This window comes from Nonomuraea sp. NPDC050536 (assembly GCF_044457685.1).
Lineage (GTDB): Bacteria > Actinomycetota > Actinomycetes > Streptosporangiales > Streptosporangiaceae > Nonomuraea.
The window spans coordinates 111756-167277 of sequence record NZ_JBITHD010000015.1 but is presented as its reverse complement, the minus strand read 5'-3'; the positions used below and the strand labels follow the sequence as shown (position 1 = coordinate 167277).

55 protein-coding genes and 1 pseudogene (2 of these 56 only partly in view) are annotated in these 55522 nt (G+C 71.0%); 23 read left to right on the top strand and 33 right to left on the bottom strand.

All coding sequences use genetic code 11. The features are described 5' to 3' along the window. The 4 genes and pseudogenes from ACIBHX_RS35330 to ACIBHX_RS35315 all read right to left on the bottom strand — a co-directional run. Positions 1-127, bottom strand: the 5' portion of a protein-coding gene (locus ACIBHX_RS35330; RefSeq protein ID WP_397071766.1) for an MFS transporter. Its footprint begins 1049 nt before the window's first position; the window shows 127 of its 1176 coding nt (coding positions 1-127); it begins with the start codon at positions 125-127; the stop codon falls past the left edge of the window. Continuing rightward, complete coding sequence (locus ACIBHX_RS35325) at positions 124-498, bottom strand: acyl-CoA thioesterase (protein ID WP_397071871.1); 375 nt, start codon at positions 496-498, stop codon at positions 124-126. The genes ACIBHX_RS35330 and ACIBHX_RS35325 overlap by 4 nt, the downstream gene beginning before the upstream one ends. A 53-nt stretch (positions 499-551) precedes the next feature. Then, the gene (locus tag ACIBHX_RS35320; RefSeq protein WP_397071880.1) at positions 552-1058 is read right to left on the bottom strand and encodes a hypothetical protein; all 507 of its coding nucleotides are present in this window, start codon (positions 1056-1058) and stop codon (positions 552-554) included. A gap of 58 nt (positions 1059-1116) precedes the next feature. After that, a pseudogene (locus ACIBHX_RS35315) lies at positions 1117-1290 on the bottom strand (MFS transporter); the annotation flags it as partial. On the opposite strand from ACIBHX_RS35315, the gene ACIBHX_RS35310 reads away from it, so the two are divergent. From ACIBHX_RS35310 to ACIBHX_RS35300, 3 genes are all read left to right on the top strand, one after another. Beyond that, positions 1211-1378, top strand: coding sequence for a hypothetical protein (locus ACIBHX_RS35310; RefSeq protein ID WP_397071879.1), 168 nt, complete (start codon positions 1211-1213; stop codon positions 1376-1378). The pseudogene ACIBHX_RS35315 and the gene ACIBHX_RS35310 overlap by 80 nt on opposite strands. A gap of 105 nt (positions 1379-1483) precedes the next feature. Next, a complete protein-coding gene (locus tag ACIBHX_RS35305) occupies positions 1484-2383 on the top strand; it encodes an SDR family oxidoreductase (protein WP_397071765.1) in 900 nt (299 codons plus the stop codon). 4 nt (positions 2384-2387) lie between these two features. Beyond that, positions 2388-3197, top strand: a complete 810-nt coding sequence (locus ACIBHX_RS35300) for a MaoC/PaaZ C-terminal domain-containing protein (RefSeq protein ID WP_397071764.1) — start codon at positions 2388-2390, stop codon at positions 3195-3197. Here ACIBHX_RS35300 and ACIBHX_RS35295 read toward each other — a convergent pair. Next, positions 3181-3786: a TetR/AcrR family transcriptional regulator gene (locus ACIBHX_RS35295; protein ID WP_397071763.1), complete on the bottom strand. Its 606-nt coding sequence runs from the start codon at positions 3784-3786 to the stop codon at positions 3181-3183. The genes ACIBHX_RS35300 and ACIBHX_RS35295 overlap by 17 nt on opposite strands. 92 nt (positions 3787-3878) lie before the next feature. Between ACIBHX_RS35295 and ACIBHX_RS35290 the strand changes: the two genes are divergently transcribed. Beyond that, the gene (locus ACIBHX_RS35290) at positions 3879-5033 is read left to right on the top strand and encodes an acyl-CoA dehydrogenase family protein (protein WP_397071762.1); all 1155 of its coding nucleotides are present in this window, start codon (positions 3879-3881) and stop codon (positions 5031-5033) included. 1 nt (position 5034) lies between these two features. Next, complete coding sequence (locus ACIBHX_RS35285; protein WP_397071761.1) at positions 5035-7119, top strand: acetate--CoA ligase family protein; 2085 nt, start codon at positions 5035-5037, stop codon at positions 7117-7119. On the opposite strand, the gene ACIBHX_RS35280 is transcribed toward ACIBHX_RS35285, so the two are convergent. From ACIBHX_RS35280 to ACIBHX_RS35270, 3 genes are read right to left on the bottom strand one after another with little or no spacing between them, the layout of a single operon-like run. Continuing rightward, a complete protein-coding gene (locus tag ACIBHX_RS35280) occupies positions 7116-8240 on the bottom strand; it encodes a thiolase C-terminal domain-containing protein (RefSeq protein ID WP_397071760.1) in 1125 nt (374 codons plus the stop codon). The genes ACIBHX_RS35285 and ACIBHX_RS35280 overlap by 4 nt on opposite strands. Then, complete coding sequence (locus ACIBHX_RS35275) at positions 8237-8635, bottom strand: Zn-ribbon domain-containing OB-fold protein (RefSeq protein WP_397071759.1); 399 nt, start codon at positions 8633-8635, stop codon at positions 8237-8239. The genes ACIBHX_RS35280 and ACIBHX_RS35275 overlap by 4 nt, the downstream gene beginning before the upstream one ends. Next, positions 8632-9138, bottom strand: a complete 507-nt coding sequence (locus tag ACIBHX_RS35270) for a VOC family protein (protein WP_397071758.1) — start codon at positions 9136-9138, stop codon at positions 8632-8634. Before ACIBHX_RS35270 ends, ACIBHX_RS35275 begins: the two co-directional genes overlap by 4 nt. Positions 9139-9274: 136 nt before the next feature. On the opposite strand from ACIBHX_RS35270, the gene ACIBHX_RS35265 reads away from it, so the two are divergent. Continuing rightward, on the top strand, positions 9275-10576 hold the full coding sequence (locus ACIBHX_RS35265) for an MFS transporter (RefSeq protein WP_397071757.1): 1302 nt from the start codon (positions 9275-9277) through the stop codon (positions 10574-10576). Positions 10577-10581: 5 nt separating this feature from the next. Here ACIBHX_RS35265 and ACIBHX_RS35260 read toward each other — a convergent pair whose 3' ends face one another. The 12 genes from ACIBHX_RS35260 to ACIBHX_RS35205 all read right to left on the bottom strand — a co-directional run bounded on the left by ACIBHX_RS35260 (position 10582) and on the right by ACIBHX_RS35205 (position 26060). Beyond that, positions 10582-10770, bottom strand: coding sequence for a hypothetical protein (locus ACIBHX_RS35260; RefSeq protein ID WP_397071756.1), 189 nt, complete (start codon positions 10768-10770; stop codon positions 10582-10584). 30 nt (positions 10771-10800) lie between these two features. Continuing rightward, the gene (gene ettA, locus ACIBHX_RS35255) at positions 10801-12465 is read right to left on the bottom strand and encodes an energy-dependent translational throttle protein EttA (RefSeq protein WP_397071755.1); all 1665 of its coding nucleotides are present in this window, start codon (positions 12463-12465) and stop codon (positions 10801-10803) included. A 536-nt stretch (positions 12466-13001) separates the two neighbouring features. Beyond that, complete coding sequence (locus ACIBHX_RS35250) at positions 13002-14072, bottom strand: GGDEF domain-containing protein (RefSeq protein ID WP_397071754.1); 1071 nt, start codon at positions 14070-14072, stop codon at positions 13002-13004. A gap of 508 nt (positions 14073-14580) precedes the next feature. Further along, complete coding sequence (locus ACIBHX_RS35245; protein WP_397071753.1) at positions 14581-15537, bottom strand: single-stranded DNA-binding protein; 957 nt, start codon at positions 15535-15537, stop codon at positions 14581-14583. Positions 15538-15685: 148 nt separating this feature from the next. After that, complete coding sequence (locus ACIBHX_RS35240; protein WP_397071752.1) at positions 15686-17299, bottom strand: ABC transporter; 1614 nt, start codon at positions 17297-17299, stop codon at positions 15686-15688. Further along, the gene (locus ACIBHX_RS35235) at positions 17296-19221 is read right to left on the bottom strand and encodes a GTPase (protein ID WP_397071751.1); all 1926 of its coding nucleotides are present in this window, start codon (positions 19219-19221) and stop codon (positions 17296-17298) included. The genes ACIBHX_RS35240 and ACIBHX_RS35235 overlap by 4 nt, the downstream gene beginning before the upstream one ends. Next, entirely contained in the window at positions 19218-20450 is a 1233-nt protein-coding gene (gene cobA, locus ACIBHX_RS35230; protein ID WP_397071750.1) for a uroporphyrinogen-III C-methyltransferase, read from the bottom strand. Before cobA ends, ACIBHX_RS35235 begins: the two co-directional genes overlap by 4 nt. 83 nt (positions 20451-20533) lie before the next feature. Then, on the bottom strand, positions 20534-21547 hold the full coding sequence (gene speB, locus ACIBHX_RS35225; RefSeq protein WP_397071749.1) for an agmatinase: 1014 nt from the start codon (positions 21545-21547) through the stop codon (positions 20534-20536). Between the two features lie 188 nt (positions 21548-21735). Next, on the bottom strand, positions 21736-22803 hold the full coding sequence (cobT, locus tag ACIBHX_RS35220) for a nicotinate-nucleotide--dimethylbenzimidazole phosphoribosyltransferase (protein WP_397071748.1): 1068 nt from the start codon (positions 22801-22803) through the stop codon (positions 21736-21738). Beyond that, a complete protein-coding gene (locus ACIBHX_RS35215) occupies positions 22803-23675 on the bottom strand; it encodes a sirohydrochlorin chelatase (protein ID WP_397071747.1) in 873 nt (290 codons plus the stop codon). Before ACIBHX_RS35215 ends, cobT begins: the two co-directional genes overlap by 1 nt. 40 nt (positions 23676-23715) lie before the next feature. Then, the gene (locus tag ACIBHX_RS35210) at positions 23716-24891 is read right to left on the bottom strand and encodes a precorrin-6Y C5,15-methyltransferase (decarboxylating) subunit CbiT (RefSeq protein WP_397071746.1); all 1176 of its coding nucleotides are present in this window, start codon (positions 24889-24891) and stop codon (positions 23716-23718) included. A gap of 86 nt (positions 24892-24977) precedes the next feature. After that, positions 24978-26060: a GNAT family N-acetyltransferase gene (locus ACIBHX_RS35205; protein WP_397071745.1), complete on the bottom strand. Its 1083-nt coding sequence runs from the start codon at positions 26058-26060 to the stop codon at positions 24978-24980. 76 nt (positions 26061-26136) lie between these two features. On the opposite strand from ACIBHX_RS35205, the gene ACIBHX_RS35200 reads away from it, so the two are divergent. Beyond that, positions 26137-27129, top strand: a complete 993-nt coding sequence (locus ACIBHX_RS35200) for a Vms1/Ankzf1 family peptidyl-tRNA hydrolase (protein WP_397071744.1) — start codon at positions 26137-26139, stop codon at positions 27127-27129. On the opposite strand, the gene ACIBHX_RS35195 is transcribed toward ACIBHX_RS35200, so the two are convergent. From ACIBHX_RS35195 to ACIBHX_RS35185, 3 genes are read right to left on the bottom strand one after another with little or no spacing between them, the layout of a single operon-like run. Next, a complete protein-coding gene (locus ACIBHX_RS35195; RefSeq protein ID WP_397071743.1) occupies positions 27119-27688 on the bottom strand; it encodes a lactate utilization protein C in 570 nt (189 codons plus the stop codon). The genes ACIBHX_RS35200 and ACIBHX_RS35195 overlap by 11 nt on opposite strands. Then, a complete protein-coding gene (locus ACIBHX_RS35190; protein WP_397071742.1) occupies positions 27675-29078 on the bottom strand; it encodes a lactate utilization protein B in 1404 nt (467 codons plus the stop codon). The genes ACIBHX_RS35195 and ACIBHX_RS35190 overlap by 14 nt, the downstream gene beginning before the upstream one ends. After that, a complete protein-coding gene (locus ACIBHX_RS35185; protein ID WP_397071741.1) occupies positions 29078-29812 on the bottom strand; it encodes a (Fe-S)-binding protein in 735 nt (244 codons plus the stop codon). The genes ACIBHX_RS35190 and ACIBHX_RS35185 overlap by 1 nt, the downstream gene beginning before the upstream one ends. A 68-nt stretch (positions 29813-29880) precedes the next feature. Here ACIBHX_RS35185 and ACIBHX_RS35180 point away from each other — a divergent pair, with 68 nt between their 5' ends. The 3 genes from ACIBHX_RS35180 (at position 29881) to ACIBHX_RS35170 (ending at position 32260) form a co-directional block, all read left to right on the top strand. After that, entirely contained in the window at positions 29881-30564 is a 684-nt protein-coding gene (locus ACIBHX_RS35180; protein ID WP_397071740.1) for a FadR/GntR family transcriptional regulator, read from the top strand. 67 nt (positions 30565-30631) lie between these two features. Continuing rightward, on the top strand, positions 30632-31369 hold the full coding sequence (locus tag ACIBHX_RS35175) for a type 1 glutamine amidotransferase domain-containing protein (protein ID WP_397071739.1): 738 nt from the start codon (positions 30632-30634) through the stop codon (positions 31367-31369). A 6-nt stretch (positions 31370-31375) separates the two neighbouring features. Continuing rightward, a complete protein-coding gene (locus ACIBHX_RS35170) occupies positions 31376-32260 on the top strand; it encodes a LysR family transcriptional regulator (protein WP_397071738.1) in 885 nt (294 codons plus the stop codon). Here the strand turns inward: ACIBHX_RS35170 and ACIBHX_RS35165 are convergent. Then, the gene (locus tag ACIBHX_RS35165; protein WP_397071737.1) at positions 32222-33661 is read right to left on the bottom strand and encodes a sulfatase; all 1440 of its coding nucleotides are present in this window, start codon (positions 33659-33661) and stop codon (positions 32222-32224) included. The genes ACIBHX_RS35170 and ACIBHX_RS35165 overlap by 39 nt on opposite strands. Before the next feature lie 83 nt (positions 33662-33744). Here ACIBHX_RS35165 and ACIBHX_RS35160 point away from each other — a divergent pair, with 83 nt between their 5' ends. Then, positions 33745-34746, top strand: coding sequence for an LLM class F420-dependent oxidoreductase (locus ACIBHX_RS35160; RefSeq protein ID WP_397071736.1), 1002 nt, complete (start codon positions 33745-33747; stop codon positions 34744-34746). A gap of 13 nt (positions 34747-34759) precedes the next feature. Here ACIBHX_RS35160 and ACIBHX_RS35155 read toward each other — a convergent pair whose 3' ends face one another. Genes ACIBHX_RS35155 through ACIBHX_RS35145 form a run of 3 tightly spaced genes read right to left on the bottom strand, consistent with a single transcriptional unit; the run spans position 34760 to position 38154 of the window. Continuing rightward, positions 34760-35569: a class I SAM-dependent methyltransferase gene (locus tag ACIBHX_RS35155; RefSeq protein WP_397071735.1), complete on the bottom strand. Its 810-nt coding sequence runs from the start codon at positions 35567-35569 to the stop codon at positions 34760-34762. A gap of 9 nt (positions 35570-35578) precedes the next feature. Then, a complete protein-coding gene (locus ACIBHX_RS35150; RefSeq protein ID WP_397071734.1) occupies positions 35579-37486 on the bottom strand; it encodes an FtsX-like permease family protein in 1908 nt (635 codons plus the stop codon). Continuing rightward, on the bottom strand, positions 37483-38154 hold the full coding sequence (locus ACIBHX_RS35145) for an ABC transporter ATP-binding protein (protein ID WP_397071733.1): 672 nt from the start codon (positions 38152-38154) through the stop codon (positions 37483-37485). Before ACIBHX_RS35145 ends, ACIBHX_RS35150 begins: the two co-directional genes overlap by 4 nt. A 90-nt stretch (positions 38155-38244) precedes the next feature. Here ACIBHX_RS35145 and ACIBHX_RS35140 point away from each other — a divergent pair, with 90 nt between their 5' ends. Together ACIBHX_RS35140 and ACIBHX_RS35135 are read left to right on the top strand one after the other, a co-directional pair. Further along, the gene (locus ACIBHX_RS35140) at positions 38245-38892 is read left to right on the top strand and encodes a response regulator (protein ID WP_397071732.1); all 648 of its coding nucleotides are present in this window, start codon (positions 38245-38247) and stop codon (positions 38890-38892) included. Between the two features lie 67 nt (positions 38893-38959). After that, positions 38960-39691 carry a DUF4328 domain-containing protein gene (locus tag ACIBHX_RS35135; protein WP_397071731.1) on the top strand — a complete coding sequence of 244 codons (732 nt, stop codon included), beginning with the start codon at positions 38960-38962 and terminating at the stop codon, positions 39689-39691. Positions 39692-39713: 22 nt separating this feature from the next. Here ACIBHX_RS35135 and ACIBHX_RS35130 read toward each other — a convergent pair whose 3' ends face one another. The 3 genes from ACIBHX_RS35130 to ACIBHX_RS35120 form a co-directional block, all read right to left on the bottom strand. Beyond that, positions 39714-43355 (bottom strand): DNA polymerase III subunit alpha, encoded by a 3642-nt coding sequence (locus tag ACIBHX_RS35130; protein ID WP_397071870.1) that lies wholly within the window; start codon positions 43353-43355, stop codon positions 39714-39716. Further along, entirely contained in the window at positions 43355-43621 is a 267-nt protein-coding gene (locus tag ACIBHX_RS35125; protein WP_397071730.1) for a DUF6504 family protein, read from the bottom strand. The genes ACIBHX_RS35130 and ACIBHX_RS35125 overlap by 1 nt, the downstream gene beginning before the upstream one ends. A gap of 80 nt (positions 43622-43701) precedes the next feature. Further along, positions 43702-44448 (bottom strand): GntR family transcriptional regulator, encoded by a 747-nt coding sequence (locus ACIBHX_RS35120; protein ID WP_397071729.1) that lies wholly within the window; start codon positions 44446-44448, stop codon positions 43702-43704. A 234-nt stretch (positions 44449-44682) separates the two neighbouring features. Between ACIBHX_RS35120 and ACIBHX_RS35115 the strand changes: the two genes are divergently transcribed. The 6 genes from ACIBHX_RS35115 to ACIBHX_RS35090 are packed head-to-tail and all read left to right on the top strand — an operon-like array spanning position 44683 to position 50777. Next, entirely contained in the window at positions 44683-45723 is a 1041-nt protein-coding gene (locus ACIBHX_RS35115; protein WP_397071728.1) for an ABC transporter substrate-binding protein, read from the top strand. Beyond that, a complete protein-coding gene (locus tag ACIBHX_RS35110) occupies positions 45720-46520 on the top strand; it encodes an ABC transporter permease (protein WP_397071727.1) in 801 nt (266 codons plus the stop codon). The genes ACIBHX_RS35115 and ACIBHX_RS35110 overlap by 4 nt, the downstream gene beginning before the upstream one ends. Continuing rightward, positions 46508-47371 (top strand): ABC transporter permease, encoded by an 864-nt coding sequence (locus ACIBHX_RS35105; protein ID WP_397071726.1) that lies wholly within the window; start codon positions 46508-46510, stop codon positions 47369-47371. Before ACIBHX_RS35110 ends, ACIBHX_RS35105 begins: the two co-directional genes overlap by 13 nt. A gap of 51 nt (positions 47372-47422) precedes the next feature. After that, positions 47423-48496, top strand: a complete 1074-nt coding sequence (locus ACIBHX_RS35100) for an ABC transporter ATP-binding protein (protein ID WP_397071725.1) — start codon at positions 47423-47425, stop codon at positions 48494-48496. After that, on the top strand, positions 48486-49151 hold the full coding sequence (locus ACIBHX_RS35095) for an HAD family hydrolase (protein WP_397071724.1): 666 nt from the start codon (positions 48486-48488) through the stop codon (positions 49149-49151). Before ACIBHX_RS35100 ends, ACIBHX_RS35095 begins: the two co-directional genes overlap by 11 nt. 6 nt (positions 49152-49157) lie before the next feature. Next, on the top strand, positions 49158-50777 hold the full coding sequence (locus ACIBHX_RS35090; protein WP_397071723.1) for a serine/threonine-protein kinase: 1620 nt from the start codon (positions 49158-49160) through the stop codon (positions 50775-50777). A gap of 62 nt (positions 50778-50839) precedes the next feature. Here ACIBHX_RS35090 and ACIBHX_RS35085 read toward each other — a convergent pair whose 3' ends face one another. Then, the gene (locus ACIBHX_RS35085) at positions 50840-51445 is read right to left on the bottom strand and encodes a LysE family translocator (RefSeq protein ID WP_397071722.1); all 606 of its coding nucleotides are present in this window, start codon (positions 51443-51445) and stop codon (positions 50840-50842) included. A gap of 10 nt (positions 51446-51455) precedes the next feature. Further along, on the bottom strand, positions 51456-51986 hold the full coding sequence (locus ACIBHX_RS35080; protein ID WP_397071721.1) for a TetR/AcrR family transcriptional regulator: 531 nt from the start codon (positions 51984-51986) through the stop codon (positions 51456-51458). Between the two features lie 53 nt (positions 51987-52039). Here ACIBHX_RS35080 and ACIBHX_RS35075 point away from each other — a divergent pair, with 53 nt between their 5' ends. Then, a complete protein-coding gene (locus ACIBHX_RS35075; RefSeq protein ID WP_397071719.1) occupies positions 52040-52768 on the top strand; it encodes an SDR family NAD(P)-dependent oxidoreductase in 729 nt (242 codons plus the stop codon). Here the strand turns inward: ACIBHX_RS35075 and ACIBHX_RS35070 are convergent. Then, positions 52765-53712 carry a quinone oxidoreductase family protein gene (locus ACIBHX_RS35070; RefSeq protein ID WP_397071718.1) on the bottom strand — a complete coding sequence of 316 codons (948 nt, stop codon included), beginning with the start codon at positions 53710-53712 and terminating at the stop codon, positions 52765-52767. The two genes, ACIBHX_RS35075 and ACIBHX_RS35070, sit on opposite strands and share 4 nt — an antisense overlap. 108 nt (positions 53713-53820) lie before the next feature. On the opposite strand from ACIBHX_RS35070, the gene ACIBHX_RS35065 reads away from it, so the two are divergent. From ACIBHX_RS35065 to ACIBHX_RS35055, 3 genes are all read left to right on the top strand, one after another. Next, positions 53821-54333: a DUF1707 domain-containing protein gene (locus ACIBHX_RS35065; protein ID WP_397071717.1), complete on the top strand. Its 513-nt coding sequence runs from the start codon at positions 53821-53823 to the stop codon at positions 54331-54333. A 181-nt stretch (positions 54334-54514) separates the two neighbouring features. Beyond that, positions 54515-55195 carry a carbon-nitrogen hydrolase family protein gene (locus ACIBHX_RS35060; RefSeq protein WP_397071715.1) on the top strand — a complete coding sequence of 227 codons (681 nt, stop codon included), beginning with the start codon at positions 54515-54517 and terminating at the stop codon, positions 55193-55195. Between the two features lie 326 nt (positions 55196-55521). Beyond that, position 55522 carries a 1-nt sliver of a cobyric acid synthase gene (locus ACIBHX_RS35055; RefSeq protein ID WP_397071714.1) on the top strand. It continues 1472 nt past the right edge of the window, so just 1 of its 1473 coding nucleotides falls inside the window; its start codon straddles the right edge of the window (only 1 of its three bases is visible, at position 55522); its stop codon lies beyond the right edge, outside the window.

Below are 55522 nucleotides of genomic sequence, written 5' to 3'. Positions count from 1 at the left end.
AGACGCCGAAGTTACGCTGGATGTCGGGGATCACCAGCGGGAGCCCGAATAATCCCAAGGTGACGCTGGCATGCGCGTTGACGCCTAACGCCAGCATGAGCCAGCGCCGCCTACCTTGATCTTTCACGCGAATTTCGTGAGATACGTGAGCTCGTCCTCGTTGAGGCGGCGCGGGGCGGCCCGCTCGACGTCGTAGGCCACGATGACGGACCTGGCGGTGACGTAGAGGTCGTGGTCGTCGAGGATCTCGTGCTCGAGCGTGAACCGGGCGGCCCTGATCTCGGTCACCCAGGTCTCCACCCTGACGGGCTCGGCCCTGAAGTCGAGCGGGCGGCGGTACTCGATCTCGTGCTTGGCCACCACAAGGCCCTTGAACGGCCCCTCCCCCGCGCGGTGCGGGTCCAGGTGGAACATCTCGAACCGGGCGTCCTCCAGGTAGTCGAGGAAGCGGACGTTGTTCACGTGACCGAGGGAGTCGATGTCCGCGAATCTGACCATGCGCAGAAAGACGTGCCGTTGTGCAACCACGGCAGCCACCGTACCGGCCGGGGTCAGCTCCGCCTTCCCCGGGCCAGGCACGCCAGCACGTTCACCACCGAGATGACCGCCGTGCAGGCCAGCGCCCACCGGTATCCGGTGACCAACTGCTCGATCGGCCCGCCGGTCAGGGTCCCCGCGAACACCCGGTCGTGCAGGACGGCGGGCAGCGGCGCCGTGATGATCGACAGGTTCAGCGCGGTGCCCACGACCACGCCGGTGTTCTGCAGCATGAGCCGCATCGCGTTGACGATGCCCAGCCGGTCGGAGGGCTGCCCGTGCAGGATCACGGTGGTGTTGGAGGGCAGGAACACCCCCGATCCGAACCCGATGAGCACGGTCGCCGCCGCCAGCACGGGGTACGGCACGCTCGAGGAGATCGTGGCCAGCATCAGCACCAGCCCGGCCGTGGTGATCGAGGCTCCGGCCGCCGCGAGCGCGCGTGCGCTCAGCCGGCGCTGCAGGAAGCCGGACCCCGCCGAGGCGAACATCGCCGCGATCGACAGCGGCAGCACCTTCACCCCCGCCGGCCGCCTGCAGCACGCGGAGCCCGACGATCGCCCAGGCGGTGGGTGCGAGCCCGGCCAGTAACGCGGCCAGCGTGTAGGTTCCCAGCCCGAGCAGGTACATCGACCGCCTGCCGTACATGTCGGCGAGGCGGCCGAATGTCACCATGAGAACGGTGGTGGTCAGCTGGAAGGCGAGCAGGATCCAGCTCGCGGCCGCGGCGTCGGCGTGGGTGTGCCGGGCGATCTCGGGCAGCGCCACGTTGATCGCGCTGCCGCCCAGCCCGGTGAGCACGCTGGCCAGGCTCACCACGGACAGGGTCCGCCAGGCGTAGCGCAGGTCCCGCCGCCCTTCCACGACCACGGTCAAGGCTCTACTCTTTCTAGATTCCAATACTAGAATCTAGTTCGCACAGGCTGTCGGTCAAGGAGTGGGTCGGATGATCGGGATCATGGAGGACCGCGTCGTCATCGTCACGGGCGCGGCCAGGGGCATCGGACGCGGGCACGCGCTGGAGTTCGCCAGGCAGGGCGCCCGGGTGGTGGTCAACGACCTGGGCGCGGCCGTGGACGGGACCGGATCGTCCGACGCCGCCAACGAGGTCGTCGAGGAGATCAGGGCGCTGGGCGGCGAGGCGATCGTCAACGGCGAGGACGTCTCCGACTTCGACGGCGCCGGACGCCTGGTGCAGGCGGCCATCGACCACTTCGGCGACGTGCACGCGGTGGTCAACAACGCCGGCATCCTGCGCGACCGGATGCTGGTGAACATGACGGCCGAGGAATGGGACGCGGTGATCCGGGTGCACCTGCGCGGCACGTTCGCGCCGATGCGGCACGCGGCGGCCTACTGGCGGGCCAGGGCCAAGGCCGGACACGAGGTGGACGCCCGGATCATCAACACCACCTCCTCCTCCGGCATCTACGGCAATCCGGGGCAGGGCAACTACGGCGCGGCCAAGGCGGGCATCGCCGCGCTGACGGTCATCACGGCGCAGGAGCTGGAGCGGTACGGCGTGACGGTCAACGCGATCGCGCCCGCGGCGCTGACCCGGATGACCGAGAACCTGGTCACCGGGCAGGGTTCCGGCCTGGCCACCGCGGACCCCGACGACATCGCGCCGCTGGTGGTCTGGCTGGCCAGCAGGGAGGCGCGCGGGATCACCGGCCGGGTGTTCAACGTGCGGGCCGGGATGATCAGCGTGGCCGAGGGCTGGCACGCGGGCCCCGCCGTGGACAAGGGCACCCGGTGGGACCCGGCCGAGCTGGGCGGGGTGATCCCCGACCTGGTCGCCAAGGCCGCCAAGAACGCCCTGACCAACGGCCGGATCCCGGAGTAGGGCGATGGGACTCGACCACGACCTGATCGGCGTCGAGAGCGAGCCGGTCGAGCGGACCTGGACCGCCAAGGACACCATGCTGTACGCGCTCGGCGTGGGCGCGGGGACCTCCGAGCTGGCGTACACGACGGAGAAGGACCAGCGGGCGCTTCCCACCTTCGCGGTGCTCGCCGCCCAGGCGCCGACGGGGCGCCGGCTGGGCGACTTCGATCCCGCCATGCTGGTCCATGCCGAGCAGGCCTTCGAGCTGCACCGGGAGCTGCCGCCCGCGGGCGGGGTGCGCACGTCGTCGCGCGTGACCGGGATCTACGACAAGGGATCGGGGGCGCTGGTGACGACCGAGGCCAGGGCCGTCGATCTGGCGACCGGCGAGCCGGTGATCACCAGCAGGAGCGCGGTGTTCATCCGGGGCGAGGGCGGGTTCGGCGGTCCGCGGGGGCCACGGTCCGAGTGGGCCGAGCCGTCCAGGGATCCCGACCATACGGTGACTTATCACACCAAGCCCGAGCAGGCCCTGATTTATCGCCTGTCGGGCGACTACAACCCCCTGCACTCGGATCCTGAATTCGCGGCCCGCGCCGGGTTCCCCCGTCCGATCCTGCACGGCCTGTGCACGTACGGGATCACCGGGCGGGCCCTGCTCCACGCGCTGGGCGGTCTCCGCGCGATGTCGGGGCGCTTCACCAGCCCGGTCTTCCCCGGCGAGTCATTGACGGTCTCGATCTGGGCCGACGGTGACGGGGTGCTCTTCCGCACCGCCAAGGACGACGGCACCGTGGTGCTCGACCACGGGCGGGCTACTCGGGGGGCTTGAGCGGATCCAGGCGGCGGATGAGGACCATCGCGGCGTCGATGACCTCCTGCGCCGCCTTTTCCGTGTCGCTGGTGACGACCTCCCGCGCCGCTTCGCCGACGATGCTGGTCAGCACGGTGACCATGAAGCGGTCGATGGGGTCACCGCTGGCCCCGAGCAGGACCGCGTTCTGCCGGATCCACTCGCGGCCCCGGGTGCGGCGGATCAGCGCGAAGCCGGGTGGCCCGTCGCCCTCCATGAAGAGCCTGACCAGGTCCCGCCGCTCCCAGGCCCCGGCCAGGTAGGCCCGCGCGCCCGCGATGAGCAGCTCGACCGGGTCGTCCACCCCGGCCTGCTTGGCCTTGGCCACGCTGGAGGCCGAGGCGTCCTCGTGCGCGGCCTGGTGGTCCTCGTACAGCGCCAGGAACAGCTCGGTCTTGCCACCGAAGTGGTGGTAGAGACTGCCGACGCTGGAGCCCGCGCGGGCCACCACGTCGGCGACGTTGGACTCGGCGAAGCCGTGCTCGGCGAAGACCTCGCGCGCCGCCTGCAGCATGCTCTGGCGCGTCTGCGCCGTGCGACTCCACTCCCATGAGGACTTGCGTGCCATGCCCTCGATTCTAGAACTTGATTCTTGACACCTGGGCCACCTCGACTAGAACCTATTATTAGAGGAGCATTCTAGAAATTGTGGAGGCGGCGATGGACTTCTCACTCAGCTCCGAGGAACGTCAGATCCGCGACACGGTCCGGTCCTTCGTGGAGAAGGAGATCATGCCGCTGGAGCCCGATGTACTGCGCAACGAGCGGGCCGGGCGCCCCGGCATCGACCCCAAGGTGCACCGCGACCTGCGGGCCAAGGCCAGGAAGATGGGCTTCTGGGGCATCAACACCCCCGAGGAGTACGGCGGGGCCGCGCTGGGCCCGGTGATGTCCGCGATCATCGTGATGGAGCTGGGCAGGACCTTCGTCCCGTTCTCCTTCGGCGGCTCGGCCGACAACATCCTCTACGCGGGCACCGACGAGCAGAAGCAGCGCTACCTGATCCCGACGATCGAGGGCGAGCGTCGTTCCTGCTTCGCGATCACCGAGCCGGGCGCGGGCTCCGACGCCCGCAGCATCCGCGCCAGGGCCGTGCGCGACGGCGCCGAGTGGGTCATCAACGGGGAGAAGACGTTCATCACCGGCGGGAACGAGGCCGACTTCGTCATGGTCTTCGCCGTGGCCGAGCCGTACGGAGTGACCTGTTTCCTGGCCGACAGGGACATGGGGTGGCGCTCGGAGCCGATCCCGACGATGGGCGAGTGGGGGCCCGCCTCGCTGGTGTTCCAGGACGTGCGGGTGCCGGAGGAGAACATCCTCGGGGAGCTGGGCAAGGGTTTCGACCTGGCGATGCAGTGGATCGGGCAGGGCCGGTACATGATCCCGGCCAGGGCGATCGGCTCGGCCGAGCGGATGCTGGGCATGGCCATCGACTACGCCAAGATCCGCAAGTCCATGGGACAGACGATCTCCGAGTACCAGGCGATCCAGTGGATGATCGCGGACTCGCAGGTGGAGATCGAGGCGGCCAAGTGGCTCACGCTGTACGCGGCCTGGCGGGTGCAGGAGGGCATGGACGCGCGGCACGCCTCCTCCATCGCCAAGCTCAACGGGGCGGTCATGGCCAACCAGGTGGTCGACCGGGTGCTGCAGATCCACGGCGGCATGGGTTACACCAAGGAGCTGCCGATCGAGCGGTGGTATCGGGAGCTGCGGCTGCTGCGGATCTTCGAGGGCACCGACGAGATCCAGCGGCGGACGATCGCGCGGAACCTGATCAAGGGTCACGTGCGGCTCGGCACCATCGGGGAGTGACATGAGCGTCGCAGATCTGTTCAATCCGCGTTCCATCGCCCTGGTCGGGGCGACCGACAAGTCGGGCTGGTCCATCAGCACGCTGCTCAACCTGCGCACCCACGGCTTCGCCGGCGAGGTGCACCTGGTCAACCCGCGGGGCGGGGTGGTGCACGGGATGCCCGCCCACCGCAGCCTGTCGGAGATCCCGGGGCCCGTGGACCTGGCGTACGTCATGGTGCCGACGGGCGCGGTGCTGCCCGTGCTGCGGGAGGGCGCCAAGCTGGGCATCCGGTCGTACGTGATCCTCACGGCGGGCTTCGGCGAGGCAGGTCCTGAGGGTGCCGCGCTGGAGGCCGAGGTCGTCGAGGTGGCCAGGGAACACTCGCTGACGATCCTCGGTCCCAACGGCAACGGGTTCATCAACGCCGCCGTCTCCGTCACACCGTACGGCCTGCCGATTCCCTCCCCGCTGCTGCGCGGGTCGGTGGGCGTGGTGCTGCAGAGCGGGGCGCTGGCCAGTTCGGTCCTCGCCTTCGCCCTGTCCCGGAACATCGGGGTCAGCCTGCTCACGTCGATGGGCAACGAATCGGTCCTCAGCGTGACCGATGTGATCGACTACCTGGTCGACGATCCGGCCACCAAGGTCATCGCGCTGTTCCTGGAGTCGGTCAGGAACCCGGCCGAGTTCTCCCGGGTGGCGCGCAGGGCGCTGCTGGCCGGCAAGCCGATCGTGGCGCTGAAGATCGGCCGCAGCGAGCTCGCCTCGCACACCGCGCAGGCGCACACCGGGGCGCTGGTGGGCGACGACGACGTGATCGACGCCGCGTTCCGTCAGCTCGGCGTGATCCGGGTACGCTCGCTCGAGGATCTCATGATCACCGCCGGGCTGCTCGCGACCACCGGGCCGCTGCCCGGCCGCCGCGTCGGCGTGGTCACCCCGTCGGGCGGCGCCTCGGAGATCATCGCCGACCGGGCCCAGGACGAGGGGCTCACGCTGCCGCCCTTCTCCCCCGGGACGGTGGAACGGCTGGCGGAGTTCCTGCCGTCGTTCGCCACCGTGCAGAACCCGCTGGACGTCACCGGCTACATCCTCATCGACCGGACGCTGCTCAGCCGCGCCCTGGCGGTGGTGACCCAGGATCCCGGCATCGACCTGGTGATGCTGCTGTCGGAGCCGCCCAAGCTGGCTCCGGCGGATCCCGGCCCGACGCTCGCCGCGTACTCGGCCACCGCCAGGACCATCGCGGGCTCGCCCGTGCCGGTGGTGGCGGTCAGCAACGTCCTCACCGACGTCACGGAGTTCGGCCGTACGGTCCAGCAGGAGACCGGCTATCCGCACGTGCTCGGCGGCATCGAGCACGGCATCCAGGCGATCGGCACCGCCGCCCGCTGGTCGGAGTGGCACGCCCGTGCCCGGGCGGGCGGCGGTCCCGCTCCCGTCACGCTCGCCGTACCGGAGGGCTTCCCCGATCGGGCGGGGGTGTGGGCGGAGCATCGCGCTGCCGCGTTCCTGGGCGAGGCCGGGATACCGGTGGTGCCCTCGCGGCTGGTCCACTCGGCGGAGGAGGCCGTGGCAGCCGCGGACGAACTCGGGTATCCGGTCGTGCTCAAGGTGTCCGCGGACGGGCTCGGCCACAAGAGCGACGTCGGCGGCGTCCACCTCGACCTGGCCACCCCCGACGCGGTCACCGCCGCCTACCGCGCCCTCCCGGGCGCTGACGCCCTCGTACAGCCCCACCGCAGGGGCGGCGTGGAACTGCTGGTGGGCATCGTCCGTGACCCCGCCTGGGGCCTCACACTCGCGGTCGGCCTGGGCGGCGTGTGGGTGGAGGTCCTGCGCGACACGGCCCTGCGCGTCCTGCCGGTCGACCACCACGAGGTACGGCAGGCGTTGACGGAGCTGCGTGGCGCCCACCTCCTGGCAGGCGCCCGCGGCACCCCACCGGCCGATCTCGACGCCGTCGCCGCCGTCGTGACCCGCCTGGCCGCGCTCGCCGAATCCCTCGGCGAGCCCCTGGAGTCCCTGGAGGTCAACCCGCTCCTGGTCACCGGCTCCACGGTGGAGGCCCTCGACGCCCTCATCACCTGGCACACCCTGCTCTAAAGGTGGTTGGCGAGGACGAGGGTGGCGGCCGAGGCGAACATGCCGCCGTTGCCGAGGACGACGCTGATCTCGACGTCGGGCACCTGGGCCGCCGCCTCGCCGCGGAGCTGGCGGACCGACTCCTGGATGGCGAACATGCCGTACATCCCGGTGTGGGTGTACGACAGCCCGCCTCCGTTGGTGTTCATCGGCAGGCGCCCGCCGGGCGAGGTGTGGCCCTCCTCGATGAAGGCCCCGGCCTCCCCGCGCTCGACGAAGCCGAGGTCCTCCAGGCCGTAGATCGGCACGTGGGCGAAGGCGTCGTACACCATGAGATGGTCCACGTCCGTGTGCGAGATCTTGGCCTCGCGGAAGGCCGCCTCCCCCGACATCCGGAACGCCTTGGACGTGGTGAAGTCCTCCATCTGCGAGATGACGGGCGATTCGGCCGCCTCGCCCGCCCCGAGCAGGTGCACCGGGCTGCGCCTGGCCCGCTCCGCGGTGGTGACGATCAGCGCCCCGCCCCCGTCGGTGACCAGGCAGCACTCCAGCAGGTGGAACGGATAGGCGACCAGCCGCGAGGCGAGCACGTCCTCGACCGTGATCGGGTCACGGTACATGGCCCGCGGGTTCATCGACGCCCACCGCCGCTGCGCCACCGCCACCCCGGCCAGCTGCTCGTGCGTGAGCCCGGTCTCCTTCATGTACCGCAGCGCCGTCAGTGTGAACAGCGTCGGCGGCCCCACAACGCCGTAGGGCAGCTCGAACTGCCCGAACACCGAGTCGGCCGCCACCGCGTGCCGCCCCGCCCCCACGCGGGACCTGCCCGACTCCCCATGGGTGATCAGCACGGTACGGCACAGCCCGGCCGAGACGGCCGCGGCGGCATGCCGTACATGGAACAGGAACGACGAGCCGCCCACGGCGGTGCCGTCGAGCCAGGCCGGCGAGATGCCGAGCGCGTGCGCGACCTGGATGGGACCCGGCGTGCCCACGGTGGCGATGCCGTCGATGTCGTCCTTGGTCATCCCCGCGTCGGCCAGCGCGTTGCGCGCCGCCTCCAGGTGCAGCTGCAGGGTCGAGTGGTACGGCAGGCGGCCCACCTCGTCGGTTTCGGCGGCACCGGCGATCACGATGCTCACGCCGCCACCTCCCACAGCGGGATCCACACGTCGCCACGCTGCTCGAAGACCACGCGCAGCGGCAGGTCGAGGGGCAGGTTCTCGGGCGTGATCTCGACGCCGACGAGGTTGGTCATCATACGGACGCCCTCCTCCAGCTCCACGACGGCGATCACGTAGGGGGCCTCGTCCTCGAAGCCGCGGGCAGGGCGATGGTTGATCACGTAGGAGTAGAGCGTGCCGCGGCCGCTGGCGGTGACCCATTCGACCCGTTCGGAGCCGCAGCGCGGGCAGCTCGGCCGGGGGTAGAAGTAGTGCCGCTCGCAGGCCAGGCAGCGCTGGATCCGCAGCTGCCCGGCGGCGGCGCCGTCCCAGAACGGCTGCGTCTCGGGCGTCGGCCTGGGGACGGGCTTCATGGGCTTGGCACCCCGTTGCCCTGCCAGCCTCGGCCCGCCAGCAGCTCCTCGAGCGACGGGCGCGGCTCGCGGTCGCGCGGGCCCGGCTGCGCGAGCTGGATGAGCACGCCGTGGGCCTCCTTGGGGTGCAGGAAGACCTCGCGCCAGCGCGGGTTGGCGAGGTTGAGACCGTGCAGGCGGTAGCCGCGCCCGGTCAGCCGGGCCACCGCGGCGTCGATGTCGCTGACGTGGAAGTTCAGGTGATGAACCCCGCCGCGACCGCGGGTGAGCTCGAAGAAGCTGTCGAAGAACGTCGAGCCGGCCAGCGGCTCCATCAGCTCGACCTTGCTGCCGTTGGCGTACTGCAGTTGCAGCGTCCGGTAGCCGCTGTCCGGGTGGTCGCCACCACCCAGGTACACCCCGCCCAGCAGGTCACGGTAGATCGGCAGCAGGTCCCTGATCCGGGGCGCGGCCACGGCCGTGTGGTCGAAGCTGACCTCCAGACCGTCGAGTTCAAGATCCACGTACGACTCCTTTCTTGGACCCAATCCTAGAATCACATTCCAATCATTGCATCCCTTGACTCGGGCGACCCCGAGGAGGAGTCTCCCAGAAAAGGATTCTAGAGCCTACTTCTAGAACTTGAGGAAGGCAGGCCACATGAGGCTGTTCTACGTCCGCGAACTCGACGAATACCCCACCGGTTCGCGCCGCATGAAGATCCTCACGATGGCCGTGCTGGCCATCCTCATCGGCTCATACGAGGGCCAGATCGCTCCCGTCGTCCCGCTCCTGCTCAAAGACCTGCACATGACGCTGGCCACCTACGGTCTGGTCTCCGGCGCCGCCGCCATCGCCGGCGCCATCGCCTCGATCCTGGGCGGGCGGCTCACCGACCGGGTCGGGCGGGTGCGGCTGCTCGTCCCGCTCATGCTGCTCACGGGGCTGTGCTGCTTCGTCATGACACTCGTGCACAGCCCGCGCGACCTGCTGCTCGCCCGGATCCTGCTGGCGTTCGTCGACGGCGTCGCGATGGCCAGCACGGCCCCGCTGGTCAGGGACTTCTCGCCCAGGATGGGCCGCGCTCAGGCTTTCGGCTTCTGGACCTGGGGGCCGGTGGGCGCCAACTTCCTGGCCGCCGCGATCGCCGGGGCCACCCTGCCGGCCTTCCACGACTCCTGGCGCTCCCAGTTCGTCATCATGGGATGCCTCTCGCTGGTCATCTCGCTGGTGATCGCCTTCAACATCGCCGACCTCTCGCCCGAGCTGCGGGCCAGGATCCAGCACACCGAATGCGCCGCCAGCGAGGTCGTCGACCTGTCACAGCCGCCGCGCATGCGGGCCCTCTTCGCCCGGCGCAACATCTGGGCGCACGTGGTGGGGATCCCGCTGTGGCTCGTCCTCTACATCACGCTTTCCCTGTTCGGGCAGACGATGCTGACGACCGCGCTCGGCATCACCACCGCCAAGGCCTCCACGATCATGGCGGCGTTCTGGAGCCTCAACCTGATCACGCTGATCATCGTGGGGCGGGTGTCCGACCGTACGCAGCTGCGCAAGCCGTACTCGCTGGGCGGGACGATCGCCTCGGTGCTCGTGACGGCCTACCTGGCGCTCATCCTCGGTCAGGACGACGTGTCGACTGGGCAGCTCATGGTGGTCGGGGCGCTGCTCGGAGGGTCGCTCGGGGTGGCGTACGGGCCGTGGATGGCCAACTACTCCGAGGACGCCGAGGACGTGGACCCGCGGCTGCAGGGCACGGCGTGGGGCCTGTTCGGGTTCCTCACCAAGGCCATCGCGGTCGTCGGGCTGCTGGTGATCCCGCGGGTCGTGGAGGCCACGAACTGGCAGACGTGGCTGCTGGTGGCGCTCGGCTGCCTGATCCTGTTCATCCCCGCCATCGTCCTGTTCCACGGCCCCTGGCGCCGCCCCGCTCCCCAGGCCACCCTCCAGGGGGTCTGAGCGCCCTATCTCTCCGGGGCGCTACCGGTCATCCTGTGCGTGGTCGCCCTGCTCGACGGGGCACGGCGGGCGCGCCACAGGTCGGCGGACTCCGCGAGGATCTTCAGAAACGCGTTTCTCCTCGGCGGCGTGATGCTGTTGCTCCTCGCGATGCTCGGCTCGACGTCGAGCCGCTCTTTGGCCTCGCCGTACACGGATGGTCTTGTACGGCGAGGCCGAGCACGCTAGTCGCGGTGGAGCTTGCGGTAGGTGACGCGGTGGGGGCGGGCGGCGTCGGCGCCGAGGCGCTCGATCTTGTTCTTCTCGTAGTCGGCGAAGTTGCCCTCGAACCAGAACCAGTTCGAGCCTTCCTCCCACGCCAGGATGTGGGTGGCGATGCGGTCGAGGAACCACCGGTCGTGCGAGGTGATGACCGCGCAGCCGGGGAAGTCGAGCAGCGCGTTCTCCAGCGACGACAGGGTCTCGGTGTCGAGGTCGTTGGTCGGCTCGTCGAGCAGGAGGACGTTGCCGCCCTGCTTGAGGGTGAGCGCCAGGTTGAGCCGGTTGCGCTCGCCGCCCGACAGCACGCCGGACTTCTTCTGCTGGTCAGGACCCTTGAAGCCGAACGCCGCGATGTAGGCCCTGGACGGCATCTCGACGTTGCCGACCTTGATGTGGTCGAGCCCGTCGGAGACGACCTCCCAGACGTTCTTGCTCGGGTCGATGCCACCGCGCGACTGGTCGGCGTAGGAGATCTTGACGGTGTCGCCGACCGTGATCGCCCCCGTGTCGGGCGTCTCGGTGCCGGTGATCATGCGGAACAGCGTCGTCTTGCCGACGCCGTTCGGGCCGATGACGCCGACGATGCCGTTGCGGGGCAGATCGAACGTGAGCTTCTCCATGAGCAGCCGGTCGTCGAAACCCTTGGACAGGTCGTTGGACCTGATCACCGTGGTCCCCAGGCGCGGGCCCGGCGGGATCTGGATCTCCTCGAAGTCCAGCTTGCGGTGCTTGTCGGCCTCGGCCGCCATCTCCTCGTAGCGCTGGAGGCGGGCCTTGGACTTGGTCTGGCGGGCCTTCGGGTTCGAACGGACCCACTCGAGCTCGTCCTCGAGGCGCTTCTTGCGCTTGACGTCCTTCTGGCCCTCGACCTTGAGCCGCTGGGCCTTCATGTCGAGGTAGGTGGAGTAGTTGCCCTCGTAGGGGTAGCAGCGGCCGCGGTCGAGCTCGAGGATCCAGTTGGCCACGTTGTCGAGGAAGTAGCGGTCGTGGGTGACGGCGAGCACGGTGCCCGCATACTTCTCCAGGTGCGACTCCAGCCACTGCACGCTCTCGGCGTCGAGGTGGTTGGTGGGCTCGTCGAGCAGCAGCAGGTCGGGGGCCTCCAGCAGCAGCTTGCACAGCGCCACGCGGCGGCGCTCGCCTCCGGACAGCTTCGTCACGTCCGCGTCGGGGGGCGGGCAGCGCAGCGCGTCCATCGCCTGCTCCAGCTGGGAGTCGAGGTCCCAGGCGTTGCGGTGGTCCAGCGCGTCCTGCAGCTTGCCCATCTCCTCGAGCAGGGCGTCGCTGTAGTCGGTGGCCATCAGCTCGGCGATCTCGTTGAACCGCGCCAGCTTCGCCATCGTGTCGGCCACGCCCTCCTGGACGTTGCCGAGCACGGTCTTCTCCTCGTTGAGAGGGGGCTCCTGCTGCAACATGCCCACGGTGAATCCGGGCATCAGCTTCGCATCACCGTTCGACGGCTGCTCCAGACCGGCCATCATGCGCAGCAGCGTCGACTTTCCGGTACCGTTCGGGCCCAGGACGCCGATCTTGGCTCCCGGCAGGAACGACAGCGTGACGTCGTCAAGGACAACCTTGTCGCCATGCGCCTTGCGCACGCGCTGCAACGTGTAGATGTACTCGGGCATGTTCTCTAGCTTAGGGGTTCCCGCCCAAGCTTCATCCCCGCTCCCCTCACCCCAAACCCACAAAAACGCCGAGAGCCAAGCCGCCCACCCTCACGCCCCATGCGATAAGCACCCGCCCAGCGGGCACCCGTGCACTAGGCGCCCGTGCACTAGGCGCCCGTGCACTAGGCGCCCGTGCAGTAGGCGCCCGCGCGGTAGAGAGCGCCCAAGGCCAGCGACGCATACCGGACTCCGCAAGCACCGCAGCAACCAGCCCATGCAACACGGAACCCACACGCTGGCACCCCCTGCGGCGGGCGACCCTACAGCGGAGAGCGTCCGGGGTGGCCGCGCATGCCGTACACCCGTGTGCCATGCGGCGGGCACCCCGTGCGGCGCAGAACCCCGTGCGTGAGCACCCGTGCGGAGGGTGCCGTGCGGCGGGGAACCCGTGGGCGGGCTCCCGTGGGCGGGCTCCCGTGGGGAGGGGGCCTCGTGTGGTGGGCGGCGGCGGGAGGTGGGGAGGCTTGGGGAGAGGTTGTTTGGGCGGGTGGGGGTTATGGGTGGGGGGTTGGGGGTTTGGGGGGTTGGACGGCGGGGACGCAGATGCGGTCGCGGCCGAGTTCCTTGGCGCGGTAGAGGGCCAGGTCGGCGGCGGCCAGGAGCTCGATGAGGTCGTCGCCGTGGACGCTCATGATGGCCACCCCGGCCGAGATCGTCACGGTGATCATGGCGTCGTCCGCGGGCACGGCCATGCGGCCGATGCGGCTCCTGAGGCGTTCGGCGACCCGGCGGGCCTCGTGCACGTCGGCGCGCGGCAGCAGGACGACGAACTCCTCGCCACCGAAACGCCCCACCACGTCGTAGTCGCGCAGCTGGCTGCGCAACGTCGCCGCCACCCCGACCAGCACCTGGTCGCCGACGAGGTGGCCGTGACGGTCGTTGACCCGTTTGAAGTGGTCGATGTCGATGATCAACAGCGCCAGCGTGTCTCCGGTACGGCGAGCACGGACGATCTCCGTGTCGGCCTCCCGCTGCCAGGCGGCCGCGTTGAGCAGGCCCGTCTTGGGATCGGTGCGCGCGGCGGCCTGGAGCTGAGCGTGCAGGAGGCTGCGCTGGAGGAGGACCACCGGCGGCAGGGCGAGCACCAGGAGCGCCAGGTTGAGGCCGGAGGCGATCGCCACCGTGACGCCCAGGCAGAGCTCCACCACGTCGAGCAGCAGGCTCTCCCGGTCCCACAGCACCTCACGCCAGCGCGTGTCGGGGTCGGCCGTGTGCGCGGCCACCGCGATGAGAGCGGCGTTGAGCAGGGCGAACAGCACCGCGCACGCCACCGCGTAAACGATCGGCAGTCCCCCGCCCCGCGCCAGCACGGCCGGGTCTGGCACCAGCCAGTGGAACGCCGCCGAGGCCGTACAGCCGGCCAGACCGATCGCGGCCGAGCTGAACACCCTGCGATAGAGAACGGTCGCCCGCACGCGCCACTGCAGCAGCACCTGGAGGAGGATCGGCGCGAACAGCGCGTAGACCGGCGGCAGGAGCAACACCACCGGCAGCCACCACGCCGACAGCAGGTCGCGCGACACACCGGCCGGCATGCCCAGGCGGCGGCTGGCCTCGATGCACACGGCACCACAGCCCATCAGGGCCAGGAAGGTCAGCAGGTCATGCCAGCGAAAATCGGTAGATGTCGCAAACACCACAATCGCAGCGAGATCCAGAGTTACGATCCCGCATAGGTAGACCACGAGCGGGCGCCGCTGTCCAAGCAGCGGCCATCGACCGGCCAGTGTTGACACACCGTCGCGAGACTTGACCGAGGTGTGACTGGTCGCCGCCATCTCGTCTCCTCCCTGACTAACGATGTGTAACACAATAGTTGCGGAGTGTGCGACGCGCGACGGGAACCGCTACCTTGGGCAACGTGGCCACGTGCGTCCACGTGGTCCGCGAAGGGATGCCGCTCACTCCGCGAGCGGGCCGTGCTGGGAAAGGAGCAGCCATGGTGCGGGGCGTGACCTGGACCTGACAGATGCTCTAGCCATCTGACACGGGCAACGCCATCGGCCACTCCTTTCGGTGCACGGTTCAGCGGAACTCTGGGGCACCGATGTGTGGGCCGATGCCCCCTCCTCCTCAGGCGGCCACCCGGTCCTCCATCACCGCCCTCCCGGTGTCTCCCTCCACGCCGCCATCTCGCGCTGCCCCGGGCTCGGCCGCACTCGCGCCGACGCCCTCACGATCGCCGCCGCCCTTACGGCCTCGCCGCCGCATCCCCATGACCTCGGCAGCCCGCCCCTCTTCACGCGGCTCCATCCCCGAGTCCCCACTCCCCTGCGTCTCGCCAGACCCACCGCCCGGCTCCAGTGCTGAGCCTCCACTCCCCTGCCCCGCGCCAGGCGCCTCGCAGCCTGGCTCCAGTGCTGAGCTCCCCTGGACCACGCCACGATCTCCACCGTCTCGCGCCGCACCAGGCCCCTCGCCGTTCTGCGCAACGTCGGTGCCTTCGCGATCGCGTGTTGTGGGGGCCGCATCCCTCTCCCACGCCGCCCCAGGGCCCTCGCCCTTCTGCCCCACGTCAGAGCCATAACCGGCTGCGTCCACGTTGGCGGCCTTACCAGCGCTACCCGAGACGGTGCTTCCCCGGAGGTCGCCATGACCGACGGCGGGGCCCATGGCCCAGTCCTGGGTGTCCTCGTCGAGGAGGTCGCGGCGCTCGCGGGTGGCGACGCCGCGTTCCGGCTTGGCGAAGCTGCCCGTGCCCCAGCGCAGGTTGTGGCCCACCGAGATGGCCTCCACCTCGGCCATGAAGCGCCGGCCCTCCTCACCTTCGAACTCGCGGATGCGCAGCTTGCCCGAGACCACCACCGGATGGCCGACGCGGATCGACTGGGCCACGTTGTCGCCCAGCTCCCGCCAGCAGCGCACGGCGAACGCGACCCGCTCCCCGTCGGTCCACTGGCCGGTCTTCTTGTCGAAGTAGCGATGGTTGGTCAGCACCCGCAGCGAGGTGACCTTCACACCGTCGTCGAAGGTGTACTGGCGCGGCTCGGCGGCCACGTTGCCGGTGAGCGTGACATAGATGTCGTTCATCCCTGTGCCTCCCAGTGCGGCGGGCCCCGATGCCCGCGGACCGGGAACAGGTTCTCCCGTACGGCGGGCGGGCCAGGACACCGAGCGGCGTTCTGGGGATAGCGCTGCTAGCGCCCTGTGGACGACGACACGGCCGGCCGTACCGAGGTCAGCCGGACAGACCCTTCAGCGCGGTGTAGAAGGCGTGGTGGCGGGCCAGCTCGCGCTCGACGGGCTCGACCACCATGGACTCCGAGACCGCCGCCACCCTGCGCCGCATCTCGCGCTCCAGCCGCTCCCGCTCCCGCGAGGCGCCGAGCTCGACGAAGTTCTTCGAGGCGACCGCGGAAAGAGCGCCGAGGCCGAGGACGGAGGCCATCATGAGCCCCACCCACGGCAGCGCCGCCGTATCGGCGAAGAGCTCCAGCCCGGACGGCAGGGAGCCGCCGAGGAAGAGCCCGGCGGCGAGCCACACCAGGCCGAGCGCGAACGCCGCCACCAGGACGTACTGCCAGATCTTGAGCAGGCGCCACCACCCGGGCACCCGGTCGAGCTCAGGCGCCACCTCCGCCAGCTCCTCGGTGAGCGCCTGCGGCAGCTGCGCCGAGCGAGACCTGGCCGCGTGGTTGACGGCCGAACGCCAGACAGGCGTCATGCCGGCGGAGAGCCCGTCGGCCAGCGCCTGGACGGCGTTGTTCACCTCGGCCGACTGGGCGCTGACCGAGCCGGTGGTGATGCCGCGGATCTCGTCGCCCAGGTCGTCCAGGCGCAGGCTCTTCAGCGGATCGGGGCGCAGCTTGGAGATCCAGCGCGGGTACGGCCAGCCGGTCCACCGCTTGGAGCGGGTGGCGTAGACGTTCTCCAGTGCCTCGCCGACGGCGGGCACGCCGACGGCGTCGCAGAGCGCGTCCGTCAGGCCCAGCCTGCGCGCCTCGTCGACGGAGGAGGGCGCCTCGCCGACCGGCATCGAGACCGTCAGCCGCTGCTCGAACCGGTCGAGGTCGGCCTCGAGCTTCTGGATGGCGGCCCGGCGGCGCGAGACGGATCCGGCGACGACGCTCTTGAGGCTGTCGATGCCGCGCCCGGTGACCGCGGAGGTGGGCACCACCGTGGGGTGCTCGACGCCCTCCCTGCGCAGCAGGTCGTTCAGGTCGATGACCAGCTCGGCGAGCTCCTCGGTGGTGAGCTTGTCGGCCTGGTTGAGCGCGAAGACGGTGACGGCGTCGTGCCCGGCCAGCTCGGTGACGTAGCGGCGGTGGGTGGAGGCGTCGGCGTACTTCTGCGGGTCGAGCACCCACACGACCAGGTCGGCCAGCCCGATCAGGCGGTCGGCCTCGTTGTCGGTGAGCGCCCTGATGGAGTCGTGGTCGGGCAGGTCGAGCAGGATCAGGCCGTGCAGCTGCGACTCGCCCTTGTCGAGCGCGGAGGCGCGGGCGAAGCGATGGCGCCACTGGATCTGCAGCCAGTCGAGCAGCGGCCCGGCGCCCTCCAGGCCCCACACGCAGGCGTGCGTACGGGCCGTGGTGGGCCTGCGCACGCCGGTCGGCGACAGCTCCAGGCCCGACACGGCGTTGAACAGCGACGACTTGCCGCTGCCGGTGCCGCCGGCCAGCGCGACCACGGTGTGCTCGGAGGACAGCTTGAGCCGGTCACCGGCCCGGAGCAGCAGGTTGCCCGCCTCCGTGAGCAGCTTCTCGTCGAGCCTGCCCGGTCCGAGCTCCACGATCTTGTTGAGGGCGTTGAGCCGGGGCGCGAGCCCCTGCCTGGTGGTCATAACCGTCATCGAGCGACCTCGAGGTTGTACGTTGCCTGGTAGAGGCGGGTCGCCGCGGACTCGTCGGGGATCCCCGCCGAATCGAGGGCCTGCACGTAACGCATGGACTCCTCGTCGAACAGCATGCCGATCCTGGCACGCAGGTCGCTGAGCGCCTTGGCCCCGATGCCGCGCAGCGACTCGGCGCCGAGCAGCGCGTTGACCAGCCGGTGTGGCACACCTTCCGCCGTGCCGCTGAACATGGCGACCATGAAGATCAGGGACAGCGAGTCGGCGTCGAACTGCACCATCTTCGACACCGAGCGCTTGGCCACGCCCTCGGTGCGCACCAGCTCGACCACGTGCTCCTGCCAGGCGGCGATGGCCCGGCTGGCGTGCCGTACCAGCTCGTCGGAGGGGCGCTCGAGGCCCTCGGCGAGCGTGGCGCCCAGCTCGGAGCGGTGCCGCCAGCGCGCGACGACCTCCTCGGCGGCGCGGTTGGCGGCGGCCACGATCACCGACTCGATACCGGTGCGCAACGCGGCGCGGAACGCCATGATCCGCTCGGGGCCCTGCTTGGCGGCCTTCCCGCGCTTGCGCAGCATGACCGTGCGCGTGAGGTCGCCGGAGCCGGCGTAGTCCTGCCAGCGGGCCAGCACCTCGCCGTGCAGCAGCGAGCCGGTGCGGAGGGCCTGGTCGATCTCGGCGAGCGCGCCCATGTAGGCGGCCTCGACGTCGGTGCGCAGTTCGGCGCGGAAGGCGACCTGGCCCTCCAGGTGCCGGGCCAGCGCGGGCACCCGGGTGCGGAAGCTGTCGAGCACGCCGCCGAGCGTCTCCTGTACGGCCTGGGCGCGGCGTTCCTCGTCGACGGACAGCTCGGCCAGCCACAGGCGCAGGTCGGTGACCTCGCTGTCGGGCAGGCGGCCGTCCTCGACCGTGGACTCGTGGATGACGAAGCGGTCGATCTCCCCCAGGCCGTATTCCGACAGCATGCGGACGAAGTGCTTCATCACCACCTCGCGCGAGCGGGGCTGCACCCGTGACAGCACGATCGCCAGCCGGGCGCCGCGCTCCTTGGCCAGGCGCAGCAGGTTCCAGGCGGGGGCGTCGGCGTAGCGGGCGGCCGTGGTCACGAAGATCCACAGGTCGGCGGCGTCGAGCATGCGGTGGGCGATCCCGTGGTGCTCCTCGACGACGGAGTCGATGTCGGGGGTGTCCAGCAGCGCCACGCCCTGCGGCAGCTTCTCGGTCGGCACTACGACCAGGCCGGTGGGGCCGGACTCGCGGGTGGGCTTGTCCAGGCGCTGGAGCCCGCCGAGCAGCTCGCCGTCGGCGAACCAGGGCCGGTCGTCGGGGTGGCAGGCCAGCACCGGGGTCCCTGTGGTGGGGCGGCGGACGCCGGTGCGCGAGACGTTCCTCTCGGCCAGCGAGTTGACCAGCGTGGACTTGCCCGCGCCCGTCGAGCCCGCGATCACGATGAGCGCGGGGGCGGTGCTGGTGCGCACCCTGGGGATCACGTAGTCCTGGAGCTGGGCCAGCAGGTCGGCCCGCGTCTTCCTGGCCTCCTCCACGCCCGGCAGGTCCAGGCCGAAGCGCAGGTCGGAGATGCTCTCGCGCAGCTGGTCGAGCGCGCCGGTCAGCGCCTCGACGGCCGCCGCGGGCAGCGCCTCCACCCGCACGCCACTCTCCGCCGCAGCAGGAGCCCCATCCTCCGGTACGGCGGGCGTCCCGGAATCGGCCGACGTCTCCGAACCCGATTCGGCATCCTCTACGGCAGGCGAATCGGAATCGGCTTCCGACGACGGCTCGGCCACATCGGAAGTTTCGGGAGGCGCGGCAACCTCCTCATGGACGTCGTCCACCACGCCGATGTCCTCGTCCTGGACGGCCCCGAAGCTCAGAGTCTGCTCCCCCGCCGACTCCTGGCGCCCGTCGTCCATGGCCGTGTTCACGGCAAGCGCTCCGCTCGAACCATCTCGACCTCCTGGCCGACCCTGACGACCTCACCGACGATGACGATCGCCGGCGGTCGTATCCCAGCCGCGGACACGCGGTCGGCCACGGTGGACAGGGAAGCGGTAACCGCCCGCTGGGTCGGAAGAGTACCGTCCTGTACCACCATTACGGGAGTTTCCGGCGAACGTCCGTCTCGGAGGAGGGCCTCGGCCACTCTCCCCAGCCTCTCCACGGCCATCATCAGCACCAACGTGCCTTGTGACCTGGCCAGAGCGGGCCAGTCGACGGTCGACTGCGGATCATCCGGCGCCACGTGTACGGAAATGACGTGGAACTCTTGACTTACTCCCCGATGCGTAACAGGAACTCCGGCCGCCGCCGGTACCGCCACCGCGCTGGTGATGCCGGGCACCACCAGCACCGGAATCCCGGCCTTCGCGCAGGCGAGCATCTCCTCGCCGCCGCGGCCGAAAACGAAGGGGTCGCCGCCTTTCAGCCGGACCACGAACTTCCCCTGCCGCGCCCGGTCGATCAGCACGGAGTTGATCGCGTCCTGCGCCAGGGCCCTGCCGTAGGGGACCTTGGCGGCGTCGATCAGCTCGACGTCGGGCGCGAGCTCGTCGAGCAGGGCCCGCGGCGCGAGCCGGTCGGCCACCACCACGTCGGCCTGCGCCAGCAGCTGGCGGCCGCGTACGGTGATCAGGCCAGGGTCGCCCGGGCCGCCGCCGACGAGGGCGACACCGACGGGCTTGGTGCGGTTGCGCCGCGCGTCGACCGTGCCGTCGCGCAGCGCGTCCACCACCGCGTCCCTGATCCCCGCGGCCCTGCGCGGGTCGCCCCCGGCGGTGACGGCCACGGTTATCTCGTCGACCCTGCCGGAGGCGGGGGTCCACGCGGCCGAGGCGTCCCTGTCGTCGGCGCGTACGCACCAGATGCGCTTGGCCTCGGCCTCCGCGGCGATCTGCGCGTTGACCTCCCGTGCCGACGTGCACGCCTGGACCAGCCAGGCGCCGTCGCAGTCGCCCACCTCGTACGGGCGGGCGTGCCAGGTGATCCTGCCCGTGGCGATCAGGTCGTCGAGGGCCGGCGTGACGCTCGGCGAGACCACGGTGACCAGGGCGCCGGCCTCGAGCAACGCGGGCACCCTGCGCTGGGCGACGCGGCCGCCGCCCACGACGAGCACCCGGCGGCCGTCAAGCCGCAGGCCGAGGAGGTAGGGACCCATGGCGGGCAATCTCCAGGTTCGCGAAGGTTGTGTGTTAGGAGGCAAACCTACCGGGTCTTAACGAGAGTTTTGCTTCGCACGAGTCAACGGCCGTCAAGAAGAGGCTGGAGGGGATTCCAGCGAGGGCCGCCACCTTCGTCCTTGCGACGTCTGGCCATCGCCGAGAGCGCCTCAAGAATAACCCGGTTCCCGAGATACGCGGTGATGTCCGCGTGATCATAGGGCGGCGAGACCTCCACGACCTCCATGCCGGCGACGGGCAGCTCGTAGCAGATGCGCCGCACCGAGTCGAGCAGTTGCCTGGCGGACAGCCCGCCGGGTTCGGGGGTCCCGGTGCCGGGCGCGTGCCCGGGATCGCAGACGTCGATGTCGACCGACAGGAAGATCTGATCACACTCGTCGAGCGCGATCTCGAACGCCTCGGTCAGGCACTCCTCCAGCCCACGGGCGACGATCTCGGTCATCTCGTATGAGCGCATCCGCTGCTGGGCCATCCAGTCCAGCGTCTCGGGCCCTGGCCAGTAGCCGCGCAGCCCGATCTGCAGGAACCGGTCGCCGCGGATGGCGCCGGACTCGATCAGCCGGCGCATCGGCGTGCCGTGGCCGTGCAGGTGCCCGAACTGGATGTTGCCGGTATCGGCGTGCGCGTCGAAGTGGATCATCGAGGTGCGCCGCGCGGTGAACGCCCTGGCGGTCCCGCGGGCGTCGGGCAGCGCGACGGTGTGGTCGCCGCCCAGGATCAGCGGGATCGCCCCGGACGAGGCGATCTTGTGGACGGCCTCCTCGATGTCGGCCAGCGAGGTCTCGACGTCGCCCGAGTAGCACGCGACGTCCCCTGCGTCGTAGACGCGCAGGTCCTTCAACCCGTCCACACGCAGCGCCAGGCTCGGCCGCGATCCGTCGTGCGGCAGGTAGCAGGCCTGCCGCAGCGCGTTCGGCCCGAATCGGGCGCCCGGCCGGTTCGAGGTGCCGCCGTCGAACGGCGCCCCGATGATCACGACATCGGCGTCCGCGTATGACGAGGCGTCATTGACGTCACACCGATCGACACCGAGAAACGTGATGTCCGGCCCGAACATCGCCCCATATCGACTCATGGCGTCCATCCTCACATCTCCAGGACAGCGACTCCCACCAGGCCGGATGCACGAAGTGGACAAAGATTCCCTTGCGGGTTGTACGGCAAGCCGCACCACCCACCCTCCGCCGACCTGACCTCGCGCCCATCGCTTCCACGCCAGTCGGGCGCGCGAAATCCCGCCGTGACGTCGCGGACAGGACCCGCCTAGGTGGTCTTGTCGGTGACACCCGCGGAATCGAACGTGGCCACCTCGTGCATGACCCGGACGGCCGCGCACACCAGCGGATGCGCGAGCAGCCCGCCGGTGCCCTCCCCGAGCCGGAGCTCGAGGTCGACGAGCGGCCGCAGCCCGAGGCGGTCGAGCGCGGCGGCGTGCCCCGGCTCGACGGAACGATGCCCGGCCACGCAGTGGTCGACGACGGCGGGCACCAGCGCGGCGGCCACCAGCGCGGCGGAACCCGCGATCACACCGTCCAGGATGACGGGCACCCCGAGCGCCGCCCCGGCGAGGACGAACCCGGCGATGGCCCCGTGTTCGAACCCGCCCACGGCGGCCAGCACGCTCAGCGGGTCCGCCACGTCGAAGGAGTTGACCTCCAGCGCGCGGCGGACGATCGCGACCTTGTGCGCGTGCGTCGCCTCGTCGATGCCCGTGCCGAGCCCGGTCACCCGGGCGGGGTCGAGCCCGGTGAAGGCGGCGATGAGCGCGGCCGAGGCGGTGGTGTTGGCGATACCCATGTCGCCGGTGATCAGGCAGCGCGCCCCGGCGGACACCAGCGTGCGGGCCACCGAGATGCCCACCTCGACGGCGGCGACCGCCTGCTCACGCGACATGGCGGGCCCAGCAGACAGGTCCGCCGTCCCTCGGGCGATCTTGCGGGCCACGAACGCGGGCGAAGCCGTGAGCTCCGCGGGAACGTCCGCGGCGACACCCACGTCCACCACGGTGACGGAGGCGGCCGCCTGGGCGGCGAAGGAGTTGGCCACGGCGCCGCCGGCCAGGAAGTTGGCCACCATCTGCGCGGTGACCTCCTGCGGCCACGGGCTCACGCCCTGGGCGTGCACCCCGTGGTCGGCCGCGAAGATGGCCAGCGCGGCGGGCGACGGCATGGGCGGAGGGCAGGTGCCCGCCGCGCCGGCCAGCCGTACGGCGACCTCCTCGAGCGCGCCGAGCGAGCCGCGCGGCTTGGTGAGGCGGTCCTGGTGGGCGCGGGCGTCGGCGAGCGCCCTGGGGTCGGCCGGCCTGATCGCGGCGAGCGTCTCTGCGAGCATCACTGCACCAGTTCGAGTGCTTCCTCGTAGCGGTCGATGACCACGTCGGCCAGGGTTTCGCAGTCGCCGATCACCTCGGCGCAGCGGATGTCGAGCTCGGGGTGCCCGGCGCCGTAGGCCAGCGCCTGCGCCCAGACCCGCTCCAGCATGCCGCCGGCGAACAGCAGGTAGGGCACCACGATGACGCGCTTGGCGCCCAGGCGGCGGCAGCGCTCGAGCCCGCCTGGCACGCCGGGCGGGGTTACGGAGACGAACGCCGTCTCGACGGTCATGAAGTCGTAGGCGTGGGTCTCCCAGAACAGCCGGGACACCCGGTGGATCTCGGCGTTGGCGGCCGGGTCGGTGGAGCCCTCGCCGACCAGCACGACGGCAGTCTCGCCCGGCTCGACGTGGTGGGGCAGGTCCTCGATGGTCATCGAGTCGACGGCGCGCAGCCGGGGGCGGCCGCCCACCAGCTCGAGCGGTCGCAGCTTGGGCATCTCGGCGGCGGCGTCGTTGAGGCGCTCGGCCAGCAGGGCCAGCACGCGGGGGTCGGGGCCGAGGGGACGGCCGTAGTCGTACATGAGGGTGGGGTGCCTTTCCTGCTCCAGTGCCATGGCGGCGGGGAACTCCTCTCCCAGCCTGTTCAGGCTGAGGGGGAGCGCCACCAGGCGGTGGTGCCCGCGGGCGACGAGGGAGGCGACGGACTCGCTCAGCCGGGGCGTGGCGCGCTCGAGATAGCCACCGGAAACGTCGGCGGCGGTCTGGTCGAGGCGACAGCGGAGCCGGTGGACGAACCTGCCGAACTCCGCGGAGTCGGCGTCGTCGTTCGAGCCCTGCCCGATGAGCAGCAGCGGCGGCTTCATGTTGTAGGGGATCTCCTGCGTAGACAAGACACGCGAGAATAACCGATCGGCAGCACTGCTGGACAGGTCACCCCGCGTGACCTGGCACGGCGTGCACGACGAAGAGGGGGTCGGCGGCGCTCAGCGTGTGCGAGCCGCCGCGCATCACACTCAGCTCGGCGGCGCCGATCTGGGTGCCCTTCGCCCGGTAGCCGTGCTCGCGCAGCCGGTCGAGGACGGCCGGCACCTGCTCGACCGTTTTCAGTGCGCAGACCAGCGAGCGCGGCCCGCGCGAGGCGCAGGCGACGATCACGTCGGTGCCGCCACCGCCCACGAACACCGCGTCGGGGTCGGGCAGCGGTTCGAGCGCGGGCGGTGCCTGGCCGCGCGTCAGCGCCACCTTGACGCCGTGCTCGAGCACGGCCGTGCGCAGCCGGGCGCAGGACCGCTCGTCGCGCTCGACCGCCATCACGGCGGCGCCGAGCCTGGCGCACTCGATCGCGATCTCGCCGGAGCCGGCGCCCACGTCCCAGACCAGGTCGCCGAGCCGGGGTCCGAGCTTGGCCAGGACGAAGGCCCTGACCACTGGCGGGAGGCCGTGCTCGAACGGCAGCGCCCATTCCGCGGGCCCCGGCTGGGCTCCGGCGATCCAGCCGGGCCGCCTGGGCTTGTGCAGCGGGTCGAGGACGAGGACCACGTCGGGGTCCTTCCACGGGCGGGTGGTGGCCTCGCCCATGCGGCTGTGCGTGATCCGCTCGTCGGGCCCGCCCAGGTCCTCGCAGACGATCAGGGCGCGGGGCGTGGTCGGGGCGAGCTCCCTGGCGATCTCGCCTGGCCCGGCGCCCGGCGCGACCAGGACCGCGACCTTGTGGTGGGCACGGCAGGCGTTGACCACCTGGGGCAGCTGCTCGGGCCCGCGCGGCGCGACCACCAGGGCGTCCTCCCAGTTCAGCCCGGTCCCGGCGAAGGCGCGGCCGACGAGCGAGACGGCGGGCACCACCTCGGGCTTGATGCCGTGCGCGCGCAGTTCGCCGACGACGCCGAACAGGCCTGGGTCACCGTCCGCGATCACGACGGCGTCGCCCTCACCGCGCTCCAGGTGGGTGTCCAGGGTGCCGAGCAGGTCGTCGGGTCCGGCCCTCCTGGCTTTGAGGTCCAGGTGGGCCAGGACGTCGTCCGGCCCGACGACGAGCGCCGCCGCGTGCAGCCGCGCCAGGGCCTTGGCCGACAGGTCCGATCCGTCCCACCCGACAACCGTGATCATGGCACCTCACCGCCTCACCACTAAGAGTGACGGCTGCCGAGGTGTTTCACAAAGGGGTGGGAAGGCCAGTTCGGCGAGCCCGGCCGTCAGAGTCCCAGATCCGCCGGAATCAGGCCGTAGACCACCAGGTCCTGCCCGTCGAGCGCGTTGCGCGCCACGCCTTCCCTGGTGAAGCCGGCTTTCTCCGCCACCCGCTGGGAGGCCGGGTTCGACACGGCAGCGCGCAGCTGGATCCGGCGGAAGCCGTGCTCGTCGAACAGCCACCGGGCGATGGCCACGACGGCCTCGCCGGCGTAGCCGTTGCCCCTGGCCCAGGGCGCGACCATGTAGCCGACCTCGGCGGTCAGGTTGCCCCAGTCGAGGTCCCGCAGGTCGACGTCGGCCACGAAGCGCCCGCCGTCGAGCTCCTCGACGCCGAAGGCGATGCCGTGCCCGCGCAGCCGCATCCGCTCGGAGATCGCCACGAACTCGGTCGCGTCGTGCCTGTTGTAGCCGCGTGGCACGCCCGTGTTGGCCTGGGTCAGCTCGTCCGCGCCCGTCGCGGCCAGGCCCGGCGCGTCCGCCTCGGCGAGCGGCCGCAGCCTCAACCGCTCCGAGCGCAGCTCCGTCCTGGGCAGGGCCCTGGACGGCGTACGGCTGTCGCCGCGCAGCAGCCCGAAGATCACCAGGTCGTGCGGCCCGTCGTCCTCCATGGCGCCGCCCTTGACGACGCCTTCCCAGGTGAAGCCCGCCTTGTGCGCCACCAGGAGCGAGGCCACGTTGTCCAGGTTGGCCGTCAGGTCCACCCTGCGCAGCTCGGTGGTGGCGAACACCCAGTCCACGAGCCCGCGCACGGCCTCGGTGGCGAACCCGCGGCCCCGGTACAGGGGGTGCACGCCGTACCCCACCTCGGTGGTCCCGGCGCCCCACGAGGTCTTGAACAGGCTGATAGCGCCGACGACGCCGGTGCCCTCCTCCACCATGGCCAGGTGCACGCCCTGGCCGCTGCGCCACAGCTCGTGCACCCCGGCCGCCAGCCACTGGGCGACGCCTGCCACCTGGGCGGGCGTGCCCGGCGGCAGGAACTGGACGCCGGAGGCCACGATCGAGCGGATGCGCTCGGCGTCCTCGGGCCGGAACGGGCGTAGAACCAGGCGGCCCGTGGTGATCCTGACATCTGCGTCGAACACGATCCGGAGGCTACATCGGGCGAGGTTTGCCGGGGAATCTAGGGGTACGGGCGCATGTAGAGCGGAGGTGATGGCTGTGCGGCTCGATTTCATCAGGCCGCTTTACGAAAGGCCGGGTCCGTACGCGTCGGTGTATCTGGCGGGACGGGCGGGACCCGAGGAGGCAGCCCACTGGCGGGGGCTGCGCGATCAGCTGTCGGAGGCGGACACCCGCACGCTGGAGGCGATGGAGAAGGAGGCCGCCCGGCCGGCTGAGGGCCTGGCGATGTTCGCCACCCACGGCGAGGTCGTGCTGGCGGAGGCGTTCACCGGGCCACCGGCCGAGCTCGCGGAATGGTCGCCGCTGCCGTACATCACGCCGATGCTGATGCTGCGCGGCGAGAACGTGCCGCACCTGCGGGTGATCGTGGACCTGGCGGGAGCCGAGCTGACGACCGTCGGCGGCGGCTCGCCGCGGATCGACACGGAGCCGGCGTCCACGTGGCCGCTGCTGAAGACGGCGCGGGGCGGCTGGGCGCGCACGCGGTATGAGCGCGGGGAGTACGAGGCCACGGCGGTCGCCCACGAGATCGACGAGCAGGTACGCAGGATCGGCGCCGACCTGGTCGTGATGGCGGGCGAACCGCGGTCCCGCTCGCTGCTGTGCGACCACCTGGGCACCAAGGCGGCCGACCGGCTGCTGATGGTCGAGCGTACCCAGGCCGACCGCGCCGGCTTCGCGCGCGACGCGGAGAACGCGCTGGACGGCTGGCTCGACCGGCGCCGCGCCGAGCTGCTCGAACGTTACGCCGCCGCGCCGGCCGTGACCGGCATGGCCCAGGTGGGCCGGGTGCTCAGGGAGGGCAGGGCGCAGGCGATCCTGATGCCGGGCGAGCTGGCCGAGGAGATCTGGATCGGCCCCGGCTCCACGCAGCTGTCGCCCGACCGGTCGGAGCTGCGGCGCTGGGGCGTGGAGCATCCGGTACGCGAGCGGGCCGACTCCGCCGTCGCCAGGGCCGCCGCGATGACGGACGCCGAGCTGTGGTTCTGCCCCAGACTGGAGGACGTGGCGGCGGTCGTCAGGTACTGATGATCACCTCGAGCGTGCGCGGGCCGTGCACCCCTTCGACCCGGTTGAACTCGATGTCGCTGGTCGCCGACGGCCCGCTGATCCAGGTCAGCGGCCTGGCCGGATCCAGCCTGGCCACCGCCTCGGGTACGCCCGCCACGACCTGGCCGGCCCGCACCACGCACAGGTGGTAGTCGGGCAGCAGCGTCTGCGCCCTTGCGCCCTGGCCCGGTCCTGCGTCGAGCACGATGGTGCCGGTCTCGGCGATGCCCACCGCGCAGCCGGTGATCACGCCGTGGGCCTTGGCCAGGTCGCTCTCCGGTACGGCCGGCCACCACTCCTCCGCCAGGCCCTCGGGGACGACCATCCGCCGCCCGGCGGTCAGCTCGGCGATCTTGGCCGGGACGTCGCTCTCGGCGAGCACGTGCACAGTGGCGTTGTAGTCGTCCACCCGCTCGGCGAAGCGGCCCACCAGGTCCTCCAGCGGGACCGTGGTCCGGTAGCCGCGCGGGATCTCCACCTCGGGGGCTCCCGCGACGGCCTGCCGTACCCTGGCGAGGATCTCCTCACGCGCGCCCATCGCGCTCCCACCAATCTCTGAACGACTCTTCCGGGATCTCGGGCAGATCTCTGGTGTCGGTCCAGGCGGACAGGGGACCCGGCAGGCGTTTGGGCGCCAGCTTGCGGAAGCGGGTGGCCAGGCGCTGCGCCTTGGCCAGCCGTACGTCCTTGTTGAGAATCCAGCCCGCGACCTTCATGCCGGCGCGCTCGGCCGGCGAGTGCGGGGCCTTCGCACGCAGGTCGACCAGCACCTCGGGGATGTCGATCGCGACGGGGCAGGCCTCGAAGCAGGCGCCGCACAGCGAGGAGGCGTACGGCAGCGAGGCGTCGATGGGCGAGCTCATGCCGCGCAGCTGCGGGGTCAGGATCGCGCCGATCGGACCCGGATAGACCGAGCCGTAGGCGTGGCCGCCGGCGCGCTCGTAGACCGGGCACACGTTCAGGCAGGCCGAGCAGCGGATGCAGCGCAGCGCCTGGCGGCCGACCTCGTCGGCGAGCACGCCGGTGCGGCCGTTGTCGAGCAGCACCAGGTGGAACTCCTGGCCCTCGACCGCGCCCGTCCACGTGCTGGTGTAGGGGTTCATCCGCTCGGCCGTGGAGCTGCGCGGCAGCAGCTGGAGGAAGACCTCCAGGTCGCGCCAGGTGGGCAGCAGCTTCTCGATGCCGACCACGCTGATCAGCGTCTCGGGCAGCGTCAGGCACATCCGGCCGTTGCCCTCAGACTCCAGGACGACCAGCGTGCCGGTCTCGGCGATCATGAAGTTCGCGCCGGAGACGCCGACCTTGGTCTTCATGAAGCGCTCGCGCAGGTGCAGGCGGGCGGCCTCGGCCAGCGCGGGCGGGTCGTCGGTGAGGTTCTCCGGGGCCGGGCGGCCCCACTCGGCCATCTTCGCCAGGAAGATCTCGCGGATCTCCGAGCGGTTGCGGTGGATCGCGGGGACCAGGAAGTGCGAGGGGAAGTCGTCCCCGAGCTGCACGATCAGCTCGGCCAGGTCGGTCTCGTAGGCGGTGATGCCCTCCTTGGCCAGGTGGTCGTTGAGCCCGATCTCCTGGGTGGCCATGGACTTGACCTTGACGACCTCGGTCTCGCCCTTGGCCTTGATCAGCCCGGTCACGATCCGGTTGGCCTCGGCGGCGTCCCTGGCCCAGTGGACGTGCCCGCCCGCCTTGGTGACCGCCTCCTCCATCTGGACCAGGTAGCGCTCGAGGTTCCTGAGCGTGTGGTCCTTGATCGCCTTGCCCGCCGCCCGCAGCTCCTGCCAGTCGGGCAGCTCGGCCACGGTCCTGGCGCGCTTGTCGCGGATGGTGTGGGTGGCCCGCCGCAGGTTGTGCCTGAGCTGGGAGTCCTGTACGGCTTCCGCCGCGTTCTGCGGGAAGCTGCCCGGCATCCCGAGGAATGTGCCGGCCATCACGCCCTCCCCTCCTCGGTGGCCGCCAGGATCTCGGCCAGGTGCATCACGCGGACGCCCGTGCGCTGGCGGTGCAGGGTGCCGCCGATGTGCATCAGGCACGAGTTGTCGGCGGCGCACAGCACCTCGGCGCCGGTGTCCAGGACGTTGCGGACCTTGTCGGCGCACATGGCCGCCGAGATCGCCGGGTTCTTCACGCTGAAGGTGCCGCCGAAGCCGCAGCACTCCTCGGCCGCGCCCAGCGGCACCAGCGTCAGCCCCTTGACGTGGCTGAGCAGCCGGGTGGGGCGGTCGCCCAGGTGCAGCCCGCGCAGCGAGTGGCACGTCGGGTGATATGTCACCCGGTGCGGGAAATATGCGCCTACGTCGTCGACGTCGAGGACGTCGATCAGGAACTCGGACAGGTCGTACACCTTCGGCGCCACCTCGGCGATCGCCACGGCTCCCCTGCTGCCCTGCCGTACCAGCTTGGGATATTGCTCGCGGACCATGGCCGCGCACGAGCCTGACGGCGTCACCACGGCGTCGTAACCGGCGAAGACCTCGGTGAAGTGACGGGCGAGCCGTACGCCCTCCTCGCGGTAGCCGGTGTTGACGTGCATCTGGCCGCAGCACGTCTGCGCGGCGGGGAAGTCGACGTCCACGCCCAGCCTGCGCAGCAGCTTCACGACGGCCTTGCCGGTGCCGGGGAAGAGCGTGTCGTTCACACACGTGATGAACAGGGCGACTCTCACGGCACTCCTTCCAAAGTATGGTCAGACCACAGTATGGTCAGACCATACTTCGCGACAAGGGGGCGCCCATGGCCGAGCGGCGGACGCGGACGTTCGAGGGGGTGCTGGCGCAGATCGAGCGGCGCATCGTCGAGGACGGGCTGACCGTCGGCGACCGGCTGCCCGGCGAGCGGCAACTGGCCGAGCAGCTGCGGGTCGGCCGGTCGTCGGTGCGGGAGGCGCTGCGCGTGCTGGAGACGCTCGGCGTGGTCTCCTCGCAGGTCGGGCGCGGGCCCGACGCGGGCGCCATCCTGACGTCCAAGCCGGGCAGCGCGCTGACCGACCTGCTCCGGCTGCACCTCGGGCTGGCCGGGCTCGAGCCGCGCGAGGTGATCGACACCCGGCTGATGATCGAGCGGTGGGCCGCCACGCACGCCGCCGTCGCCCGGGCCGACACCCAGGCGCTGGCCGAGGCGGTCGCGGGCATGGACGTGGCCGGCTCCGCGGAGGACTTCGTCGAGCACGACACGGCCTTCCACTGCGCCATCGCCGACGCCTCGGGCAACCGGCTCATCGCCGCGATCATGCGGTCGCTGCGCGACACGATGCGGCACTACGCGGTCGAGGCCGTGGAGAGCCTCGGCGACACCGCGATCCTCCAGGCCGACCACCGGCGCATCCTGGAGGCCATCCGGGCCGGCTCGGCCGACGAGGCGGCTGCGGCGGTGACCGCGCACCTGGAGCACGCCTATCCGGCGCTCTGGGATCGATAAGCGGGGCTTCTCGATCGGCGCGGATCCCGCCATTGATGGTGCGCGCGGGGTCCGGAAGGGTCGCAGCATGACTGCGACCATTGACATTCGCGAGCCCAGGAAGATCCTCATGGTGGCCTCCAACCCGGCCGTCTCCGGACAGACGGGCTGGCCGATCGGGTTCTGGTGGGCCGAGCTGACGCATCCGTACTGGGAGTTCACCGAGCACGGCTACCAGGTGGACATCGCCAGCCCCGACGGTGGAGCGCTCCAGGCCGACTCGTGGAGCGACCCGCGCGACGAGTCAGGCTATTCGGCCGACGACCTGATCAGCCTGGGCTTCATCACCTCACCCCGGCACTCGGCGCTGGTGGACAAGACCCCGGCGCTGTCGGAGCTGGACCTGGACTCCTACGACGCCGTCTTCCTCGTCGGCGGACAGGCGCCGATGTACACCTTCCACGACGACACCCGGGTGCACGAGCTGGCCGCCCGCTTCCACGAGGCGGGGAAGATCACGGCGGTGGTGTGTCACGCCACCTGCATCCTGCTGAAGACACGGCTGGCTGACGGGGAGTTGCTGGTGGCGGGCAAGACGTGGACCGGGTTCGCCAACTCGGAGGAGGACTACGCCGACGAGTACGTGGGGCAGCGGATCCAGCCTTTCCGCATCGAGGATCAAGCCAGGGAGCTGGAGGGGACCAACTTCGTGGTGTCCGGGCGGTTCCGGCCGCACGCCGTACGGGACGGGCTGCTGATCACCGGGCAGCAGCAGTACTCGGGGGTCGCGGCCGCGCGACTGGTCATCCAGGCCCTGGGACAATAGGGGGCCATGGATGAGGAACGCGTCGATCTGGCCGCGATGGAGGCGTTCCTGACGCTGGCCGAGGAGCTCCACTTCGGCAGGACCGCGGAACGGCTGCTCGTCTCGCAGCCGCGGGTCAGCCAGCTCATCAGGTCGCTCGAGCAGCGCGTGGGCGGGCGGCTGTTCGAGCGGACCAGCCGCCGGGTCTCGCTGACCTCGCTGGGCGTGCGGCTCAGGGACCGGGCCCGGCCCGCCTACGCCGAACTGCGGGAGGCGGTGGCGGAGGCGCGCCGGTCGGCGCGCGGGCTGCGGATCGGGTTCCTGGGCGCCTTCAGCGACGCGCTCGGTCCGGCGCTGGCCGCGTTCCGCGGGCCCGTGGAGCTGGCCGAGATCCACTGGGCCGACCTGTTCGGGCCGCTGCGCCGCGGCGAGGTGGACGTGCAGGTCACGCTGTGGCCCGTCGAGCAGCCGGACCTGGCCGCGGTCGTGGTGCCGGGCGAGTCCGCCCGGGTGCTGGCGATCGCGCACGCGCACCCGCTGGCCCGGCGGGCGAGCGTGTCGCTGGAGGATCTGGCGGGCCTGCCGATCGTGCAGCCGCACACGGGCGTCCCCGCCGAGCTGCGGGCGAGCTTCTGGCCTCCGGCCACCACGCCGTCCGGCCGTCCCATCCCGCCGGGGCCGGTGAGCGCGAGCCACCACGAGATGCTCGCGCACGTGGCCGACGGCCGGTGCGGCTTCGTCACGTGCACCACGCTCGCCGAGCACTACGGCCACCCGCGCGTCACCTACGTCCCGCTCACCGGGATGCCGCCGGCCAGGGCCGCGCTGTGCTGGCTGCGCTCCGCGGAGAACGAGCGGATCAGGGAGTTCGCCCTACTGGCGGGTGTCGGCGACCAGGCAGTTCGCCCCTGAGCAGGTGTGCATCGCCTGCAGGCGGGCGTCCAGGTTCCGCAGCAGCGCCGGGTCCGCGGTGGCGGCGAGGTTGTGCAGCTCGTAGGGGTCCTTGGTCAGGTCGTAGAGCTGGGTCTCGCCGGTGTCGTACTTGACGTAGGTGTACTGCTCGGTGCGCAGCGCCTGATAGGGCGGGACCGGCGTCTGTTTGGCCGAGGAGATGCTGGTCGGGCGGGTGAACTCGATCAGCGCGTTGTGCCGCCAGGTCTTCGGGGCCTGCCCACGCAGCACCGGCAGCAGCGAGCGCCCCTCGGCGAACGTCGCCGGGGTGGCGCCGCCCAGCGCGGCGAACGTCGGTGCCAGGTCGACCGTGGCCGCCATGTCCTTGATCTCCGAGCCGGCCTTGATCCCCGGCCCCCGCACCACCAGCGGCACCCTGATGGCCTCCTCGAACGGGGTGGTCTTGCCCTGCCTGAGCCGGTGGGTGCCCAGGTGGAAGCCGTTGTCGGAGCTGAAGAAGATGTAGGTGTCGTCGAGCTTGCCCGCCGCCTGCAGGGTCCCGATGATCGAGCCGACCAGGTCGTCCACGCCGAGCATGGAGCGCAGCCTGGCGCGGTAGCGCTCGTCGACGCGCGCGATGCCCTGGGCGTGCAGCATGGGCAGGTTGCGCAGCCACTGCGGCTCGGCCGACACGTCCGCCTGGTTGAAGTCCGGCGTGCGCGGCGCCTGGGCGTCGGGGAAGGCGTTCATGTGGCGGACCGCCGGGTTGTTCGGGTTGTGCGGGGCGATCGGCGCCAGGTAGAGGAAGAACGGCTGCTTGGAGGTGGTGATGAAGTCGCGGGTCTTGCGGGCCAGCACGTCGGACAGGTAGTCGTCCTCCGACCAGCCGTAGTCGACCAGCTTGCCGTTCTCGTTGAGGCGGTAGCCGTACTCCTGGTAGAGGTTGCGGACCGGGACGTCCCACTCGTTCCATCCCGGCGGCACGTAGGTCTCGGGGGCGGTGGCGCCCGGGTAGTGGTTGAGGAACTTGCCCATCAGCGCGGTCCGGTAGCCGGCCTGGCTCATCCAGGTGCCGATTGTGGAACGTTCCAGATCAAGCGTGTGGAAACGGTCGAAACCGCCCTCAGGGGCGGTGTTGGTCCACACACCGTGACTGTGGACGTACTGGGAACGCAGGATCGACGAGCGCGACGGGCAGCACCAGGAGTTCGTCACGAAGAACCGGTCGAACGAGGCCCCCTGCCGTACCAGCTGCTGGGTGATGTTGGGGAAGTTCTCCAGCGTGCCGGTCTCCAGGTCGTCCGTGAGCACGAAGATGATGTTCGGCTTGGGAGCCCGCGCCTCTCCCTGGGCCGCCGCCGGTACGGCGGCCGTGATCATCAGTGGCAGCAGGCAGAGCAGACGCCGGAGACCCTTGAACACAGCTGTGACTTCCCCGAAAGACCTCTCATTGACACTCAACGTTACCTACGGCACTAATAGAACTTAATTCCGGAGGTGCCTTCATGAAGCTCGGTCTCAATCTCGGCTACTGGCAGCGCGACCCCGACGACGCCACCGAGACCGTCCTGGCCGCAGAACGGCTCGGCTACGACTCGGTCTGGACCGCCGAGGCCTACGGCAGCGACGTTTTCACCCCGCTGGCCTGGTACGGCGCGCGAACCACCCGCATCAAACTGGGCACCTCGATCGCCCAGCTGTCCGCCCGCCCGCCGGTCACCACCGCCATGACGGCGATGACCCTGGACGCGCTGAGCGGCGGCCGTCTGCTGCTCGGCGTCGGCGCCTCGGGCCCGCAGGTGGTGGAGGGCTGGTACGGCCAGCCGTTCGCCAAGCCGCTGGCCAGGACGCGCGAGTACGTGGAGATCATGCGGCAGGTGTGGCGACGCGAGGCGCCGGTCACCGCCGACGGGCCGCACTACCCGCTGCCGCTGCCCGGCGGGCTGGGCAAGCCGCTCAAGCTCATCACCCACCCGCCGCGCCCCGACATCCCCGTCTACCTCGGCGCGGAGGGCCCCAGGAACGTCGCGCTCGCCACCGAGATCGCCCAGGGCTGGTTACCGCTGTTCGCCTTCCCCGGCAAGATCACGGAGATGTACGGCGAGGCGTTGAGCGGCCGCGACGCGGACTTCGACATCGCGGCCATGGTCATGGTCGTCATCTCCAACGACATCAGGGCCGCGCTGGACGGCGTCAAGATGATGCTGACGCTCTACATCGGCGGGATGGGCGCCAAGCAGCGCAACTTCCACGCCGACATCATCGGGCGGATGGGCTACGCCGAGGCGGCCGCCCACATCCAGTCGCTCTACCTGGCCGGGCGCAGGCAGGAGGCCTTCGCCGCCATCCCCGACGAGCTCGCCGACGGCATCTCCCTGGTCGGGCCGCCGGCCCGCATCAAGGAACGCCTGCAGGCCTGGCACGACTCCCCCGTCTCGACCCTGCTGGTGATGGGCCCCCGCGACGAGGACTCCCTGCGCACCATCCGCGACCTCGTGCTGGCCTAGCCGGTCGCGCTGCTCAGAACTCCAGCTGGTAGCAGACCGACATCTTCCGCAGGACGGGCAGGTGACCGCCGATCCACATCAGCAGCCGGTAGCCGGGGGTGAGCAGTTCCCGGCCGTCGAGCTCGAACGCGCCCACCGCGGACACGCACCGCAGCCTGGGCGCGATCGACTCGAGCTCGGCCGGGCCGTCCACGCCCCAGTGCAGGGTCGCGCCCGCCACCCTGACGACCTTGTTGATCCGCTGCGTCTTGATCGCCCTCCTGCTGAAGGCGTCGAAGACCAGCTGCCCGCTCGGGAAGCGCTCGACGATCCGGCGGAACAGGTCCCTGCCCGCCGCCTCCTCCAGGTACATGGTCAGTCCCTCGGCCACCACGAGAACCGGCAGATCGTCGGGGACCCGCGCCAGCCAGGCGGGATCGGTCACCGACGCGGCGACGGTCTCGTACCCGTCGCGCGGCGGGTAGAGCCGCCGCCTGAGCGCGATCACGTCCGGATAGTCGACGTCGTACCACCGCACGCCTGGCCCCGGGTCGACCCGGTAGACCCGGGCGTCGAGCCCGCACCCCAGGTGCAGCACGGTCGCCGCCGGATGGCCGGACCGGAACCGCCCGGTCCAGCCGTCCAGGTGGCGCCCGCGCAGCGCGACCGTCACCTCGCTGCCGCGCTGCATGCCGGTCTCGGCGGGATCGAAGTCGATCTGCTCGACGGCCCGCACCGCCATCGTGTCGTTCAGCACCGGCCGCGCCGACCGGGCGTCCACGGCCCGGGCGTACAGGGTGGCCAGCATCGTGGCCTGCTCCCCGGCCAGCCGTATCTTGACCATGTCCCCAGGCTAGTCAGGGCGGGGGGCGGGGTCGCTGGTGACGGCGCGCAGCAGGGGCTTGCTGAGGGCGCCGGCGCCGATGACGCCGGCGAAGCCGACGACCACGCAGGTGACGAGCGTGATGACGCCGCTGACGCTCATCCCGCCGATCATGAAGGGCACCGCGCAGAAGAGACCGACCAGGATCGCGCCGCCGCCCATGACGGTCAGCGGGATCAGCGTCTCGGCGCGCCTGGCCCTGTCCAGGATCTCCAGCGGCGTCCCTGCCAGGCGCAGCAGCCCGTAGGTCTGCCGCCGGTCCAGGACGGAGGAGGCCGCGGTGATCCCGGCGCTGGCGATCGCCACCAGGAACGACACCGACAGCACGATCACCGTGCCGGCCCCGATGTCGGAGAAGACCTGCACGCCGACCCGGTCGATGTCGGCCGGGGTGGTGGGCGTGTGCCCGGGTGACAGGTCGGCCATCGCGGTCCGCGCCTTGTCGAGCGTGGCGGGATCGACGCCGGTGCCGAGCGCGGCCACGACGGTCTTCTTCTGCGCCGCGACGGTGGCCGTGACGCCGGCCTGCTGCAGCCGCTGCCGTGCCTGCTCGACGGCGGAGGCGGGCGCCGTCACGCTCAGCCGGCTGTCGACGGTGTTGCCGGTCAGCGCCCCGGGATTCAGCAGGCCGAGGAACCCCGCGACGAAGCCGGTCATGGCCACGCCGCTGACCGTGCGCCAGGCCGAGCGCGGATCGTCGATGAGCCGCCGCCCCGCCAGCAGCCGCGCGGGACGGCGGGCGCCCTTGGCGGTGATGCGCCCGATGATGCCCACCACCCACGGGCCGGCCAGGTTGATGCACAGGAACGCCAGCCCGATCGCCACCGCCACGACCGCGACGCCGGCCTGCTGGGTCACCAGCGGGAACGCGGCCAGTACGGCCAGCAGCACGACCACCCTGATCACCTTCATGCCGGGCGGCGTCTCGCGCTTGGCCACCCCGAGCGGGCTGACCACCACGCGCCGCAGCCCGACCACGGCCGACACGCCCACCAGCAGCGGCACGGCCACCAGCACGCCCAGCATGACCAGCGGGTTGGGCCACAGGTCGCCGGCGAACCAGGGGCCGCCCTGCATCGGGATGCGGCTGAGCAGCGGCGTCGCCACGCCGTAGGCGACGGTGCCGAGCACGCTGCCGGCGAAGGCGACGATCATCGCCTCGGTCACGGTCATGCCGACCACCTGGCCGGGCGTCGCGCCCACCAGCCGCAGCGCGGCCAGCCGCTGGTCGCGCCTGGCCACCGTGAGCCTGGCCGCCGCACCGCCGAAGACCAGCAGCGGCACCACCATGAGCACGCTGGCGATGAGCGCCAGGACGCGGTAGACCTGCGCCTCGTCGGAGAACCTGCCGTCGAAGTTCGCGATCTTCGCGACAGGCGCGGGCGCGGCGTCGACGGAGCGCTTGGCGGTCATGGCCGCGTCGTCGGGGCTGTGGCCCACCACGGCCACCAGCTCGCCCGGGTACACCAGCGCGTCGTCGCCGAGCACGCCCTTGACGCCCTTGTAGCGATTCGCCAGCTGGTCGGCGGGCAGCTCGCGGGCCAGCTGGGCGAGCGCGGGCGACAGCCACACCTCGCCCGGCTGGGGGAAGCGGTCCATGCCGGGCGGCGGTCGCACGCCTGAGCGCAGCGCGGCCAGGTCGATCACCGTGATCGGCTTGTCGCGCACGTAGTCGTAGCGGGATGCCTCGACGGCCACCGGGTTGGCGGCGGCCACCGGGTTGCGCCAGGCGCCGCGCTCTCCCCTGGCGGCGAAGGCGAAGTTGGCCGCCACCGCGAACAGCAGCAGCGCGGTGGAGATCGCCACCGCGCCGAGCGTCAGCCAGGTCCCGAGCATGCCGCCGCCCTTGAGCAGCCGCCAGGTCAGGTTCAGGTTCATGCCGCGACCACCAGCAGCCTGCCGTCGCGGACCTCCACCGTGCGGTCGCACCAGCCGGCCACGTTCGGGTCGTGGGTGACCACGATCAGGGAGGCGCCGTTGTGCTTGGTGGCCTCCACCAGCAGCCGCATCGTCTCGTGGCCCGTGTTCTGGTCGAGCGCGCCGGTGGGCTCGTCGGCGAACACCACGGCCGGCTTGGTGACCAGCGCCCTGGCGATGGCCACGCGCTGCGCCTGCCCGCCCGACAGCTCGCCGGGGCGCCGGGTCTCCATGCCGTGCAGGCCCAGGGGTCCGAACCACTCCCTGGCCTGCTGGACGGCCTGGGCCCTGGGCACGTCGCCGAGCATGAGCGGGAGTGCCACGTTCTCCTCGGCGGGCAGCTCGGGCAGTAGCTGCCCGAACTGGAAGACGAAGCCGAACCGGGTGCGGCGCAGCGCGCTGCGCTGGCGCTCGCGCATCGCGTCGATGCGCTGGCCGAGCAGGTGCACCTCGCCCGAGTCCGGCTTCATGATGCCCGCCAGGCAGTGCAGCAGGGTCGACTTGCCCGAACCGCTCGGGCCCATGATCGCCACGGCCTCGCCCGCCCGCACCGCGATGTCCACCCCGCCCAGGGCGACCGTCTGGCCGAAGCGCTTGGCCAGGGCCCGTCCCACAAGTACGTCACTCATGGCGTCCAGCCTGCTGATTTCGCCCTGGCCTGCGGATCGGCCAGGTGTCCAGGGCTCATCGGCCGAACGGCCGATCTTAGAGTTGGGTGCGTGACTATTCGTGTGCTGATCGCCGACGACCAGGAGCTGGTGCGGACCGGCTTCAAAATGATCCTGGACGCCCAGCCGGACATTGAGGTGGTCGCGGCCGTGGCCGACGGCGCCGATGCGGTGTCCGAGGCCAGGCGGCTACGACCCGACGTGTGCCTGCTCGACATCCGGATGCCCAAGCTGGACGGGCTGGAGGTGACCAGGGCGCTGGCAGGTCCCGGGGTGGAGAACCCGATGCGGGTGGTCATCGTGACCACGTTCGACCTGGACGAGTACGTCTACGGCGCGCTGCGCTCCGGGGCCACCGGGTTCCTGCTCAAGGACAGCGGGCCCACGCTGCTGATCGAGGCGGTCAGGGCGGCGGCCGTCGGTGACGCGCTGGTCTCGCCCTCGGTCACCGTACGGCTGCTCAAGCACCTGGCCCAGCCCAAGCCCAGCCTGCCGCCGCTGAACGACCCGCTGACCGAGCGCGAGCTGGACGTGGTGCGGCTGATCGCGCGCGGCCGGACCAACCAGGAGGCGGCGGGCGAGCTGTTCGTGTCGCTGTCGACGATCAAGACGCATCTGGGCAGCATCCAGGCGAAACTCGGTGTCCGGAATCGGGTGGGTATAGCGGCCTGGGCCTGGGAATCCGGCGTGGTGAGCTGATTAACAACGGTGTCTGCTGGATAGAAGTGAATCAAGACCTCAGCGCATGGCCCGGGGGGAGAAAGACGTGCGCTTTGCCCAGACACCACCCACGAAGGCCGCCTCCGCCGTCTACCTCACGCTGTCCGCGCAGGTCCTCTCCCTCGGGGCTCTCGTGATCTTCGAGTACGTCCGGGGGGGCCGCCTGGCCCACCAGCTCGCCGCCTACGGCGGCCGCCCGCACGGCGCCGACGCGCAGGCCGTGGTGGGCGCGGTCACCGTCTTCGCGGTGCTGATGATGCTGCTGGTGGGCACCACGATCGCCACCGCCTGCGCCTACCTCACCTGGCTCGCCCGCGCCCGCCAGGCCAACACGCGCTCGGCGCCGGCCGGTCCCGTGGTGGCGGCGTGGCTGGTCCCCGGCGTCAACCTGGTCGCGCCCGTGGCGCTCGTGGACGAGGTCTGGCGCGGCGCCCGGCCGCCCTTCGACCGCCGCAACCGCTGGCTGGCCCTGCTGGGCGCGTGGTGGCTGGCCTGGCTGGGCATGCTCGCGCTGTTCCTGGTCAAGCTGCCGCTGGAGACGGACAAGCTCACCCTCACCGGGGTGGGGCCGCTGGAGTTCGCCGTCGCCGCGCTGGCCGCAGGGCTCTGCGCGACGACCGTGCGCGAGATCACCCGCATCCAGCAGTCCTCGCTGGGCGTCCTGCTCCCCCGTACGGCAGGCCGCCCCACCGCCACCCGCCGCACGTGGCGCAGGTCTGTCCAGGGAAACGCCACTGAGCCGGGTGCGGGGCTGGGCTCCGTGACGACTCCGCTGTAGCCCGCCGTACCAGGGACGAACGCTAGGCCGCCGTGGGCCCCGAGCTGCCCTGGCTGGCGTGCCAGAGCTGCCGTGACGGGCTGACGATCGCGGGACCCAGGTCCGCGTAGGGCGAGAGCCGGAACCCGTTGGCGTACTCGATGCGGCGCCCGGTCACGCTGTCGCCCTCCTCGGCCGGCCGGGCGAGCAGCGCGCGGACGGCCTCGATGCCCTGGGAGCGCCACAGGGCGTCCAGCTCGGCGAGGTTCCAGCAGTCGACGGCCCGCATGGAGACCGCCCGGGTGCCGGTGCGCCTGACCACCCCCTTGGCCACCATGAGCCACGAGCCGAACACCGTGGCCGCGCACCTGCCCTGGACCGACTCGAAGAACGTCAGGTCGACGGGCCCCGTGGAGTCGTCCAGCGTGGTGAAGATGACGCGCTGCCCCGAGCGCACGGCCGGCGTCTGCGTGGCCACCTTGACCCCCGCCACCAGCACCTCGGCGCCGTTGCGCTGGGCCAGCAGGTCCTTGGAGCGCACGACCCCGATCGCGTCGAGCAGCTCGTCGTGGAAGCTGATCACGTGCCTGCTGACGTCGATGCCGAGGATCTCCAGCTCGGCCTCGACCATCTCGCTCTCGGTCATCTCGGGCAGCTCGCCCGGGCTGATGTGCTCGGTGAAGCCCAGCGGCAGCTGCACTGCCGGCGCCGCGACCTCCACGGGCGCGCGCTCGTGGTAGCGCTTGGACCGGCGCGGCCCCGCGGTGACCCCGCTGCCCGAGGCCCGCTCAAGCACCCCCACCTGCGCGATCAGGTCGCGCCTTGTCAGCTCGCCGGGGCGCCAGCGCGCGCCGCCGTCGCCCGGCCGCAGGTCGTGCAGGGCGTCCAGGCCGCCCACCTGGACGATGCGCTCGACCACGGGCCGCGAGGGCCTGGCCCGGTCCCAGAAGTCGGCCAGCGAGGTGTACGGCTGGCCGGCCACCATCCGGTCCACCTCGGCCTCGCTGACCCCCTTGATCGCCGAGAACGGGACGCGCAGCGCGTACCCCTTGCCGATGTCGCCGATCTTCAGCGGCCGCAGCCTGACCTTGACCCGCGGGCCGAGCCGCTCGACCCGCCAGTCCCTGCCCGACTTGTTGATGTCCAGCGGCAGGATCCGCACCCCGCACTGCCGGGCCTCGTCGATGATCACCCGCTGCGGGTACATGCCGGGCTCGTGCGTGAGCACCCCGGCGAAGAACGCGGCCGCGTGGTGCCGCTTGAGCCAGGCCGACTGGTAGGTGGGCAGCGCGAAGGCCGCCGCGTGCGCCTTGCAGAAGCCGAACGCGCCGAACGCGTCCAGCACCTTCCACGCCTTTTCCACCTCGGCGTCGCCGAACCCGTTGGACCTGGCCAGCGGCACGAAGTGCTTGCGCACCTTCTCCCTGCCCTCCGGGGTGGCCAGCGTCCTGCGGAACTTCTCGGCGTAGGACAGATTCCGCCCGGTCATCACCGAGATGATCTTCAGCACCTGCTCGTGGAAGACGACCACGCCGTGCGTCTCCTTCAGCGCCTCCCGCAGCCTCTCGTGCGGGTAGTACGGCTGCCGCCACCCGTGCCTGGCCTGCAGGTACGGCGTGACCATGTCGGAGTTCACCGGACCGGGGCGGAACAGCGAGATGTCCACGATCAGGTCGTGCATCGTGCGCGGCTCCAGCTTGGCCACCAGCTCGCGCTGCCCTGGCGACTCGATCTGGAAGCAGCCCAGGGTACGGCTGGCGCAGATCATGTCGTAGGTGGTCTGGTCGTCGCGGTTGATGGAATCCAGCGCGATGTCCTGGTCGTCCACTCGCTTGATCTCGCTCAGCGTGTAGGCCATGGCCGACTGCATGCGCACGCCCAGCACGTCCAGCTTGAGCAGCCCGGCCTCCTCCACGTCGTCCTTGTCGAACTGCGACATCGGGAAGTCGAGCAGGCTGCGCTCCACCGGCGTCCTGTCGTACAGCTGCGAGTTGCCGATCAGCACCCCGCACGGGTGCAGCGCGATGTGCCTGGGCAGCCCGTCGAGCTTCTCGGCCAGCCTGAAGACGCGGTCGAGCCCGGCCTCGCCGAGCCTGCTGTCGCGCAGCTCCGGCAGGTCGCTCAGCGAGGCGGAGATCTGCTTGGCCCTGATGTGCGGGAACGCCTTGGCGATCGCGTCGATCTCGTGCGGTGGCAGGCCCATGGCGCCCGCCACGTCGCGGATCGCGCTGCGCGCCCGGTAGGTCTCCATCATCGACACGCAGGCCACCCGCTCCTCGCCGTACATGTCGAAGATCGCCTTGTAGCAGTCGAGGCGGCGGGCGGACTCCACGTCCATGTCGATGTCGGGCAGCCCGATCCGGCCGTCGGACAGGAAGCGCTCCATGAGCAGGCCGTGCTCGAGCGGGTTCACCTCACCGATGCCGATCAGGTAGTTGACCAGGCTGCCCGCGCCCGAACCGCGGATGGCGCAGCGGATGCCCAGCTCACGGATCTTGTCGGTGATGCCGGCCACGGAGATGAAGTAGCCGGACAGGCGCTTCCGCTCGATGATGTCCAGCTCCCTGTCGAGCCTCTCGCGGGCGTCGCGGTCACCCACCAGGCCGCGCGTGTGCAGGCCGTCCTCCACCCGGTGCCGCAGCAGCGGTACCGGGTCCCTGCCCGTCTCGGGCAGGAGCAGCCGCGCCGGGTCGTCGGCCGTCAGCGCCAGCAGCTCCATCGGGTCGGCCGCGCACGCCTCGGCCAGCGCGCGGGTGGTGCGCAGGAGCGTGGCGATCCGCTGGGTGTCGGCGCCGCAGATCTTGCGCGCCACCTGCCACATGTCCTTGCCGCTCTTGAGGTAGGCGTGCGAGGTGGGCCGGTCCAGGTGCCGCGGGTGCAGCGGTACGAGCTGCCGCGCCGCGTCCAGCACGTCGCCCACCTGGTGGTCGGCGGGGTCGAGGTACCTGACCGCGTTGGTGAGCACGGCCGGCAGCCCGGCTTCCTCGGCCAGGGCCAGCATCCGGACCGCCGTGCTCGCGTCGCGGTAGCCGTACTGGTCGACCAGTTCGACCACGACGGCGGGGGCCAGGGAGCGCCACCGGGCCAGCAGGGCCCTGGCGTGCTCGTCGCGGCGCGCGGCCACCGCCCGCCCCACGTCCGACCTGGGTCCCAGCAGCACCACCAGCCCGTCGTCAGGCCCGAACGGCTCCCGCTCTCGGCGCGTACGGGAGCCGTTCGCTTTTGGGTTTGGACCGTTCCTGCCTGCGGTGCCTTCCGGGGAGGTGCCGGTGTGGGGCCCGGCACCTCCCCGGAAGGCACCGGCCCAGGTGGCGACCAGGTCGGGGGTGAGGCGGGGGTCGCCGCGGTCGCCGGTGTAGTGGGCGGCGGTGACCAGGCGGGCCAGACTGGGCCACGCCTTGGTGCGGGCGAGGATCGTGACCCGGTCGTCGGCGTCGGGGCCCGTCCGCGGGCGGCTGGAGGGCGATTCATGAACCATCGCGAGGTTGACGCCGTAGACGGGGGCGATGTGGGCCTCGCGGCAGGCCTGGGCGAACTTGATCGCGCCGTAGAGGCCGTCGCGGTCGGTGAGGGCCAGGATGTCCATGCCCTCGTCGGCCGCCCTGGCCACCAGCGCGTGCGGGAAGGCGGTGCCGTACCGCATCGAGTAGGCGGAGGACACGTTCAGGTGCGGGAACGGCGCCATCAGTCCCACGCCCGCAGCAGCAGCCAGCCTCCGCTGGCGGTGTCGAAACGCAGCTCGTAGGAGCCCACCTCGCGGCCGGGTGAGGCCTCCACCCGCCAGAACTGGCGCTCGCCCGGATCGCCCTCGCCGGTCTTCCACCACTCGCGGGCCACCACCCAGTGGTCGAGGATGCGGCGCACGAGGAAGAGCCGGTCACGCCAGACGAACTGGGTCGGCTGGCCGTCCCGGGTCCACACCTCTATCGGATCGCCATAGAGTCTGCTCAAGGCCTCTTCTCCCCGCGGCTCTGGATCTGTCGCTGAGCCACCCGGGGGAAGACGGGCTGCTATATCTCGAACATATGTTCTTACGCCCCGAAGTGCAAGTCGCCGGCCTCCCTCGTGAGCGGATTCGCGCCGATCGAGTTGCGGATGCTGAAGGCCACGCTCCCCGCCCTGTAGCGGTCCTCGGACCACTCCACCGGTTTGCCCTCGTGGGTGGTGGTGGTCCTGCGCTGGCGCAGCAGCGGGCTGCCCCGCCGTACTCCCAGCAGCCGCGCGTCCTGCGCGCCCGCCGACACCGCGTCGATGAGGTGCTCGCCATAGGCGCAGACCAGGCCGACCGAGGCGTAGAGGGCGGCCGAGACCGACTCGCAATCGGCCGGCAGCGCCTCCACGGCCGGGGCGATCCAGCTCGCGTAGACGGTGCGCTCGACGAGGACCGGTTCGTCCTCGAGTGTGCGCAGCCTGAGCACCTCCAGGATCTGGGCGGACCCGAGGCGGGCCGCCTCGGCCGGGCTGGCCGCCCGGCGGCGCTGGGTGATCACCTGGCCGCCGTAGCGGTAGCCGTTGGCGCGCGCCCACTGCGCGAAGCTGTGCAGCTCGGCGAAGCTCTGGCTGCGTGACCTGCCCAGCACGATGCGCCGCGCGCCCTGCCTGGACCCGACCAGGCCTTCCGCGACCAGGACGGCCACGGCCTGCCGTACGGTGCCCCTGGCCGCGTCGTAGCGCGCGGCGAGCTCTGCCTCACTCGGTAACTGCGAGCCGACGGGATGGACGCCGGCGTGTATGTCGTCGCGCAGCTCAGCGGCAATCCGTTCATAGCGCGCAACCATCCGCGACCCTCCATGTTCATGAAATAGCAATGTTTATGCGACTAACTAGGCCTGGCTTGTTTGTACAAGTTCCCCTAGGTTCTTTCCACACCCCCGGAGAGTGGAGGCGACGTGCTCACATCTCGCGCCCGCAGTGTCACATGTTGGGCAGGCGTTTTCGCAGCACTAACCGTAGTCACCGCCGCGTGCGGCGCCGCCCCCGGCGCAGAGCAGGGCAAAGCATCAGAAGGCGGGGTGAACGCGCGCACCGCCACCTCGGCCGCCGACTTCGGCGGGCTGGACAAGCTCGTCGAGGCAGCCAAGAAGGAGGGCAAGCTGCACGTGATCGCCCTTCCGCCGGACTGGGCGAACTACGGTGAGATCATCAAGGGCTTCCAGGCGAAGTACGGCATCACCATCGAGAGTGAGACGCCGGACGCGGCCAGCGCCGACGAGATCAACGCGGTGAAGACCCGCAAGGGCCAGGACCGCGCGCCCGACGTGCTCGACCTCGGCCAGTCGTTCGCGCTCAGCGGCGCCAAGGAGGGCCTGTTCGCCCCCTACAAGGTGCAGACGTTCGACAAGATCCCCGAGGGCCAGAAGGAGTCGACCGGGCTCTGGGCCAACGACTACGGCGGCTACGTCTCGATCGGCTGCGACGCCAAGAAGATCGCCACCTGCCCGACCACCTTCGCCGACCTGCTCAAGCCCGAGTACAAGGGCAAGGTCGCGATGAACGGCAACCCCACCAAGTCCGGTTCGGCCTTCGCCGGCGTCTACGCCGCTTCGCTGGCCAGCAAGGGCTCCTTCGACGACATCCAGCCCGGCATCGACTTCTTCAAGAAGCTCAAGCAGGCCGGCAACTACAACCCGGTGGAGACCACCCCGGCCACCATCGAAAAGGGCGAGACCCAGATCAGCATCGACTGGGACTACAACAACGCCGCCTACGCCCCGGAGATGACGCCCAAGGGCATCGACTGGAAGGTCAACGTCCCGACGGACGGCCAGTACTTCCAGATGTACGCCCAGGCCATCAACAAGGACGCCCCGCACCCGGCGGCGGCCAGGCTGTGGCAGGAGTACCTGTACAGCGCCGAGGGCCAGAACCTGTACCTGAAGGGCTTCGCCCGGCCGGTCCTGCTGCCCTCGATGACCACCGACGGCTCGGTCGACAAGGCCGCGGCGGACGCGCTGCCCAAGGTGGAGGGCTCGCCCACGTTCCCCACCCCCGAGCAGGTCGACGCCGCCAAGGCCAAGCTGGCCAGCGGCTGGGACGCGGCCATCTCGGGATGAGACGCTCCTTCGGGGCGTGGCCCCTGCTGATCTTCTTCGCCGTGGTCTTCGGGATCCCCGCCATCGCCCTGGTGGCGGGGGCCTTCACCACGCAGGGCAGGCCTAGCCTGGGCAACCTGAGCCAGAGCCTGCAGGGCGGGTACCTGAACGCCATGCTCGGCAGCGTCAAGCTGTCGGGCGTGGTGGCGGTTCTCGGCGCGATCCTGGGCACGTTCCTGGCGCAGGCGGTGGTGACCTCCCGCCTGCGCGAGGCCGTGCTCACCGCCTCGGGGGTGCTGGCCAACTTCGGCGGCGTGCCGCTGGCCTTCTTCTGGATCGCCACGCTGGGCAACTCCGGCGTGATCAGCGGGCTGATCGGGCTGCCGTCCGGGTCGCTGTACACCTTCTGGGGCCTGGTCATCGTCTACATGTACTTCTCGATTCCGTTGATGGTGCTGGTGATGGCGCCCGCGCTCGACGGGCTTCGGCCGCAATGGCGGGAGGCGGCTGCCAACAACGGGGCCTCCTCCTGGCAGTACTGGCGCTACGTCGGCATCCCGGTGCTCACCCCGGCCATGCTGGGCGGGGTGGTGCTGCTGTTCGGCAGCGCGTTCTCGGCGTTCGCCACGGCCAACGCGATGGTCGGCACCGTGGTCCCGCTGGTCACCCTGAAGATCGCCAGCGCGCTCACGGGCGACGTGCTGATCGGCTACGAGAACATCGCGCTGGCGCTCAGCCTGGACATGGTGGTGGTCGCCGGGCTCGTCATGGCGATCTACCTGCCGCTGCAGAGGAGGAGCACCCGATGGCTGCGCTGACCGGCCTGGAGCCGGTGGCCGCCACGGCCTCCGCGCGCCCGCCGCGCAGGGTGTGGCGCTGGGTCGTCTTCCTGCTGGCCGCCGCCTACTTCCTGATCCCGCTGGGCGCGGCGCTCTGGTACACGATCTACACCCCGACCGAGGGCGTCTCGTTCTCCGCCTACGGCCAGCTGCTGACCGCCGACGGCTTCGTGCAGAGCCTGCTGCTGTCGCTGTCGCTGGCCGCCGCCACGATCGTGCTGGTCCTGCTCCTCACGCTGCCCGCGATGCTGGCCGTACGGCTGGCCGCGCCTCGGCTGAGGCCCGTCATGGACGTGCTGTGCACGCTGCCCCTGGTGGTGCCGCCGATCACGTTCGTGGTGGGGCTCACCACGACGTTGAAGACCGGGGGCGACATCCTGGCGCCGACGCCGTTCTGGGCCACGCTGAACGCAATCCAGGACCCCGGCTTCCCCCTCGTGCTCGTGCTGGCGTACGTGGTCCTGGTGCTGCCGTTCGTCTACCGGTCGCTGGATGCCGGGCTGCGCACGATGGACGTGCGGACGCTGGTCGAGGCCGCGCGCAACCTGGGCGCGTCCTGGCCGTACGTGGTCTTCAGGGTGATCGTGCCGAACCTGCGCTCGGCGCTGGCCAGCGCCTCGTTCCTGGCGCTCGCGCTGGTGCTCGGCGAGTACACCGTGGCCAGCCTGCTGGGGTACCAGCCGTTCGCGGTATGGATCGTCACGATCTCCGGATCCAAGGGGCAGCTGTCGGTCGCGGTGTCGATCCTCAGCCTGGTGCTCATCTGGTTGCTGCTGCTGGCGGTCTCCTCCGCCTTCGGGAAGGAAAAAAATCATGACCGAACGAAGTGAGGGCATCAGTGAACACTGCGTCCTGGTCATGAGACCGACGAAGGAGGGCTCGTGACCGCGCAGGTGGAGTTTCGCGGGCTGCGGCGGGAGTTCGGCAAGACCGTCGCGCTTGACGGGCTGGATCTGACCATCTCGCCTGGGGAGTTCGTCGCGCTGCTCGGGCCGTCCGGGTGCGGGAAGACGACGGCGCTGCGGTGCGTGGCCGGGTTCGAACAACCGGATTCCGGGGCGGTGATGATCGATGGCAAGGACATCACGAACGTGCCCGCCAACAAGCGGGACGCGGGCATGGTGTTCCAGTCGTACTCGCTGTTCCCCAACCTGAACGCGCGCGACAACGTGTCCTTCGGGCTGCGGGTGCGCAAGGTGCCCGCCGCCACGCGCGCGAAGCGGGCGGCCGAGCTGCTCGAGCTGGTGGGACTGCCCGGGCACGCCGACCGCTTCCCGCACGAGATGTCCGGCGGGCAGCAGCAGCGGGTCGCGCTGGCCAGGGCGCTCGCCCTGGAGCCGCGGGTGCTGCTGCTCGACGAGCCGCTGTCGGCGCTGGACGCCAAGGTGCGCGTGACGCTGCGCGAGGAGATCAGGCGCATCCAGCTCGACCTGGGCATCACCACCATCTTCGTCACCCACGACCAGGAGGAGGCGCTGTCGATCGCCGACCGGGTCGCGGTGCTGCGCGACGGGCGGCTCGAGCAGTGCGGCCCGCCCGCCGAGGTCTACGACCGGCCCGCCACGCCGTTCGTGGCCGAGTTCGTCGGCACCATGAACCACCTGGCCGGGCAGGTCTCCGGCGACCAGGTCACGGTGCTCGGGCAGCTGCTGCCGATCGACGGCTCGCACGCGGGCGACCCGTCCGTGGACGTCCTGATCCGTCCGGAAGCCGTGCAGGTCTCCCCTGACCCCGACGGGCGCGCCGAGATCATCGCCGCGTCCTTCCGCGGGGCTTCCGTCCGGCTCCGGGTGTCGCTGGAAGGGGGCGAGGTGCTCGCCGACGTCCCCGGTCACGAGGCCGTACGGCTGGCGCCGGGCACCCGCGTGGCCGTGCGCCTGGTGGAGCGGCCTGTCCTGGTCGCCGCCCGGACGGTGACGGCGCCCGCCGCGTCGAAAGTCGCCGATGCGGTCTGACGTTCCGCAGGCCGTACTCTTCGACATGGACGGCACCCTGGTCGACACGGAAGGCCTGTGGTGGTCCGCCACGGCCTCCGTCGCCGGCTCCCTCGGCGTCCGCCTCACCCCCGACGACACCCCCCACGTCCTCGGCCGCACGGTCGAGGACACCGCCGCCCACCTCCTCTCCATGCGGCACGCCGATCCGGTTTTCCCGGCGCCGGGTCGGCGGGACGAGGTACGGCGAAAGTCGGCACCGCACTACGGCGACCAGCCGACGGTCGTGCGCCTCCTGACCGAGGCTTTCGCCGACCGAATCCGGCAGGGAGTGAGGGTCATGCCGGGAGCCAGGCAACTCCTGGATGAGCTCACCGAGGTAGGCATCCCCACCGCCCTGGTCAGCGCCTCCCCGCGGAGCATCGTGGACCTGATCGTCCCCCGGCTGAACCACGACTTCCGCCTGGTCGTGGCCGCCGAGGACACCGCGTGCGGCAAGCCGTACCCCGACCCCTATCTGGAGGCGGCGCGCAAGCTGGGCGTGGACCCCAGGCTGTGCATCGCGATCGAGGACAGCCCCACGGGGGTAGCCGCGGCGACGGCGGCGGGCTGCCGCGTGGTCGTGGTCGACCCCGTCGCCGGCCTGCCCGCGCTGAGGGCGATGTCGGTAAGCTAGCCCGCCGTGAGCGGTGAATCCCCCCACATCGGGCGCTACAGGTTGCTGAGCGTGCTGGGCCGGGGCGGGATGGGCACGGTCCACCTCGCCGAGGATCCCTCGGGTCAGCGGGTGGCGATCAAGGTGATCAATCCCGAACTGAGCCAGCACGAGCAGTTCCGCATGCGCTTTCGCAGGGAGGCGGACGCCGCTCGCCGGGTGCGCAGGTTCTGCACCGCAGGGGTGCTCGAGGCCGCGCTCGACGGCGGCCAGCTGTACGTCGTCACCGAATACGTGCCGGGGCCCAACCTGGAGGAGGCGGTCAAGCAGTCGGGGCCGCTGCGCGGGTCCAGCCTCGACGCGCTGGCCGTCAGCGTGGCCACCGCGCTCACCGCCATCCACGGCGCCGGAGTGGTGCACCGCGACCTCAAGCCGTCCAACGTGCTGCTGTCGCCCGTCGGGCCGCGCGTCATCGACTTCGGCATCGCCAGGGCACTGGACACGCTCGGCGGCGTGACCGGCACGGGCGAGCTGGTCGGCACGCCCCGGTACATGGCGCCCGAGGTGCTGCGCGGCGAGCCCGTCTCGCCCGCCTGCGACGTGTTCTCCTGGGGGTGCCTGATCGCCTACGCTGCCAGCGGCCGGGCGCCCTTCCCCGGTGACACGCTGCCGGCGATCGTCTACCAGGTGATGAACACCGAGCCGAACCTCGACCAGGTCGACCCCGGACTGCGCGAGCTGGTGCGGGCGGCGCTGCACAAGGACCCTGCCCGGCGGCCCACCGCGCAGCAGCTGCTCGACGAGCTCGTAGGGCGCTCGGCGGCGCCGGAGCAGGCGGCCAGGACGGTCCAGCTGGCCTGGGTCTCCACTCCTCCCGGCGGGACGACGCCGTTACCCCCTCCCGCGGGTAAGAGGCGGCGCGGCGCGCTCGTCGCCGCCGTGGCCGGTGCGGCGGCCCTCGTCCTGGTGGGCGGGTTCGTGGCGTGGCAGGCGCTCATCCCCGGCGGGCCGCCCGACTTCGGCGTGCTCTATCAGGACGACTTCACCTCCACGCAGGGCGGCTGGGACGGCACCTACGACAAGGACAACGAGCCGAGCTACGGCTACAACGCCGACGGCACCTACCGGCTCGACGTGGCCGACGGCAACGAGGAGCGCTACGCCAAGGCGCCCGCACCCTTCCTGGTCGCCACGCCCACCGAGTCCCCCTCGCCCTCGGCCACGCCCACGCCGATGCTGCCGCTGTCGGTCGTCGTCGGGGTCACGGCCAGGGTCTCCGGCGGCGGGGAGTTCGGCGTGTACTGCCACAACGCCAAGGACGGCACGTTCTACGAGTTCGGCCTCGACACGCAGGGGAACGCCCGGATCCGCCGCATCGTCGACAACGCGGGCGGGACGCTGTCCAAGCCTGTCAAGATCGCCAACCTGGCCGGGCAGTCGTCCCGGATCGAGGCGGCCTGCGAGCAGGACGGGTCGGGGGTGCGGCTGACGATGTGGGTCAACGGCAAGCAGGTGGCCCAGGCCAACGACCCCAACGGGCTCGGCAACGGCTACGTCGGCCTCTTCGCCCGCGTCCCCAAGGACGGCAGCTCCACCCTCAGAACCACCTACGACGACTTCGAACTCCGCGGCCAAAAACAGCCCTAACCCCCCTCCGCTCCGTCTGCGCGAGGCGCGTACAGAAGCAGTCAGAAGGACCGGCGGGCGGGTCAGTGCTGGTCGAGGGCGAGGCGGAGGCCGAAGCCGATGATGACGGCGCCCGTGACGCGGTCGAGGAGGCTGCGGACGCGCGGCCCGCGCAGGAAGTCGCTGAGCAGCGCAGCGAACGCGATGAGGGCAAGGCTCCACACGAGGCCCTCCGCGACGTGCACCCCGGCGAGCAGCAGCCCCATGGCCGCGTGCGGCGCGTCGGGCGGGATGAACTGCGGGAGCATGGCGACGTAGAACGCGCCCACCTTGGGGTTGAGGAGGTTGGTGAGCAGCCCCCGCCGCAGCCCGACCGCGAAGCCCACGACCTCGGCGGGCGCCTCGGCGGCAGCGGGCCGGTGGAGGAGCATGCGGATCCCCATCCACACCAGGTAGGCGGCCCCGGCCCAGCGCAGCACGTCGTAGGCCGTCTGCGAGGCGGTCAGCAGCGCCGACAGGCCGACCGCGGTGAGCAGGCCCCACACCAGGGTGCCGAGCTGGATCCCGAGGACGACGCCCCAGGCGGCACGACGGCCCGAGATCAGGGACGTGCGCAGGATGAGGGCCGTGTCGAGCCCGGGCGTAAGAGTCAGCAGCGCCACGATCGCGGCAAAGCCCAAGATGTCCACGGAAGGCAGCCTAAGGCCGGGCGCCTTCCAGGAAGACCTTGACGATCGTGTCGGTGGCGTCCTCGACGCCGAGCTCCGACAGCGGTGCGATGCTCATCGCTCCGATGACCATGGAGCCGAGCAGCGCGGCCAGGTGGTCGGCGAGCAGGTCGGCGCGGAGCAGCCCCTCGCGCTGCCCGCGCTCGGTCAGGGCGCGCAGGCGGGTGCCGACCTCTTCCTCCTCCGGCCAGAGCCGGGTGTGATGCCTGCTGACCACCCAGAACTCGCGCCCGACGGTCAGCAGCGCCCGCACCAGCCGCGGGATCCCCTCGCGCGCGGGCACGCCGTCGATGCGGGCCGCGTCGATCACCCGCAGCGACTCCTGCGCGGCGAAGCGGCCGAGCTCGAGCAGCAGGTCCTCGCGGTTGTCGAAGTGCCGGTAGAGCGTGGCGCGCCCCACCCCGGCGGCCGCGGCGATGTCGGCCATCCCGGCACGCTCGTGGGTGCGCAGGGCGGTGGCGGCGGCACGCAGGATCGCGTCGCGAGTAAGGGCCATGCTCATCGAGGGATATCTTAGACGAGACAACGGTGTCTTATAACGAGACGGGAACGTAGATGGAACGCTTCGCGGGTAAGAACGTGCTGCTCACCGGGGCGGCGACGGGCATCGGGCGGGCCACGGCGCTGCGGCTGGCCGCCGAGGGGGCGACCGTGTTCGCGGTCGACGTCAACGCCGCGGGGCTGGCCGAGCTGGGCTCCGGCATCCACACGCGAGTGGTGGACGTGTCCGACGAGGGCGAGGTCAAGGCGGCCGTGGCGGCCGCCGCCTCGACCATGGGCGGCATCGATGTGCTGGCCAATGTGGCGGGGATACACAAGACGACGCCGCTGGCCGGGCTCACGCTGGACGACTTCAGGCGGCTGCTCGACGTCAACCTGCTCGGCACGTTCCTGTTCTGCCGTGAGGCCATGCCGTACCTGCTCCAGAGCAAGGGCGTGGTGGTCAACACCGCCTCGACCTCGGCCACGCACGCGCACCCGCTCATGACGGCGTACGCCGCCTCCAAAGGCGCCGTGCTGGCGTTCTCGATCAGCCTGGCGGCCGAGGTCGCGGCGGACGGCGTGCGGGTCGTCGCGGTCTCACCCGGCGGGGTGGTGACGCCCCTGATGACGGGCGTCACCTTCCCCGAGGGCGTGGACGCCTCCTTCTACGGCCGGATCATGCCCCAGGTGGGCTTCGGCGACCCGGAGGCGATCGCGGGCACCATCGCGTACGCGGCCTCGGCCGACGGCGCCTACCTCACCGGCGTCGAGCTCCGCGTGGACGGCGGCTCCCACGTCTAGGGAATGAGCAGGAGCTTTCCTGTCGTACGGCGGGCCGCCAGGTCCTCATGGGCCCGGGCGGCCTCCGCCAGCGGGTAGCGCTCGAAGATGTTGATCTTCAGCTTGCCCGAGGAGATCCAGTCGAACAGCTCCGAGGCGCGCCAGAGGAGTTCCTCCCGCTCGGCGATGTAGTTGACGAGCGTCGGCCGGGTCAGGAAGAGCGAGCCCTTCCTGTTCAGCACCTGCGGATCCAGTGGCGGCACGGGTCCGCTGGCGGCGCCGTACAGCGCCATGAGCCCGCGCGGCCGCAGCGCGTCCAGGCCGCCGTCGAACGTGGTCGCGCCCACGCCGTCGTAGACCACGTCCATCCGGCCGCGCAGCGCCTCGGCGAAGGTCTCGTACCGCAGCACCTCGTCGGCGCCCGCCTCCCTGGCCAGCTTCTCCTTCTCGGCCGTGGAGACCGTGGCATGCACGGTCGCGCCGTACATCTTGGCGATCTGGGTCAGCAGCAGCCCCATGCCGCCGGCCGCGGCGTGCACCAGGACCTGGTCACCCTCCTTGACCTGGTGCGTGGAGCGCGTCAGGTAGTGCGCCGTCATTCCCTGCAACAGGGCCGCGGCGGCCACCTCGGTCGACACGGCGTCGGGCACGGGCACCAGCCGGTCGGCCGGGACCACGGCCTTCTCGGCGTAGCTGCCGAGCACGTTCACCCAGCCGACCCGGTCACCCGGTTTCACGCTCTCCACGCCCTCGCCCACCGCCGACACGGTGCCCGCCCCCTCGGAGCCCAGCTTGCTGGGCAGATCGAGGTGGTAGGTGCCCGAGCGGTGGTAGATGTCGATGAAGTTGACGCCGCTGGCCTCGACGTCCACCACCGCCTCGCCCGGCCCGGGCACGGGATCGGGGTGTTCGGCGTAATCGAGAACCTCTGCGCCGCCCTGGGCGGCGATCACGATGGCACGCATGCCTTCAGTCAACTACAGCGGGTTTCCGTACCTTCCACGACGCCCCGATGGCGTCACATTGACGTCATCGCGTGTTACTCTGGCGCCACAAGGAAAGGAGCGCTCACCGTGACACGCGTTTCCGACCACGAGCGGGAGGCGACCACCCGTCGCCTGCAGGAGGCCTACGCCGAGGGCCGGCTCGCCCTTGACGAGATGAACGAGCGCCTAGAGTGGGCGCTGACCGCCAGGACCCACGCCGACCTGGCCCCCGCCCTGGCCGACCTCCCGGCTCCCGCCCAGCCCGAGCAGCTCGAGATCCGCACCACCAACGGCCGCATCAAACGCTCCGGCCTCTGGCGGGTCCCGCCCCGCCTGCGCATCGTCTCCGAGTACGCCAAGGTCCTCCTCGACCTCCGCCACGCCCAGATCGACCACGACCTGGTGAGTATCGACCTGTCTCTGACGTACGGCTCGGCCACCCTCATCGTCCCCCGCCCCTGCACCGCCGACGCCGACGCCGTCCACGCGGAATGGGGCTCCGTCACCCTCAAAACCTCCTCCCTCCGCACCCCCGCCTCCCCCCACATCCAGGTCTCCGGCACCCTCAACTACGGCCACCTCCGCATCCGCCACCGCTAACCCCTCCGCCCCCGGCCGTACGCCCCCTGCACCAGTACGGCAAGCCCCTGCATGACGCCACCCGCCCCAACCCATCCGGCGCCCAACCACCCACACACCCCGCACCCGCGCACCGCGTGGGACAGTGCTGGGTGTGAGGATCGCGTTGACGGGGCCTGAGCGGTGGTCGCCTGATGGGCATGTGAATTTCGACGCCATCGAGGGGGTGGTCCCGCCGGAGGTCGACGTGGTGTTGTTGCCGGAGTTGGCGGGGTCGAGCCTGTCCAGGGGCGAGTATCTGGAGCGGTTACGTGGGCTGGCCGCCAAGACGGGGGCCACGGTGGTGGGTGGGTCTCACTACGACCTGACGGAGGCGGGCGTCGTCAACCGGGGCGCTGTCGTGGATCCTCAGGGCGAAGTAGTGGCCGAGTACGACAAGGTGCATCCGTACGGCGTTGAGCAGCAGACCGGCGTAGTGCCCGGGTCTCCGTCGGACGGGTTCGAGTTGCTGGGGCGGCGGGCGCAGGTGCTGCTGTGCGCGGATCTCTGGTACTCGGGGAGCCTCGCGCGGCTGGCGGAGCCGGTTGACGTGGTACTGGTCCCGGCGTTCTCGGTGACGCAGTGGGGGACGCCGTTGCCGGCCAGGACGCTGTGGGAGCACATGAGCGTCGCCCGGGCCTACGAGTTCATGACCTACGTCGCCGTCAGCGACTGGCACCACGAGGCGACCTACCACGGCCACCCCTGCGCCGGCGTCACCGGCCTGGCCAACCCCTGCCCCACCACCGGCGTCTTCTTCACCCCCGGCGCGACCGTCCACGACCTGGACTTCCCCCGCCTCGACGCCTTCCGCGCCGACCGCGCCACCCGCAACTTCCGATGACATCCCGATGTACGGCAACCCCCCACACCCCAGGCCACATGGCACCCCACCTCTGGTCGGTCCCGGGAGGACAAAGCTGGGAGCGGCGAGGACTGAGGGCCGCGGTGCCCGGAGTACGAAGGGGCGTGGCGGTGGGGAAGGGGCGCCGACTCGCCGGAAGCGCCGGTCTGGGGTCCTCAGCCGGAGTGCGGCGGGCGGCCGGTGGCGGCGGCTTGCCGTACAAAGGCCATGACGCCGCACAAAGCCGTGACGCTGCACAGGGCCAAAGAGGACGCTGTGCATGGGCGAAGAGGACGTGAATGAGACGGACGAGAGGGAGGACGGGTA

Bases quoted from the DNA above. Each gene is read 5' to 3' on its own strand.
- ACIBHX_RS35265 (WP_397071757.1), top strand. From the start codon at position 9,275: ATGAGGCTGTTCTACGTCCGCGAACTCGACGAATACCCCACCGGTTCG.
- ACIBHX_RS35325 (WP_397071871.1), bottom strand. From the start codon at position 498: ATGGTCAGATTCGCGGACATCGACTCCCTCGGTCACGTGAACAACGTC.
- ACIBHX_RS35150 (WP_397071734.1), bottom strand. From the start codon at position 37,486: ATGAACCTGAACCTGACCTGGCGGCTGCTCAAGGGCGGCGGCATGCTC.
- cobT (WP_397071748.1), bottom strand. From the start codon at position 22,803: ATGCTCGCAGAGACGCTCGCCGCGATCAGGCCGGCCGACCCCAGGGCG.
- ACIBHX_RS35195 (WP_397071743.1), bottom strand. From the start codon at position 27,688: ATGGGCGCGCGTGAGGAGATCCTCGCCAGGGTACGGCAGGCCGTCGCG.
- ACIBHX_RS35240 (WP_397071752.1), bottom strand. From the start codon at position 17,299: ATGACGGTTATGACCACCAGGCAGGGGCTCGCGCCCCGGCTCAACGCC.
- ACIBHX_RS35175 (WP_397071739.1), top strand. From the start codon at position 30,632: ATGACTGCGACCATTGACATTCGCGAGCCCAGGAAGATCCTCATGGTG.
- ACIBHX_RS35110 (WP_397071727.1), top strand. From the start codon at position 45,720: ATGAGACGCTCCTTCGGGGCGTGGCCCCTGCTGATCTTCTTCGCCGTG.
- ACIBHX_RS35210 (WP_397071746.1), bottom strand. From the start codon at position 24,891: ATGATCACGGTTGTCGGGTGGGACGGATCGGACCTGTCGGCCAAGGCC.
- ACIBHX_RS35295 (WP_397071763.1), bottom strand. From the start codon at position 3,786: ATGGCACGCAAGTCCTCATGGGAGTGGAGTCGCACGGCGCAGACGCGC.
- ACIBHX_RS35180 (WP_397071740.1), top strand. From the start codon at position 29,881: ATGGCCGAGCGGCGGACGCGGACGTTCGAGGGGGTGCTGGCGCAGATC.
- ACIBHX_RS35145 (WP_397071733.1), bottom strand. From the start codon at position 38,154: ATGAGTGACGTACTTGTGGGACGGGCCCTGGCCAAGCGCTTCGGCCAG.
- ACIBHX_RS35275 (WP_397071759.1), bottom strand. From the start codon at position 8,635: ATGAAGCCCGTCCCCAGGCCGACGCCCGAGACGCAGCCGTTCTGGGAC.
- ACIBHX_RS35105 (WP_397071726.1), top strand. From the start codon at position 46,508: ATGGCTGCGCTGACCGGCCTGGAGCCGGTGGCCGCCACGGCCTCCGCG.
- ACIBHX_RS35120 (WP_397071729.1), bottom strand. From the start codon at position 44,448: ATGGTTGCGCGCTATGAACGGATTGCCGCTGAGCTGCGCGACGACATA.
- ACIBHX_RS35160 (WP_397071736.1), top strand. From the start codon at position 33,745: ATGAAGCTCGGTCTCAATCTCGGCTACTGGCAGCGCGACCCCGACGAC.
- ACIBHX_RS35155 (WP_397071735.1), bottom strand. From the start codon at position 35,569: ATGGTCAAGATACGGCTGGCCGGGGAGCAGGCCACGATGCTGGCCACC.
- ACIBHX_RS35285 (WP_397071761.1), top strand. From the start codon at position 5,035: ATGAGCGTCGCAGATCTGTTCAATCCGCGTTCCATCGCCCTGGTCGGG.
- ACIBHX_RS35070 (WP_397071718.1), bottom strand. From the start codon at position 53,712: ATGCGTGCCATCGTGATCGCCGCCCAGGGCGGCGCAGAGGTTCTCGAT.
- speB (WP_397071749.1), bottom strand. From the start codon at position 21,547: ATGAGTCGATATGGGGCGATGTTCGGGCCGGACATCACGTTTCTCGGT.
- ettA (WP_397071755.1), bottom strand. From the start codon at position 12,465: ATGCCCGAGTACATCTACACGTTGCAGCGCGTGCGCAAGGCGCATGGC.
- ACIBHX_RS35245 (WP_397071753.1), bottom strand. From the start codon at position 15,537: ATGAACGACATCTATGTCACGCTCACCGGCAACGTGGCCGCCGAGCCG.
- ACIBHX_RS35290 (WP_397071762.1), top strand. From the start codon at position 3,879: ATGGACTTCTCACTCAGCTCCGAGGAACGTCAGATCCGCGACACGGTC.
- ACIBHX_RS35300 (WP_397071764.1), top strand. From the start codon at position 2,388: ATGGGACTCGACCACGACCTGATCGGCGTCGAGAGCGAGCCGGTCGAG.
- ACIBHX_RS35075 (WP_397071719.1), top strand. From the start codon at position 52,040: ATGGAACGCTTCGCGGGTAAGAACGTGCTGCTCACCGGGGCGGCGACG.
- ACIBHX_RS35130 (WP_397071870.1), bottom strand. From the start codon at position 43,355: ATGGCGCCGTTCCCGCACCTGAACGTGTCCTCCGCCTACTCGATGCGG.
- ACIBHX_RS35190 (WP_397071742.1), bottom strand. From the start codon at position 29,078: ATGGCCGGCACATTCCTCGGGATGCCGGGCAGCTTCCCGCAGAACGCG.
- ACIBHX_RS35305 (WP_397071765.1), top strand. From the start codon at position 1,484: ATGATCGGGATCATGGAGGACCGCGTCGTCATCGTCACGGGCGCGGCC.
- ACIBHX_RS35170 (WP_397071738.1), top strand. From the start codon at position 31,376: ATGGATGAGGAACGCGTCGATCTGGCCGCGATGGAGGCGTTCCTGACG.
- ACIBHX_RS35095 (WP_397071724.1), top strand. From the start codon at position 48,486: ATGCGGTCTGACGTTCCGCAGGCCGTACTCTTCGACATGGACGGCACC.
- cobA (WP_397071750.1), bottom strand. From the start codon at position 20,450: ATGGGTCCCTACCTCCTCGGCCTGCGGCTTGACGGCCGCCGGGTGCTC.
- ACIBHX_RS35310 (WP_397071879.1), top strand. From the start codon at position 1,211: ATGAGAACGGTGGTGGTCAGCTGGAAGGCGAGCAGGATCCAGCTCGCG.
- ACIBHX_RS35080 (WP_397071721.1), bottom strand. From the start codon at position 51,986: ATGAGCATGGCCCTTACTCGCGACGCGATCCTGCGTGCCGCCGCCACC.